The organism is Leptospira weilii serovar Ranarum str. ICFT (genome assembly GCF_000332415.1).
Lineage (GTDB): Bacteria > Spirochaetota > Leptospiria > Leptospirales > Leptospiraceae > Leptospira > Leptospira weilii_A.
Map to the genome: position 1 here is coordinate 1 of NZ_AOHC02000058.1, position 44515 is coordinate 44515.

The following is a 44515-nucleotide window of genomic DNA, read 5'->3' on the forward strand; positions in this document are numbered from 1 at the left end:
ACACCTAGTATGCCGAATACGATCCCGTGAGCGGATCTCTCTATTGTATGTATTCCAAGGTAAATAGTTATCAATGGAATTGGGTCAAATGGGGATTGTGTAGCGACGCGCCTATCAGTAAGGACAATTCCGCTTATTGGAACGTCTCTCTGGAAACCGACGAGGGAGGGATGATCACGGATTACAAGGGGAATGCCCTAAGAGTTACCAGGTATGGATCCAATTGGGGTGTTGCCTATGCGGCTAAACCCTCTTTTTTGAAAAACGATACTACCAACAGTCCTACTTCTCTGTTTACCGTTAATAAGGATTTGCTGAATTGGGTACGTTACACAGCCGGGAATCTTGGAAAAACGGAGCAGTATTGTCCGGCCGGAAATAAGAGTCTTATCCATAAAAGAGTCAAAAGGGACTTACCATCCAGTTTTCAATTAACTGATGAGTGGATTCGAAGACTTTATGCGATAGCAACTTCAGTTTCCGTTGAATCTGCGACTCGAGTAATTGGAGTATGCGGTCCTTGCGCACTTCATAGTTTCCAGATGTTGGCGGAGCTTCAGGAGTATCATTCGCAAGGACCTCTTCAGAGTGGAGGTTATTTCTTCGATACGGCTCCAGATACGGATCCTTTTATCTCGTTTGGTCGACGTTATCCGCATTTGGAAAGGTTGTTAGAAGATATACCTATAAAGTATTCCCCTTATCCTCACTATTATACACAAAGATTTTTGTCATTTGCATCCATTAATACTATGCTGCCTCAGTATTTTTGGTCTACTTCTACGGAATCCACGAATCGGGCCGAGATTCTTTCTCACATTAGTTCACTCATCAATTCCCCTCCCGGGAGCATCTGGTTGGGAGTAATGGGGAGACAACGTCCCGATGGAACCATAGCGGGGCATATGGTTCCGATTTTTAGGGCCTCTCAGGGGTTAGTAGTAATTCCAACTAACGCGCGTTCGTGGACATTGGAACAATTCAGGAGAGCTTTAGTACCCACCACGGATCTGTCCCAGATAGTTGCGCACCTGGAAGAACCGAATACGCTGACAAGATTTACAACTATACAACCGCTGGGTATCTATACAAGTATGTTTGAATCTATGATGTCTAACGCAAATTGCACCGGAGAGGGGGACGGCAGAAGAGGCACAGGGGAATATCCGACAAGCGCATCCGTAAATCAGTGTCCGAGCGGCAGATGTGCACTCCCGTTACCATTTTAAGGAAAACTTTATAAAATCCGAATACGGCAATCGTCCTATCAAATTGCCGTATTGGAACCTTCTTTAGAGCCGGTCCCAAAACTCAAAACAATCGCAGAGATTTGCGGCCATTCCGATAAAATCGGACGGTTGGCGGACAAACTCTTAATAAAAAAATTCACTTTATAGAGGTTCTCATAAGTTTTAAAAATACAAGAAAATGGTTTCCGTCTTTTTGAATTGAATGATATGCTTTCTAACCGAGCATTCTATGAGCCTTAATTTTTTTACCGCCGTTTCTTTCGGAAAAAAGTTTTTTCAAAATTCAACAAGAATTAGAATTAAGGTAGCGCCTTATGTATTCTTTTTCTTTCTTTTCATTCCCGTTTTGATTGGGGGCAGATCCAACGGAGAACTAACCGTCGATGGAAAATACAAATATTACAACGTCGGTTTGCAGGATCAATTTACCTTTTTGGAAATCAACGGACAAATCGAAAATCTTTCCGGAAAAGATCATGCGGAAGCGTTTTTTACGATGAACTTTTACGATAAGGACGATTATCTTTTGGAGTCCTGTCAATTTGCGGTGCAGGGATTACCTACGGGTCACAAAAAGGATTTTTATGCGAGCGCCAAATACGTGGATCTGAAATTGATTAAACGTTTTACGATCGAATTCGAAGGTAGTAACTAAAAAGTAAAAAGGAATATAAGAGTTTACTTATGAACAAGAACAGATTTTTTTTCGCGTTTCTTTTGGTTTTCGCTCTAAACTGCGGTTCCACCGTTCATCCGGGACAAATCGGATTGTTCTGGAAACCTTTCGGATTTTCGGACATAGGTTTGCATAAAGATCCCGTCCTAAACGGATTTTATTGGTTATTACCTTGGAACGATATTTATACGTATTCCACACAATGGGATTCTCATAAGGAAAAAGTGGACGTCCTTACAAACGACGACTTGAAGATCGACGTCCAAGCGGTGATCATTCTGCGTCCGATTCGAGAGGAAATTTATCAACTTCATATCGAAGTCGGACCGGAATATTATAAAAGTATTGTGCAACCTGAGTTTAGAGCTTCGATTCGGAACGTGGTTTCTCATCATCAGATGATTCAGATTTCAAAAAACAGCGCGGTCTTGGCAAAGGATATTAAAACCGCCGTCATCGAAAGGACGAGAGGAAAACATATCGAAGTGTTCGACGTGATCTTGGACGACATAGAATATTCTCCCAATATGCTCCACGCGATCGAAGCGAAGTTGACCAAACAACAGGAACTGGAACAACAAAAATACGAACTGGAAATCGCGGAAAAGAATATAGAAATCGCCAAGAAAAAAGCCAGAGCCGATGCGGAAGCGCAGTTGATCCGCGCGGAAGGCCAGGCGAAGTCGCAAGCAGTTATCAACGAAAAGTTGACCACGAGATATTTGCAGTATAAGGCGTTTGATAATCCGAATTCTAAGTTGATTTTTGTACCTCAGGGAAAAGATAATTTACCGATTGTGATCAGCCCGAAAGAATGAGGAGTTTTTCCCAAAATCTACAAAATTTCATCGTTGTCGGTCTTATTCTCCGATTTCCTTTGAGGTTTTGGTGAGTTTTCGGCTAAGATTTATCTCGCAAGTTCTTAATTGAATTTCAAATTTGTGGTTAGTTCCCACAAATTTTCGTTGTGAGCAATATTTGGTCGTGAATCGGAAAGTGTGCGGTAGTTCCCACAAATTTCCCCAACTCAAATGTCTTTCAAACTCTCGTTCACCCGAATGATTGTTCCGACAAAATCAAAAACGATCCGATTTCAGTGTACCGAAACGAGGGAATGAAACTCCGGGTCGTCTTTGAAATTGTCGAAGTCGCTGTCTTGAAAATCCTTTTTCGGTTTCCCCAAACTCAACGCCAATTTCGTATAACGTATAACGTTCGGTTTGTTCTTTTCCAAGGAATTCAAACAAGCGAGGTTGAACGCAAGCCTCGCGTCCCGAATGTCGGGAGGTAAGAGTTCGTCGAGTAAAGTAAGATATTTGTTTCCGCCGTATTTTGCGATGAACACGATGATGTCTCCGGCAAAATACTCCGCGGTGTTGTAAGAGTTTCCGGTTTCGTTTCCTTTGAGAGTGGAGTTCCCGCCGAATCCCAAAGAACGATAGATGTCGTTATAACAATGAAGAACCCAATCGGCGACGTCGGGTTTATTTTCTCTTAAAAATCGATTGAGAGCCGCGGAAGTCATTTGCATTCCGAGATTCTTCAAAGTCGTTTTATCTTCCTCTCCGGAAACCTTGTTTTTGTATTCCAGAATCCTATCGAATTCCTTTTGATAACGTTCTTTGTTCTCTTGAAAATTTTCGGCGATACGATCGATACTCTTTTCGATCGTATTTTTCCAAACCCAAGGATAATCTTCGAGAACGTCTCCGGCTATATCGTCGACGAGTTCCTGCTCTTCTTCGGAAATTTCCTTTTTCGGTTTTTCTGAAACCGAATCGGAAAATAAGGTTTTAAAGAATTTTTCTTGAACTCCTTTGGAAGAATGATAAGCGACGGTCGCCTCTTCATCGTGATAGTGTGAATACGCGAGATAAACTCCCTCTTTGTCTCTTGGAAGTTTTTTGAATTCTTCCCCGTTTGCAATGGAAATCAAATTCTCCACGGAAAGATACGCGAGTATGTCTCTCGTAATGGAATAGTCGTCCTCCAAAATTTCCATAACCTCGTGCCCGTCCAACTCATCCTTTTCGGTTTTTCCTAAAACGGATTTGTAGAATGAGGTAAAGTCGAGAGGATAATCGATCTCATTGGCTCCTTCGGACATAGCGTCGTCGTAGTTTTCTCCCGCGTGCCAGTCCAATCCGAGAAAAATAATTTCACCCGCGTCGTCCCAATACGAATCGACGACCAGAATATTTTCGTTTACGGCGTCCTCTTCGGATAAGGATAAGATCCACTTTAAAATCGACCGATGGACATAACGCGCTAAAGAATGCCAATCATACTCTAACAGACGTTTGGCGACTTCCGGTTGGTTCTCCGAAAGTTTGACGGCCTTATGCGCCATAAATTCCTGGAAACCTCCGGTGACAACGGGGGAACCGTCTAACGGAAGTTCGTCGTCCGTGTCCGAATCAATTTCCCGAACCCAATTACAAATTTCCCTAAGTAAAAATCCTCCGAGCCCGTAACGAACTGTGGGGGATTCCAGTTCGCAACTTCCATGATCCACGTTGGAAATTGCAGGTTCTCTATATTTATTTTTGATGAAGGGATGATATACGAACCAATTTTGACACTGATCGTAAGAACCCAAGGATTGAATGTCTTCTAAATTCTTTCCCACAATTTCCAATGGTGCAATCCACCAACTGTCACCTTCTTCTAAAATACCGTCTTCCCAACCGTAGTCGTTTTCTACACGCGCGGGTTTGTCGGAATGTTCGGGTTCTCCGTCCACACCTCGGATCGCAAAGGTAGGGTAGTCGTCATCGTCGTGAAAGATTTCGATTCCGTTGAATGTGGAAACAAAACGAGCCATAGAGTCGGGAACGGAAGAATGAATTTTGCCGAGATAAGGAGGGTTCCAACGAAGATGGACCGGAGTTTCGTCGTCATACGACCAAGGAAGAGTGATTACGAATTTATCTTCTTCGTCTATTTTAACTTCCGTAATTTGATCTAAAATTTGTTCCCAAAGGGATTTACAATCTTCCGTTTCGATCAAAAATCGAAAGTGATCTCGTAGCGCCTGTTTTTGATCGGAAGATTCCAGAATTTTTTTCCAGGTTTCCTTATAATTCGGATTACCCGTCAGAGGTTTTAACGAAGGAACATGATCGGATTCTCGGAACCCGAGTTTCGATTTTTCATTTACTAATTTTTGGAATTCTTTGAGACATAGGTCTCTGTTTTTAAAATTGCGAATCGTACGTTTTCCACCGGAACCGGTTTTTCCGAAGGAAAGAATCAAAGAATATCCCGAGAGTTCGATTTGCCAAAAGGTTTCGGAACCGTTTTCCGAAAGGATGAAGTGTTTTTTCATACTTGAACCAAATTCTTTTTTGATGAGAGTGAGTCGAATAGCATAATTTATTTCGCTTGTGTTGCCTATCAGTTTATATTTTGAAATCGATTGAATTATCTTTTCAGAATATTCTAAAAATTGTGATCGATTGTGAACTTATCAGCTTGCGGTTTTTGCGATCGCCTGAACCGGATCGGAAGCGTGTCTGATATCCATTCCGGTATTCAAACGAACCAGTTCTTCCGCAATGTTCACCGCATAGTCGCCGGTTCTTTCCAAACAAAGAATAAGTCTGTATACGTCCGCGAATTGATTCTTATCCAATCTCGGATCCATGACGAATTTTAAAAAAGCGGACTGACAGAGATTATTGATTTCTTCTTCCACGGTGTGAACGCTTCCGTAAAAACGATTTTTTTCTTCGACCAAGGATTCGACCGCCATTCCCACGATCGTAATTACCCTGGATAAGAGTTTGTTGAGAATCTCTTCGTCGCAAAAAAAACGATTCGGGATCAGACCTCTTCGAAAACATTTGGCGCAGTTTACAATTTGATCTCCCATTCTTTCCAAGTTTCTCGTGATCCGGATCGCGGAGAGTGCGAATCTAAGAGGGTCGCGTTTTAAAACTACTTCTCCGTCCACCTGATCCATCCCCATGGAATTGCGATTGGCTACGGCTTCCAAAATCGCGTTTTGAGAAAGATTGTCGTTTTGTTTTTCGAGATTATCGATCAAATCGTCCCGGTCAATTAGCTTTCTTGCAAGTTCGCTGTCGTCTTTTTCAAGAGCGTCGTCCAAAAGGAGTACTTGCTCAAGGCATAGTTCCGCCATGCTGTATAAATTTTTACGAAGGAAGTCGAATTTGGAAAACATAATGCATCGGACGGACAAAGGTTCGAGTAAAAAAGAATCCTTCTTAAGAAACGAGTTTGGTCAAGTAGATTTTCTTTTTGAGCAAAATCCAATCCCAAAACATCGCCGAAACGATGTTACGTTTTTCGTAGTTTGTCTTTCGTTTTCAGAGACCGATGTTTTGTCCCTTAAGGCGGGTTATGTTAGACGATTCCAGTTTTGCGGACGATGTGCCAGAGGAGATATGTAAAACTTCCGTATTGAACGATAAAGCCGGTGAAACGCGCATTCACCGCGAGAACGGAACCGGAGCTGAGATGTGCGAGAGTTTGAAAGATTCTCGCTCCCAAAACGATCTTCGCCGCGAGCTCGAACGTTTCGTCTAAAACTCCGGCGAAGGCCGCGATCAAAACTAGAACTGCAAAAATAGGCAGGTTCTCTATACAATTGAGATGAGCGCGGTTGAGCCTCCAATAGAATTCGCTTCCGTGTTTGATTCCCGCCGGAAACTCGTTCGATTTGTTGGTTCCCGTCAATACCTTGAACGACCGGATGCCGACCACACAAAGTCCGAGTAACAAAGTCCAAAATACAAAACCTAATAACGCGATGATTGCAGGATTCATTCCATTCTTCCTAAATTGTTTTTTGGAGAATGGAATCAACTCGTGTTTGGAAGGCAAGTCGGATTTATCGAATTTTATAATTCGTGTCGGGAAGAACGATCTTCTGATTCGATTCCACCTTCCGCGCTCCATTCGAGTTCCTGATGAAAGGAGGGACTTAAGAATAGTATGAAATTCTGATTTTCTAGGTTTGATTCTTCCGGAAGCGAGGATTGATACGGGGAATCAATCGGCTATTTTGTTCTATCTTTTTAAACGGAATTATGACTTGAAACGGACGTCGGTCGGATAGAATAGGTCGAGTTGATAAAATGAATTCCAACCTCAATCGAATGAAATTCAAATGGGTATCGTGTTATATTCTATTTTCCTGTTGTTTCTTTTTCGCATCGTGTGAAAAGAAAGAGAAAACGAATAACACGGATCTCTTAATGATGATCTGGTGCGCTCAGCCGGCTGCCAATAACACAAGTCCCGTAAATGCAAACGAGATTCGGATTTTTCCTTCGGGCGCCGTTGCGGCAATGTATCAAAGAGCCGACTTTTATGACACCGGCTCTAAGGATGAAGTTTCACTCGTATTCAGTCCCGATGGAAGAAGTTTTTCCAATCGAACTCCGACTTTGACGTCCCTTATCGGAGGAAGATTCAATTTTCATTATTTTCTAAAATCGGAAACCGAAGTTTATGCAGTCAATCATCATGCGGTAAATTATAAATCCACGGACGGCGGTCTGACCTGGGCGCCGATGAAGTTTGACGCCGTTTTTTTCGGTCCTATGTTTATGGGACCGAGGGATCAGAGTCCCTTTCATTGGATGCAGTTTTTGGATTCCTCCAATGGAATTCGAATCGGTACGAACGGCGACGCTTCTTCTTCGGGTTCGCAAACCGATTATTTTTTGGATCGTACTACGGATGGAGGAGAATCTTGGAGTCGTTCTTCCTTAGGACAAAAAATCAATATTTATGATTTATTATATAAATCCTCTCAAGAAATTTTGTATGCGGGTTACGGTCCTTCTTATTCAAATCTAAACGTTTATTATTCTCCGAGTCCGGGAAATCCTTTTAATGCGACGAACGCTACCGCTTTCGCATCTTATTTCGCGAATTTTTCTTTTTTGGATACGCAGAATGGTTGGATTAGCGGAGGCGCTTCTCTGGGACGTACGGTCGACGGTGGAATTACTTGGGCCGCGGTGGCGCATAACTTGACCGGAGGGAAGTTTCGAAAAGTAAAATTTATTACCACAACATTCGGTTATGCGTTTTACGGTCCGGATCAGTCTTATAAACTCTATAAAACCGTCGACGGCGGCGCAAACTGGACCTGGATCCCTTTGCCGTTTTACTCGGGAGGAATTGATGGGACGTTCGATGCGGCTGCCGGAAAAATCGTTATTTCTTACAAAGAAAAATTGTACGGATCCAACGACGAATTTGTAACCTACTACGAGACCGATCCCGGTCTCAAAGGGGAGAGAAATTCTAATTCAAACGCCGTCGGAAATCCGGCTTGTGTGTTGTATTCGCTTTAGGGATCGGTTCAAATCTTTCCGGGTTCATCGTTTATTTCTCGTCGGCTTAACGTAATTTTAGCGTAAGAAAGTTTGGGGCGAATCCGGCCTTGGCAGGCCGGACCTATCTCGCGAAGCGAGATTGAGTTTTTAGTTTCGCTTTAATCAACAAATTGACGGATTGCTCGAAAAACGAAATCCTTTTGTAATTTCAATTTGTTGATTTCGCTTCAATCGCTTTCGCATCGGTTGTGCCGAATTTACGCTGAACCTGCGGTTTTGAAACGAATTCAAACTGTGGAATATTATAATATTAAGAACTTTTTCTATTCTCTTTAGCGTTTGTCCCAAAAATTAAAATAATCGTAGGGATTTGCGGTCAAATCGGATCGTTTTTGGGGCAGGCTCTTTAATCTCCGTCCGAGTTGGAAGGAAGTGCGTTTGCGCCGAGGATTCCTATGACTTCCGTCGCAAAGAGGACGCGAAGTTCCTTGAATCTAGAATAAATTTCCGTATTCACAAAACCTAAATTTCCGGCGAGATCGGTCCGAAGCGGAGCGGACGCGTCGATTCTTCCTTGGATAAGGGATTTTAACGCTGCAATTTTCGTTTTAACACGAGCGTCTAACGCGTTATTTTGAAATTGAACGAGATAACTGAGGGATCTCGCTTCGTTATCTCCTGCGTTACCGTAATAAACGAGCTCCAATCCTTCCAAGGAAGACAACAAATCCCGATAAGCCGTGTCGCTGTAAATCGATTCCAGTTTTGTGGGATATTGAGTCGTTCCCGAAAGTGTGAGGCCCGCCGGAACTCCGACTCGAACGTCCTGATTCGTGTATTCCAACTGAACCAATCCGTTGATAAACGAATCGATCGCATCCTTGATTCCGCCGAAGGACCCGCTGCCCGTCGCAAATTCTCCGGCAAAATTTCCGGAAGAAACACTCCAGGAATTTAAAAGCCGCTGCGAGTCCAATTGAATCACGCTTGCGAGTGAAACTATGTAGGTTCTTCTTCCCGCGTTCGCATTGGCCGCATTGATTGCGACTAACGTGCGTAATCCGTTTCCGTCGTCGAAAATCAAATATTCCAGCGCGGCAAATCCCTTTCGAGGGAGAGGATAAGAATCGACCGTATTCGGATTGGGGTTCGTTGCGGCGGCGATATTCAAATCGTTTGCCGTCGGGCGATTGGTTTCTCCTAAGATATAACCGTCCAATCGATGAAAGTAATTGGAAGGAAGATAGGAACGGTTGATGTAAAAGATTTCGCACTGTTTGAAAATTTTTCTCGCCGCCGACCATTTCGTTTGAAGATCCGCAAGGGTGGTCGCATTCTGAGCCGCTTGATACGCAGTCGCGCTCGTTTTTAATTCGTCGGTTGCGGCGAGAAGACGGGTGAACTGAGGAACGGCGATTTGGTTGGCGGTATAATTCAGGAATTCTCCCGTACTTGCGTTTGCGAATAACGCGACGAGTAGGGTTTCCGTTCCCGTAATTTTTCCGAAGTCCCTGCAACGAATACCCGGAAGTACGATCGTCAGACTTAGAACGAGAATCTTGATCCTTTTGGCGAGCGGGAGCGGTCTCGCCGGAGAAATATTAGTAAATTCTAAATTTCTCATAAAGATTCCAGAAATAAAATCAATTTATCCCGATCGGCTTTCGCAAGATTGACGAACTTATTTCTGGACGTCAAAGCCTCGCCTCCGTGCCATAAGATCGCCTCTTTATGACCTCTTGCGCGTCCGTCGTGAAGTAAATGATTGTGTCCGTTGACTTTTTGGACGAGTCCCGTTCCCCAAAGCGGCGGTGTTCTCCATTCCGTTCCGGAAGCTTCGAAGTCTTCTCGGTTGTCGGCGAGATCGGACCCCATATCGTGAAGGAGAAGATCCGTATAAGGTTTGATATGTTGAAAGGATATTTCGGGAAATCCTTCCGAGCGACCCGTGAAGATATACGGTTTATGACAGGAGTTACATCCGATTTCCGAAAAAATTTCTTTTCCTCGGATCACGTCGGGTTGAGTCCAGTTTCTTCTCCCGGGGATACTCAAAAGTTTGGTATAGAAAGTGACAAGCTCCGCCGTTTTGTTTGAGATTTCGGTACCTTCCGGAGCTCCGTTATTGCCTGCGGGAGAAGCGAAACAAGCGGCTTGTGCGCCGACACAATTTTGATTCGGAAAAAGAGGACTTGTAATTCCTATATCTCCTAAAAACGCTCCTTGGTTTTGCTGAAATAAACTCGGTTCGTTTGCCTTCCATCCAAATCTTCCCAAAACTTTCTTTTGCAGTTTTGCGTCCCAAACTAGATTCGGTTTTCCTGATATTCCGTCGCCGTCCGAATCGTTTTCGTCCGCAAAGGAAAGGATCGTGGATTCCGGGATCGCTTCTAAAAGTCCGAGTCCGGGAATCATCGGAGAAGTTCGAGGAGATTGATTTACGAGCGCGGGAACTCCGAAATTCCAATTCGAAATCGTGAATGTAGGTCTTCTGAGAGAATACGCCTCTCCGTCCGGAAAGTTTCCGGGTTCTTCCGCAAAGTTTACGGTTGTCGTCGCTTCCGCTAAAACTCCGGGGATTCCGCGGTTGTTGATCTGAAGTCCGTAGTTGTCGAGCCCGACCGGTCCGCCTGTGATCGGATCTTTTCCGTTTTTACTGACTCGAATCAACATCGTTGAAAAAACGTTACTTCCGTTTGCGGGAGGAGTTCCTCTTCCGTCTTTTACGTGACACCCGTTGCAGGAAGGGCTGTTAAAAACGGGACCCAATCCGTCTGACGCAGAGTTTCCGCCTTGAACCCAAGTTCGATTGAAAAATGAATTTCCGCCTTGAAAGTCAATGTTTCCGCCTTCTCGGAGATTGGCGGAGGCGAGATCGAAAGCGTTAACGGTGGTGTCGAAGGTTGTGGTTAAACCGCCGGAGTATTGTTCTCCCGGATCCATGTTTGCGAGAAAAAGAAGAAGGATCGCCATGTCCTGATCGTGATTTTTCTTTTTATGATTGAAAATATCGGGGATACAATGGGTGAAGAATCCGAATAGGATTCCGATGAAAAAGGTTATTCGAATTTTAGAATATATTGAAACCGCGAAGGAAGAAAATTCTTCCTTCGCCATCGGTCTTTTGATTTTCATTGTGACTCGTATTTTATTTTTTTAACTTAAATGGAGAAGTCCGTGATCGAAACGCCGATGGTTTTGGCCGCGTCTGTGATCGTCTTTTTCACAGTATCTCCGATCAACTTCTGTGCATCAAAAAGAATTTTATATTCCGAATCCGTATTTCTGATGATTTGATCGTATCTTTCCGTCAAGGAACCGGATGGACAAGCAGTGGTGTAATTCGGATCGGCCGTTTGTTCCGGAAGGTTGATACAAAATACGTCTCTGGAAGCCGTTACCTGCGCGGTGATCGGAGGAGCGGTTAACGTTCCGAAAAGGCTCTTCAGTCCCGGACCTGTGGAAATCACGGTTCCTTTTTTCAGTTCGTAAGATCCGGACCAAATGTTCAAAACACTTTGAGCGTTGTAGTAAAAGTCCGCCTTTGTGGTATCGCTGAAACAGGAATGTTCCTCTTCTTGTTGTCCCCCGAAGGTTCCTGTAAGTCTTTCTCCGCCCCATTCCCCCGCGATGAATTTTCCAAGTCCTTGAAAGATGGAAGTGACCGCAGCGTTCGGATTGGATTTGAAAGCGTTTGAAAACGTCGCACCGTCCGTGTGTTGATCTCTGATAAGTCCCAGTTGTAGTACTAACCCGTCGGTGACCGCTTTCATGTAAGCCCTTCTTCTGGCCCCGCCTGCAGTCGCATTTGCAAAATCACCCACAGGACGTTGTCCCGAAATTTCGTTGACTCCTCCGTTAGACAGGTCTTGTCCCCAGAGAAGGTATTCGATCGCGTGCCAACCTACGGTGATCGCGGTTTCGTCGTTGTTATCGACTGCTCCACCGTTTGCGGCCGCGTCTCCGTTTGTAGCTACGATGGCGGCGTACGTGGTTGCGTTCGCTCCGTTGATGTAGTTGTCAATCGCGCTTTCGTCTAACGGCCATGCGTTGATCAGTCCTTCGCATTCCTCGTCTCCGGATCCGTCCGCATTGCCCCCACAACCTAAGACGTCCGTATTGTCGATCGGTCCGGACGAAAAACGAAACGCTTCGGTTACGAGGTAAGTGGCTCTTGCTTTGATGTATAGGTTTTTAAGATTTGTATGTTCCGCCGCCGTTGGGTTTGCATTGGCCGCGAATGCCGTTACTGCGGTTTGGAGAGTGATCGCGTCTTTGTAACTCTGATCGTAGGATTCGTAACCGAGTTGCAGATAACGATCGACTACTTGGGCTTTGGTCGCTGTAGGTTGCATCCCTAACGCGAGTAGGGCGCCTAATAATACGGAATTGTTGTTCTCTTCCGACTTACAATTCGAGAAACAAAGTGAAGCCGTAATCAGAAGATGGAAAGGGAGGGTAAATTTTTTGAGATTCATTCAAGTTTCCTGAAAGTTTTTAAAAAAGATCCCGGAAGAGGGGCGTTACCCGCAACCGGGGAATTTTCGATGAACTGGTTGTTATAATATTGATACTAATTCTCAATATCATATTTTTTGTCAATCGAAAATCTGGGCTTAGGATGGGTTTGCGGGAACTTCTATGTCTTAGCGGATACGTGTCAGAGTTCAAAAGTGGCGCCTACATTGATCTGTCGAAACGGACCGACTTGAATCCCTTCGGGAAGACGACCGGAAATGTAACGAACGTCGGCTAAATTTTTACCGGTGACAAAAACGCTCCAACGTTTGATCGGGTCCTTGTATCCGAGAGAACAATTGATCAGTCCGTAGGCGGGGATTACGCCGGTTTCTCCGGAACTGTTGGAAGAAATATTAAGATATTGTAATACTTTTTTGCCGAGAGGGTCCGTGACCAAATCGGCCCAATATGCGGTTCGAGTATTTGTGTCGTCGTGATACTGAGCCGAGAAATACTGATATTCCGCTCTCGCGTAAAAACCCTTTTGATGAATGAAACTCAAAGCGAGGGTCGCCGTATCTCTGGAAACGTAGGGGACGTAGTTTCCGTTTTTATCTTTCTGGGTTACCACAAAATCGAGAAGAGATTGATTGGCCGTTACCTTAGAAGTGTCGATGGAATATTGATTCATTCTCGCGTCCGCTCTCGTATAAATCAGATCGATGGGAAGTTTAAAAGAAACGTCGAAAAATTTGGCCGGATCGAACGTAACGTTGCTTTCGAGACCGCGGCTGTAAGTTCTACCTCCGTTTTTTGCGGAAGAAGCGGAATCGTTTCCGGACGCGGAAGAAGTGATGATGATCTGGTTGACGTAGTTCAGATCGAAGTAAGTCACCTGAGCATTTAAGGTTTTTGTAATATCTCCTCGGAAGCCGGTCTCGTAGTTATAGGAATATTCAGGATCGATCCGATTGACGACTCCGGAATTGTTCAGTGCGTCCTGATATCGAGGAGGTGAAAAACCTTTATGCGCGCCCGCAAACCAAGTTACGTCCTTAATCCAACCGGCGTTTTTTTTAATATCGTAGGTAAGACCGAGTCCGGGAATGACAACGTGATATCTGTGTGCGCTTCCTCTATCCACTTCTTGGGAAGGGGAATTCGGATCGGGTTGATTGGTGACGGGGTTGAGGGTTTGTTGACGAAGAATCGTTCTGTTTTGTGTGAACGTTTCGTAACGAACTCCCGGAATGACCGAAAAACAATCGTAGAATTTGAAACTGTTCTGAGCAAAACCCGCGATCGATTTCGTATTATTGACTTCGTGATCTCTTATGTTTCCGGATTTAGCGAGAGAGTATTCGGAGGAAGCGATCCCCGTCGGCGGATTTTCAAAACCGTTGCCGTAGATCGCATAATCGGGAGTAGACGGCCCGTCGATATATTTGATGTCCGCGGTTTCGTAGTGGTAACGAAGGCCCGCATCGAGTTGATTTTTGATTCCAAAAAACTGAAAGTCCTGTTGATAACGGGATTCCGCTCCTACAAAACGATAAGAACGATTTCTATGGCCCACGCCGTCTAACATGTAAACCGTGTCGCCGGGACGATTTACAAAAGGTTCGGTATCGTAGGATTTGATTACGTTACCCGGAATCGCGCCGAAGTTGGAACCCGTGTTTCGAAGGTAGTTTTGTCTTGCCCAGTTTCTTTCCGTATAGGCCGCGTAAACCTTTGTCACGAGTTTGGAATGATCGGTGAGTTTCCATTCGTGACCGATGTCCCCGGAATATCTCTGTAGTTTTCGATTATCTTGTTCCGCAAAGTTGGAGGAAGAGTTGTTCCAAAACTGAGCGGTTGTCAGACCGAGATAAGTCATGTTCGCATCTTGTGCGGTGGCTAAAAATTTAGAAGTAAGAGTGTGTTTTTCATTCAGATCGGTTACGGACTTAAAGGAAAATTCATGCAATCGAAAGTCTTGGTGGTCTCTGAATCCGTTGCCTTGTTTTCTAAGAATCGAAATGTCGATTCCCGTATTTCCGAAAGTTCCTCCGTAAGAGATTTGAGAAGAAAAAAATCCGTAAGATCCTCCCTGCGCGGACACGGAAAGAGCCGGTTCTTTTGGAGGTCGTTTTGTAATGAAGTTGATCACTCCTCCGATCGTGGAAGGTCCGAAAAGAATCGCGCCCGATCCTTTAACAACTTCGATTCTTTCCATACGATCGATGTTAGGCGTGTAGTATTGTTCCGGCGCGGAGTAGGGGTTGAGAGAAGTGAAGATACCGTCTTCTAAAATGAGAACTTTTCTTCCGAGATCGTTATTCACTCCTCGAAAGCCTATGTTTAAAATCAAACCCGTATCTTGATAGCGGATCGACGCTCCGGGAACTCTTCTCAAAACTTCCATGGAATCGACCGGTTTGGTCTGTTCCAAAAATTCCTTTTCAATGATGGTCGCCGAACCCGGAATTCTTTTGAGGTCGATTTTTCGTCTCCCTATCACTGAGATGACACCTTTTCCTTCTTTATCGGCGTCTTCTCCGGCGGGTTGTGTCTGAGTTTGTTTGTCTTTTTCAGGCGGATTTTCCTGTGATTGTGCGGGAACTCCCCCAGAGAACAGTAAAAGGAGAAAAATGCAAAAAGGCAGAATTGATTTTTGATTCATTTTGGGTCTTAATTTTGAAAATGATTCTCAATATTTGTCGGTCGTCTTGGGAGTCAAGGGAGAATGTGGTGAAAAGGATCGGGTTCGAGGGAAAATTTAGGAATCACGGAATTTGCGGGAACTCCTCGAAATCTTTCTCGAGGACAAAAGTGGGAACTCCCCTTGATTTAAAAATATACCTCCAAAGTAGAGCCGAATCTTTATAATAAGAATGATGAAATTCGGAATATTCAACTCCGCGATCCTGAGCGCATCTTTACTGATCGCCTCCGTTCTTAGCGCCGGAATTCAAAAACCACCAACCAACGAATGTTTCCGCGATCAAACTTCGAGTTTCACGCAAAAGACAAAATCGGAAATTCTACGACTCTGCAACGCGTTCTATCTTCATAACAAACTCAAGTTGGTTGTGGTCATCGTTCCAAGTCTGGAGAATTTATCGGTGGAAGACTACGCCGCTCAGGAATTCGGAAAGTTCTCGGAAAAAGACGCGTCGTTTGTGGATTCAGGAATCGTAATATTATTATGTTTCAAAGAGAGGGAAATTCGGATCGAGTTGGGTGGAATCGCTTCGGCAAGAATGTCGAACTCACAAGCAAAGGAAATGATCGATCAAGAATTTATTCCCTATTTTAAACAAGGAAAATTGGAATCGGGAGTCGTCAAAGGAGTCAGTTCCGTCGTAAAATGGTTTGATGCTCATTGAATAAAACGTTGCTCTAAAAAACTTTACCGTAACCGCAGTTCGAACAAAAAATAGAATTACAATACACTGCACAGGTCGGCCGGCTACGAACACGGGATAAAAAATCTTTTTCTCGTGGTATTGAAAGATTTCATCCTTTTGAAATCGCGCTCTTCCCACTCTTACGAATCGTATAACCGAGGATTCCGGACCAGATCGCGGATAAAATCAAACCGCCCGTTTCTCTCGTAACCTCGTCGTCGAAAGAAAAGTTTTGGATTTGCAAAGCCGCAAACACAGTTCCCACAAAAAAAAGCGCCGAAAGGATCAGAGAAGTTCCGAGCCAGAGTTTTGTTTTTCCGGGATACATTAAAAATCCTGCATATACAAAGACCACACTCATATAAAGGGGAATCCAAAGCCAAGGATCGGGATCGTTCCATTGAAGTCCCGCAAACACGAGCCAGATTAAAATCGTAAGGGTTGAAAAAATTTTCATGATTCGTAAATCCATTTAAGTTCGTAAAGATCTCTTCTTCGATTGGATAAATTGCGGACGGATCCTTTTTTACGGAGTTCCTTTAAAAGATCCAAATCCAAGTCCGCGATCAAAGTCATCTCCGTATTCGGAACGGACTCCGCAGCCACACAGTCGTGAGGAAACGCGAAATCGGAAGGAGTAAAAACCGCGGACTGAGCGTACTGAATATCCATATTCTCCACATGAGGAAGTGCGCCGACCGAACCCGAGATCACTACGTAACATTCGTTTTCAATGGCTCTTGCCATCGCACAATGTCTGACTCGGTTGTAACCGTTTTTCGTATCCGTATAAAACGGAACAAAAAGAATATCCATTCCTTGTTCGGCCAAAAATCGGGGGAGTTCCGGAAACTCCACGTCAAAACAGATGAGAATTCCGATCTTACAAGCGTCCGTATTGAACACGGAAAGATTGTATCCTCCCTTGACCCCCCAATAAAAATCCTCGTCCGGGGTTATATGCAGCTTATATTGTTCTTCGTAGGTTCCGTCCCTTCTACAGAGATAAGAAACGTTGTGAAGGGTGTTGTCCCTATATTCCGGCATACTTCCGGATATGATGTTCACGTTGTATGAAACCGCAAGTTCCGTCATCTTTTCGATGATGTTTTCCGTATGACTCGAAAGCGCACGCATCGCGTCCGAAGGGCTCCGGTCGTTGTATCTTGCAAGCAAAGACGCATTAAAAAATTCGGGAAATAATACGAAGTCGACGTTGTATCCCGCCACGGTATCGACGAAAAATTCCACCTGACGCATCAGTTCCTCGATTCCGGTTACGGGACGCATCTGCATCTGAACGACCCCGACTCGAATGACCGTCTTTTGTCCTCCGATGAGGGCGGTTTCTTCCTTCTCGTAATATATATTCAACCATTCTAATAGAACCGCGTAGGAGCTAAAACCTTTCGTATGCCCGAAATATCCCCGTTTGAGTTTGCGAACGTGAAATCCGTTTGCGAGTTGAAAGGAAAGAACCGGATCGTAGATTTCTTTGTCTCTTACCTTTTCGATGTATTGAGCCGGGGTCATGGAATCTTCGTAGTTTTCGTAACCGGGCATCCACGCGCCGACAACGATCCGTTTGAGATTCAGTTTTTCGCAGAGTTCTTTTCTTGCATCGTATAATCTTCGGCCGAGACGCAGACCTCGATACTCCGGGTGAACGAAAATGTCGACGCCGTAGAGAGAGTCTCCTTTTTCGTTATGATTTTTGAGGTCTCCCTTGCCGACGATTTCCTCGTAAGTGTGATTGTCCCCGTAATCGGACCACTTGACGATTTGGCTGATCGCGGCCCCGACAACTTTTCCGTTGTCTTCGATACAAATTTGTCCTTCGGGAAATTTCGCGATCTGAGATTCGAACTGATTTTTTTTCCAAGCCCCGTCGAACTCCGGAAAGACGATGTCCATGATCTCTTTAACGTCCGCGTAATCGTCCAGAGTAAGACTTCGCATAACAATCCGATGTTCGGATTGTATTTTTTTCTTTTTCTTACTCGGTCTTTTGCCGCCGGAGGAGCCGTTTGTGGAGATCATCAGAACACTTTACCCGGGTTCATGATGTTTTTAGGATCCATTGATTTTTTGATTTCCTTCATCAAAAGAATTTCGGCCTGCGTTCTGGAAAAATGGAGAAAATCTTTTTTTAAAAGACCGATTCCGTGTTCCGCGCTGATCGATCCATGATATTTTTGTAATAAACGAAACATATCCGGGTCCACGTCCTTGCACTTTTTGAAAAATTCCTCGTTGGAAAGATCTTTCGGTTTGACGATGTTTAGGTGAAGATTTCCGTCCCCTACGTGACCGAAGAGGGCGATTTCAAAACCGGGATACTTTCCGTTTAACAACGTTTCCATATCCACGAGAAAAGGTTCCATATTTCTCAAAGGAAGTGAGATGTCGTTTTTATGAACGGTGTATTCGATGGAAATACTTTCGCTGATTCCTTCCCTGTATTTCCAGAAGGTTTCCGATTGTCTGGAATTCTGGGCGAGGCTTCCGTCGCTGATCCAACCTTTTTCGGTGATCGTTTCCAAAAATCCGAACAACTTCTCGTCGTCGGCTTCGTCAGCGATTTCGAATTCCATCAAAACGTAATATACACTCGGAGATTGAAACGGATCCGGAACTCCAAGATGGGATTTCACTTTGTCCAGACAATATTCCGTGAAAAATTCAAACGCAAGCAAAGGAACCTTTACCCGGTGTGTTTCCTTAAACAAGGAAAGAATGGAAGCGAAATCCGGAACCGCAACGAGTAAGACCCGATTGTCCAGAGGTTTGGTCGTCAACTTAAGAGTCGCTTCCGTAATGACGCCTAACGTTCCTTCCGAGCCGATGAATAATTGTTTGAGATCGTATCCCGTATTGTTTTTGAGAACCTCTCCGTTAAATTCTATAATTTCGCCCGTTCCCGTAACCACCGTAAGTCCTAAAACCCATTGACGAATGAGTCCGTAGTGAACGACTCTTACTCCGCCCGCGTTTGTCGCGATGTTTCCTCCGATATGGGAGGAGCCGGTCGAAGCGAAATCGACGGGGAAGTAGAAATTTCTTTCCTCGACTTCCTTGTGAAGATTTTTGGTGATCATTCCCGCTTGGACTTTGATACTTCCGAAAAAAGGATCGAAATCCAAAACCTTGTCCATTTTGGAAAGGGAAAGAACCAGTTCCTTATTTTTTGCGATCGCTCCGCCCGCGTATCCGGTTCTTCCGCCGGAGGGAACGATCGAAATTTCGTTTTCGTACGCATACTTTACGATTTTTGCAACTTCTTCCGTTGTGGTCGGAAACGCGAGAATGTCGAAGTCGGGTTTATAAACCTTGGTTCTGTCCGTTCCGAAGGAAAGGAAAGTCGTTTCGTCGAAGTCGGGATCGTTTCTAAAAAATATCTTTCCCGGTCCGATCAGGGATTTAAGTTCAGCTTTGTTGATTGTCGAAGTCGTAGTAGTCATATTTATTTTTGAGTTTTTATTCCGCGAAGGTCATCCTTTCAATTTGGGAATCTACGGGTTTTTCGTCTTTTTCTAATATTCTCTTTATGTAATGTCCGTCCGGGTGCAAAAACCTGGCCTTTACGTTGTCCCGCAACTGAACGTCCAGGATTTTTTTGATTCGATCCTTGTTTTTACTTTCTACGATCGGAAAAAGAACCTCGATTCTCCTTTCGAAATTTCTAGGCATACAATCCGCCGACGCGAGAAAAACGGATTCGGAACCGCCCGAATGAAAATAGTAGATTCTCGTATGTTCGAGAAATCTCCCGACGATTGATAACACGGTGATGTTTTCCGAAATTCCTTTCAGTCCCGGTTTGAGACAACAAATCCCGCGGATGATCAGATCCACTTTAACCCCCGCTTGGCTCGCCTTATATAAGGAAAGAATAATATGCGGATCTACGAGGGAATTCATTTTGAAGATGATTTTGGCGGGTTTGCCGGCGAGCGCATTTTCCCTTTCCTTGTCGATCATCGTGATAAACGTCGATTTCAGGTTGTGGGGAGAAGCCGATAAAAAATTGAGAGTCGGCATCTTTGCGTAACTCGTGATCGTGTTGAAGATCGTCGCCACGTCCTCCGTAATCTGTTTACTGACCGTAAAAAAACTGAGATCGGTGTAATACTTGGAAGTCGTAGAATTGTAATTTCCGGTTCCAAGATGCACATAACGCACCATGTGATCGTCCTCCTTTCGAACGATCAAAAGCATCTTGCAGTGAATTTTTAATCCGACCACGCCGTAAACCACGTGAACTCCGCGCGCTTCGAGTTTTTGGGCCCACTTGATATTTCTTTCTTCGTCGAAACGAGCTTTGAGTTCCACGAGAACGGTCACTTGTTTTCCGTTCTCGGCGGCTTGTCCCAAATATTGGATGATCGGAGAATCCCCGCTCGTACGATATAAGGTCATTTTGATTCCGAGAACCTTCGGATCTTCGGAAGAAATCCGGAGTAAGTCTTCGATAGCCGAGAAGGATTGGTAGGGGTGATGAAGAAGTCTGTCCTTCTTTTTGATCGCCTCGAAAATTTTTTCCGGAGTATCGAACTTGAGAGTTGTTTTCTGTTGAAAAAAAGGATACTTGAGTTTGGAGGTATGATCCAGTCCGTAAAAGAACATCGCGTCGTTTATGTTCAAGATGGACGCTACGTCGAATACCTCGTGATCTTGGAGCTCCAAAAGTTCTCTCAGAGTATTTTTAATAAAGGGAGAAGTTCCCTGATGTATATCCATACGAACCGCGTCTCCCCAGATTCGGTTTCTAAGTTCGTCCTTCATCGTGATGAGCAGGTCTTTGACCGATTTTTCCTCGTCGATGGAAATGTCCGCGTCTCTTATGATTCGAAACGGATAGATTTCCTTTACGGTCATTCCGTAAAAAAGATCGTCTACGTGTAGTTTGATGATTTCCTCCAAAGGGAAAAATCTTCTTTCTTCTCCTTTGCCTTTCAGTTGTAAAAATCGGGGAAGTACGGACGGCACTTGTACGACTGCGAACAGATCTTTTTTTCCTCCGGTTTTTTCGTCCTCGGTGCTTAGAACCATGGCGAGGTTTAAGGATTTGTTTAGAATGTGCGGGAACGGATGCGCCGTATCGATCGCGAGAGGAGTTAGAATCGGAGATACGTCTTCCTTGTAATAATTTTGAATCTGTTTGATTTCTTCGATCGTCAATTTTTCCGGATTGAGAATCAAATGGATTCCGGCTACTTTCAATTCTTCTAATGTTCTGGAAAGTGTTTCGTATTCTTCCCTTACAAATGAGCGGACTTTATCGGATAAGTCCGATAAAATTTCGGACGCGCTGTCTCCGTTTAAACTTCTTTCGTCGTTTCCTTCTTTTACGAGATTACGAAGTCCTGCGACTCGAACCATATAAAATTCGTCGAGGTTGGTTTCGGTGATACTTAAAAATTTCAGTCTTTCCAAAAGCGGATTTTCAGGATCGTTCGCTTCTTCCAATACGCGTCGGTTGAAATCGATCCAGGAAAGTTCCCGATCGAAAAATATGTTCGCGTTATTCAAATGAATTTCCGGCTGGTTTCCGTTGGAAGCGTCGCTTTGGTTGGCGGTCGGCGGAGTCTGGCCTTGTACTCTGGGTTTTGACATTAGATTTCCTGAAAATTTTCAAAAATCCCCGGAGACTTGATTTTGTCGGGGAATTCTATTCCTGTTTAAACCTGCTTTATCGAGGAGTCAATGATTCTAAGGGTGATTTTGTGGAACCGACTTGGCTTTCCCTTATATTGGACGGGTTAAAGAAGAGATCGTAAGGTAGAGAATGGGAAAGTTACCGAGCCGCTGGAAACGGCGTCTCGAACCGCGCGGCTTAGGGTTCAAGTTTTTCGTTTGGATCGGAGTGATACGGAAAAAGATCCGATCCTGTTTCACTGAAAAATCTAGGAGTTCCTAGATTTTACGAAGAAAGCAAAGTTTTGCTCATAACGAACGCGAATTCGATCTAAGAAAGTTTGGGCGAATCCGGCCTTAACGGCCGGACCTATCTCGCGAAGCGAGATTGAGTTTTTTAGTTTCCGCTCCAATCAACAAATTGATGGTTTGCTCGAAAAACGAAACGCTCTAGTCATTCCAATTTGTTGATTCCGCTTCCATCGCTTTCGCATCGGTTATACCGAACTTACGTTGGCTTAGGGTTCAAGTTTTTCGTTTGGATCGGAGTGATACGGAAAAAGATCCGATCCCTGTTTTACCGAAAAATCTAGGAGTTCCTAGATTTTACGAAAAAAGCAAAGTTTTGCTCATAAACCTAAAAAATAGCGCTGAATCCGTAGAATCCCATCCCCTTGGTCCCTGAAAATGTGGGAACTCTTACGAATCTGATTACGATATTTCAGAAAAACCCCGCGCAAAGGATCGATGCGGGGTCCGTTCCACGGAAAGGTTTTTTTCCAATGGATCGGTCGATTGGAACGGACCGGAGCGGAGAGCCTGGTGGTCGGGCAGTTTCAAAAAGGTTTTCTTTTTTATGGGAAAAATGGCCCGACCATGCGCCCGTTTTAGGGATCAGTGGATAGAAATCAGAGGTCAGAGTGACCTTGCCTGCCAGTCTCCTGAAACCCAATCACTGATATCTGGAAACGGATTCCTATTTTTTAAAACGGGAATTCCTGAATAAAAACCGATTATTATTCTGAAGAAACCTGGAATTCTTCTTGGCAGGGGCCTGTTTACACCCTTGAATACTGTCTAAAAGGAACAAAAATCTTGGCTATTCCGAGTCGTTACGCCGTTGCAATTCACATTCTAACCTTTCTGGAAGATGCAAAAGGTGGGGATACCACCTCGGATACGATCGCAAAATCGGTGGGAACCAATCCCGCCATCGTGAGGACCCTCATCGGAAAACTGAGAAAGGCCGGTTTGGTTCTTTCCAGGCAAGGAGTTCCCGGGGCCTCTCTCGCAAAACCTGCGGCGGAGATCCGACTTTCCGATATTTTCAGAGCCATCGAGGAAGGCGAGTGCCTGTTCAACGTTCACGATCATCCAAAACAGGATTGTACCGTTGGAATGGGAATTCTCCCGACACTGGAATGTATGTTCGCGCAAGCTCAAGCCGCGCTCGAAACGAAATTGGGTGAATTCTCACTCGAAGACGTTATGGAACAGGTCCGCGGCGAGTGCCAAAAAAGAATGTCCCTTTCGCATCATTGATTGATTTGTTTTTTCTTTTTTTATGTTTGCTGTTACGTTGTCTGTAACAAGACGACAATTAGGGTTCTAAGAAATGAAGGAACCAAAAATCAGGTTAAAGGGAGAAATTAAACATGGATTTACTGGAAAAACTCAATTGGCGGTATGCGACAAAAAGAATGACGGGCCCGAAATTGTCTCGGGAAAAACTGGAAAGAATCTTAGAATCGCTTCGTTTAACTCCGTCCAGCTTTGGGTTACAACCTTACAAGATCCTTGTCATTGAGGACGAAGATCTTAAAAGTCGGATCCTTCCGATCGCATTCAATCAGCCGCAGATCGCGGAATCATCTCATATTTTGGTATTTACGGCTTGGGACAAAGTGACCGAGGATAATATCCGAGAACACATTCAATTATCGGAAAAAGTAAAACTAAACTCGATGTATTATGTATTCTTTTAAACCGTAGATTACTACCGAGTATTATAAATAGGTAATTTTGTTTCGGCGCCTTGATCACGAAACACGAGACCTACTTGCAAGAACCGTGATAAACCAAATTTTATCTTTTATACTTTTGTCTATCTACGATGTTTTGTAAATGGGGATTCCGGTTAAGCATTTCAAGAATTTGATCTTTCTCGAATGAGAGATCGTATAAAAATAAAATAGCCAAAATGAGCGTCATATCATCGCTAAACGCCTCGTTCTTTATCTCTCAACGAACCAGGTTTTGACGATCTCTATGTCGTGGATGACTTGAATTTTATGTTTGCCCGGCGGTCCGGGAAACAGACTCCAGTCGAAGTGAAAAACGGAGGACTTCCATTCCGGTTGAAGGATCCAATCGATTCTTTTGCAGATCGATTCCGAATTGCATATTTCGACTTTTAGATCGTGTTTTCCGGGTTTTCTCACTTCGAGCGCCAGAATCGGTCGTTTTTGAGGATTGAATTTTTCCTCGCAGTCGGAAAGTTTTTGCTGAACGAATTCGGAACAAATCTTTAGATCCTCTTCAAAAAAAATCTTTCCCGCAGGCAAGGCGTTCGAAGGATTCCAATAGACCACTCCCGATTTAAGTTCGTCTAACACTCCTTCGTCGGTCTCAAAAGAAGTGGGAAAGGATTCCAAAGTTTGAAAGTCCATCGTGGGTTTTAAGACGTGAAAGTGCAAATGAGGAGCGCTGCTGAAACCCGTGTTTCCGGAAAAACCGATTTTTTCTCCCGTCTTTACAACCTGTCCTACCTGAACTAAAACACCTTTGTGTTTCAGATGACCGTATTCAGCGATACTTCCGTCCTTGTGGAGAATTCGAATAAAGTTGGCCTTGTCTTTGAAAAAGGGAGTGATTCCCCCGGAATGAAATTTGTCTTCCGTTGCAATTACAAGCCCGCCCCTTGCGGCGATGACGGAACTTCCTTCCGGAAGAGCGAAATCCAAAGCATAAGAAAATTCGCCTGAATGAGTCGTTTTGCCGTTATAACCTTGTCCCACTCTGGAAGCGATTTCAAACGGCAATCGATACGTAACGTTTCTATCTTTGGAAACGTCTACGTCTCCCGCCCTCACATAGATGTTTGAACTGTAGGAACCCGCCTTACGGATATTCAAAGGACTTAAAGTAAGAATTTTTTTCGGTTCCGAATTTTCCTTGGAAACGAAATGAAACGGAAGACTAACGTCCGATTTGAAATTTTCCAAAATCGTAAAGTTGAAATAAACGACGAACGGATATTCGCCCGAAGGAGTTTGGTTTTGAACGTAGAATTCGATCTTATTGTTATCGTTGCGGGTAAGAACGCAGATCCATTCTTTGGGTTTGCATTCGCCTTCAAAATCGGAGGTTTGAGCGGATAATCCGAAAGAAAACGCTAATATAAAAAATAAAACGATAACACGATTTCGCATCTTAGGTCCATGATTTCGGATACACAATAAATTCTTAAAATGGAATTCTTATTTTTTAAACTTTCAAAAATCCTAATATAAAACCGGCGCAGGCCGCGCCGCTAAGAGGAGCCACGACCGGTAGCCAGGCGTATTTCCAGTTCGAAGATCCTTTACCGGAAATCGGCAAAATAAAATGTGCGAGTCTCGGGCCGAGATCTCTCGCGGGATTGATCGCATAACCGGTCGTTCCTCCCATGGAAAGTCCGATGCTCCAAACCAGAATCCCGACCAAAAACGTTCCAAAGTGAGCGGTCAAACCGGTCATCGTAGGAGAGAAGATGGAAACGATTCCCAAAATGAGTAGGAACGTACCTAAAAACTCGCTGAAAAAATTGGACACGTTATGCGAAATCGCAGGCTCGGTCGAAAAGACCGCGAGAATTTTTCCGGGATCCTCGGTCTCTTTCCAATGAGGAAGGTAGTGCAAGTAATTGAAGACTGCTCCGCAAAAAGCTCCCGCGACTTGCGCCGGTATGTAAAAAATAAGTTTGGAGTAGTCGCCCGATTTGATTGCAAATGCAAGTGTTACCGCCGGGTTGAGGTGAGCGTCCGAACCTCCGAATGTGTTGGAAGTAAAAACTCCGATCATCACCGCAAAGGCCCAACCGGCGGTGATCACCATCCAGCCGCCGTCTTTGGATTTACTATGTTCCAGCAAAACCCCGGCCACAACTCCGTTTCCCAAAAGAATCAAAACGAAAGTTCCTAAAAATTCTCCCAAAACAGGCGATAACATCGATTCCCCCTATACAAACCGTAACTAAAATTCACGGACATATAGGATCGGCAATCGGTTTTTCCGAACTCGAATTTTTTCATTTTCTCTTATCTTTTTTCCGATTTTACCGATTAGGAATGTAGGAGAACAAGATGCCCGCGTTTACGATTCCAGGACTTAGCACCGGACAAGATACGAATATGATCGTAAAGAAACTGGTGGAATTGGAAGCAAAGCCGATCCGCCGACTTGAGCAACAGAATTCGTTTAACAAAGCTCAATCCAAAGCGTGGGGAGATCTCAAAACAGTCGCGACCGATTTACAAGATAAAACCAGAGCTCTCATCTCTTTTACAGCTCCCTTTGCGATGAAAACTATTGTTTCCGAACCGGAGGGTTTAATCAGCGGAGACGCTTCCCGTTCCGCAAGCGCCGGTAAACGTAAAATTGAAATTAAAGAATTGGCGACCTATCACCAAATCTCCGGAGATAAAACGGACGCGAACAAACAAATTCCTGCGGGCAGGTTTAAGATTTTTTCCGGTGATTCCGAAAAAGAAATCGAATTTTCCGGTGGAACGATCCGAGACCTCGCCTCGTCCATCAAGATATCGGCGGCGGGTCTTGTAAACACCGGGCTTGTCAAAGTGGACGGAGACAATTACGTTCTCACTCTCACGGCCGCGTTATCCGGCAAGGAGCGCAAACTTAAATTTGAAGATGGGAGCGGAGTTTTACAAGCGGCCAATCTCGTCGGTGCGACCGAACCCGCCGATCCTTCCAAAGAATTGAACCTTCTTCCCGAACAAGATCAGATCCTGGTTTTTCAACCGGAGAAATACGGAGTTCCCGCGGGTTCTAAAACCGTTCCCAAAGAAGAGAACGGTAAAAAGTGGTTGGAAATCGCGAGCGTCGGTTCGTTTCAATTCGGAATTCCCACCACCGAGTTGAAAAAAAATACGAGGATCGAACTTGCCACTTCCACCGAGTTCGCTCCGGAAGACAAACTAGAATTAGGAATTCTTTATAAAGAAAACGATAAAGAAAAGATGATCTTTGAAACCGCTTCCAGACAGGACGGAAAAATCGTTCTCAATCTGAAAAACTTTCCGTCGGGTCAAAAGGCGCATAAGATCCTTTTTGCGAACTCGAGCGGTAAAACGGTTCTATTAGATTCTTTTCATATAGTAATTCCGGGGGAATTCAAAGGAGCCAAACCCGCCAAAGAAATCGCGGAAGCTAAGGACGCGGTGTTTCTCGTGGACGGGATCGAAGTCAATCGTCCTAAAAACGAAGGGCTTACGGACGTTCTCGACGGGGTTTCTCTCAACCTTCATAAAAAAACCGAAGGCCCGGTGAACATCGACATCAAAACGGATTCGGACAAGGGTCTTGAAATGATCAAGGAATTTGTCGCGGCATACAACACAGTATTAAAATTTTCTAAAGAATCCACCGCAGTGGATAAGAACGGGAAGGTCAACGACGGAAAAGAAGACGGCGGAGAAATCGGACAGACTTTCTGGGAAGGGAAAACCAAAACCGGTCTTTTATCCGGAGAACATACCGTTCTTCGTCTGATCGCGGGAATGAAAACCGTCGCGAGTTCTTCCTATCCCGTAAGCGGTGAAAATTCGGTGAGAATGTTAAGCGACATCGGAATCAGCACCGGAAAGGTCGGGAGCAAATGGGCCGATATCCAAGACGGGTTCTTGATCTTGGACGAGGAAAAACTTCGTACCAAACTCGCCGAAAATCCGGACTCGGTCCGAAATCTTTTTGCGATCGATACGAACTCGGACGCGAGAATGGACACGGGAGTTGCGGTTGATCTTTTAGAACACGTAAAACCTTACACTCAATATGCGGGCGGACTTGTTTCCGGAAAAGTAAAAATGCTCGAAGAACAAGTCGCGGACAATAACAAGAAGATTAAGGAATACGAAAACCATCTCGTAAGTTACGAGAAAAAACTGAAATCCAAGTTTCTTTATATGGAACAGGGAGTCGGTAAGAACAAAGCGGTCGGGGCCTATTTGAACAATAACCTCAAAGGCGCCAGAAACGAGTGATAGAGTAGGAGAGTGAAATGGAAATTTACATCAACGAACGTCTCTTGGATAGTTCTCTTGAAAACGAACAGAAGTTAGGCGAAGTTTTCGGGGAGATCAACAAATGGGTCGAGTCGAAAGGAAAATACCTTCTCGGTTGTACCGTGGACGGAGTGGAATTTCAAGCTTCCAGCATGAACGATCAAGGAATAGAATCCGCGGCCAAGATGGAATTTTTCGTAGGCGAGGAGATGGACTTTCTCGTTTCCACGTTAACCGAACTGGATCTTTACGTGGATAAAGTAGGTTCCACGTTATTCGGAAGGGATTCCCTCACCGAAAAGGAAGCGAACGAACTCGGCGAAGGCGTTAGGTGGATCGGAAACGTTCTGAATTCCGCTTCGAACTTATTACATCTCAAACTGGATCAGATCAAACCGATGGGTACGGGGAACAACGTTTCTCAAATCGTATCCGAGATTTCGTCTAACTCTGGAAATCTGGATAACACGGACGCCATCGAAATTTTTTTGGAACATCTGAGGGATCTGAAACTGTTCATCATGGATCTGATCGCAAGAACTCAAGTGTTGGATTTGGATCTGCCCACTCTAAAAGAAATTTTGAATACGTTTATCGATAACATCGGAGGACTCAAAGAGGCTTTCGTAAAGGTAAACGAGGCGTATCAATCCGGAAAGGACGAGGTAGCGACCGAGTTGTTGACCCAATCCATCTCTCAGATCAACGTTCTTTTGACTTCGTTTATCACTTTGAAGTTGAAAAAACCCGATCTGGATTTTTCAGAGATCGAAATCGACGGAATCGGTTTCGAGGAAAAGACGGGAGAGTTGAACGAGATTCTCGCGTCGATCGCGGTCGCTTTGGAGGAAAAGGATATCATTCGCGCCGGTGATTCGATCGAATACGAACTTCCGGGCACGTTAGACGAATTTCTTCCCTTTCTGAAATTGATCCGGGAAAAGATTTCTTAAAGTATTTCCAGACAAAAAATCGTAACGTCGTCGGAAATTTCTCCCTCTCCGTAAGAACCGGAGTAAGAGAGAATCGAACGGATCATGGAACTCGTGTCGTCCACAACCAAGGATCTTATCGCTTCGAGAAATTGATTTTTTCCCAAGATATTTCCTTCGCTATTTTTCACTTCGAACAAACCGTCCGAGTAAAAAAGAATCCTGTCTCCTTGTATCAGATCCAGTTCGTATCTTTGGATCTTCGGAGACGGGATCGTAAAAAGAATTTCTCCCGAACCTTCGACAAGGTTGCAGATTCCGTCCCTAATCAAGAGACCCGCGTGATGTCCTCCATAACTATATTCTAATTTTCTTTCGGAAGGAACGTATCTCATATAAACGGAGGAAAGGGAATGAAGAGTGATCGTGTCTTTTAAAAGCCCGTGTATAAAAAGAAGATTATCGTCCGCGTGTTTGTTTCTTCCCGTAGTCGCGCCGAACGCGATCGAAGTCATAGCCGCCGCCATAGCCGCGGAAATCCCGTGTCCCGAAACGTTTCCGAAAAGAATATGCAGACTTTCGTCCTTCTCTTTGATCGCGTTTAAGACGTCTCCGCCCACTTTTACGTAGGGTTGAAAGTGAGAATGGATTTTATAATCCGGGGAATCCGGAAAATCCCGGGTGGTGATCATCTCCTGAATGTCCCTTGCAAGATCCAGATCGAGATCCAATCTATATAATAATTTTCTAATTTTTTCCAGGGATTCTTTTTTTTCGGTGATGTCCCTGAGTATGTAAACCTTACCTTCTTTGTTTCCGGAAAGAGAGATCGGGGAGGAGGAAACTTCCAAATATTTGTTTTCCGTAATATTCAAAAATTCATCCGGAGAACCTTGAGGAGGTTTTTCGGTTTTTACGCTCAGATTGACGAATTCTTTTCTTTCAAAAAAGGAATCGGAAGGAAAACCCTCCAGATAACCGCTCAGATCGAACGTCATCCCTGTGTTGACGTTATCGGAAAGTTGTAACATTTTTTTCGCGGACAAATTGCCGAAAAGAAAAATCCCTTTGGAGGAAAGAAGAATCACACCTTCCCTGATTTCGGAATAAAGTCTTAACGCGATATGTTCCAATTTTAAATCCATAAATCCGTATTTTTGGATCGCTATAAAAATACAAATCGATTGGATGAGCGCCGCGCTACCGCTTAACGGAGGAAACGTAAGAGAAGGATTCCAATATCTCGGAAGAAGGGTCGTGCCGAAACTGAGCAGATAAGTAAGGATCGTTCCGTAGGCGACAAGTCTGGATTGTTTTTTTAAAAGCGGATTGGAAGAACGAACGCCGCTGCGGATCAAAAGCAAAGAACCGGTTAACGTGGGAATTCCGGTTACGAAAATACTCACCGGAAGATACAAGGGACCGGCGAGAATCATATCCCCCCAATAAGCGCGCAGACTTCCGGCGACCACCAAATCCGTGCTAATCGTTATTAAAAACGAAACGAGGCAAAGTCCTCTAAAAAAATAGACGAGAAACCGGGAGGAAGAACCCGTAAATCGAACCGTAAATTCAAAGAATAAACAACCGATAAAAATCCAAGTAAAGGAGGACGTTTTGAAAACGATCACGGTCCAATTGTCGGGAAGAAAGGACCAATAAAAAATGACGGAGATGTGCCAGATGGAAAGTAAAAGAGAGAACCTTTGATAGAGGGTCGCCGTTTCGGATTTTCCTTTGAGCGCGCTTACGTAAGCGAACAAAGAACTGTTGATGATTAAGGCGGTAAAAGGGATCAGAACGTAAGGATTCATCCTTTAAAAGATCTCCAAAATCAGGATCGCCAAGTCGTCCGTGAGTTTTCCATTGCCGAAAGAAAGCGCTTGGTCGATCGAGGTTTTTAGAATGGCGGTCGGAGTATAAACCGGAATCTCTCGCATTTTTAGCATGAAGTTTTCGTATCCGAGTATTTCTCCTTCGGCGTTTCTCACTTCGAAAAGACAATCCGAATAAAGAAATAAGACGTCTCCTTGTTTAAGTTGGAAAGTATAATTGTTCAATTCCGTTTCGGATGTGATCAAAAGGATTCTTCCCGCTCCTTCCAGGGAGATGACTTCTCCGTCCCTGAAAACCAAAATCGGGTGATGGCCTGCATAAGAATATTCTAATATTTTTGTGTTCGGATCGAACGAAAGATAAACCGCCGAAATGTGATGGTTTAAAACCGCGTTCAAAAGTAAGGTTTGGATTTTTTCCAAAGCTTCTTTGGGGGCGGGTTTTGTTTCTACGACCAACTGAAAGGAAATCGAAAGCATTCCGGCAACCATCGCGGAAGAAATTCCGTGTCCGGAAACGTCCGCGAAAAAGATGTCGATTTTACCGTCGGACCGTTCCAGAACCCGCAAAAAATCGCCGCCTACGAGTTCGAACGGTTGAAAATGAGAATAAAACTTATATTTAGAACTTTCCGGAAACTTCGTGGAAATAACGGAAGTTTGCGCGATTTTTGCGATTTCCAAGTCTTTGCTGAAAGCGGAATAGATACTTTCGATTTTTTCTCTGTATTCTATCTTTTCGCTGATATCTCTCAAAATGAAAAGGGATCCGCTTTCATTTCCCGTCAATTCAATGTTCGATTGTGTGAGTTCGATCCCTCTACAATCGGCGTTATAAACGGGTTCGTATTCTTTGGAAAGAGGACCGAGATGTTCTCCATATCCTTTTAAAAAATCGGAAGGATGAAAATGGGAAAGTCGAGTATTCGAAATTCCTAATATTCGTGCGGCGGATTCGTTCATAAAAAAAAGGGACCGATCCTGTTTAACCAAAATCATTCCGTCGTGAATGTCCCGAAACAGTTCCACCGCGAGTCCTTCCACGTTGATTCTTAAAAAACCGTATCTTGTGATCGCAATGAAAATCAGAAAGGATTGGATCACGATTCCGAGCGGAGTCAGAGACATGGACAACATTCTACCCCGATCGTCCATCTGAATGATTTCGGAATAAAAACTCAGGAAAATCGCGAACATGGAACCGATGATTACCAAGCCGATTTGTTTTTTCCGTCCCGAAACGAAAAAGGATTCGGTCAAAATTCCCAAACCGATAAACGCGGGAAACGCGATAAAACTTAGAATTACGAAAAGATACAAAGGGCCGGGTTCGTTTTCATTTCCCCAGTAATAGTGTATGTTTCCTCGAATGACCCAGTCCGTGGAAATCGTAATCAGATACGAGATCGGAATTCCGATTCTAAAAAACCAAAGAAAAATTCCCGGAGCCCTGTTTAAAAACGTGTAAACGAATTCCAGATAAAGCGCGCCGACGGGAAGCCATGTTACGGAGAGAATTTTAAAAGCCCAAGTGATCCAGTCTTTTTGCGGATAGGACCAATTGAATATGTAATTGAAAAGCCAAGCGTCTAAGGCGACCATATAAATTAGGTAAGAACGAATGATCGGGTTTCCGGTGCGTCTTGCATATACGAACGCGATGAACATCGTGTTTGCAACGAGGGCCGCCATGGGAAAAAAAAGATAATAATTCATACAAAACCCGATTTCAATATGGGTGTTTCCTGATATGGGTTTCCCAGTATGCGTTTCGACGATGAATTTGAAACTATAAAATATTTATTTCTTAATTTCCAAATCTTTTTCGGTTTTCGTCCCGCACTTAAGGATCGGACGTTCTTTCTTTTGTTGTCGTTTTAAGAATGTTTCTTGCGGCGATCTCGTCTTGTTTGAGTTGAGCGATCAGTTTTTCGACGCCGGAGAATTTGATCTCGTCTCTAATTTTTTCCGTGAAAGTGATTCTTATCGTTTGATCGTAGATGTCTTTTTGAAAGTCGAATAGGTTCGACTCCAAGGTCACTGCGTTTGCGCCGAAGGTCGGGTTGCGGCCGATGTTGATCATCGAAGGATGTTCGATTCCTTCCACTGCTGTAAATCCCGCGTAAACGCCGATGCCGGGGAGGAGAATGTTTGCGTTCGATTGAACGTTGGCGGTGGGAAATCCGATCTCTCTCCCTCGTTTGTGTCCTCCGACAACGACTCCGGAGACGGAATAATATCGATTCAGACAATTTGCGGCTTCCTTTACGTTGCCTTCGGAGATCAATCTTCTCACGTAGGAGCTGGAGAGTTTGATCTCGTTCAAAAACACGGGGTCCACTTTTTCCACCGAGTAATTTAGTTTTTCTGAATATTGTTTTAGGAGTTCGTAGTTGCCTCTTCTTTCTTTTCCGAAACAGTGATTAAAACCGATGATTATGTTTTTGGCTTTTAGTTGTTTGAGAAGAATTTCCTCTAAAAAAGATTCTGCGCTCATTTCCGCCAATTCTTTGTTAAACGGAAGTGCGACCAGAAAATCGATTCCTTTTTTGCGGATCCATTCTTCCTTGTCCGCAAAAGTCATGAGGTTTTTCATTTCGGGACTTTTTCCGAGTATGACCGCCGGGTTCGGGTCGTAGGTAACGACGCAGGAGGCGAGTCCGGTTTTTTGAGAAACCTTCAAAACTCGATCGAGGAGGGCTTGATGTCCCAGATGGATTCCGTCGAAGTTTCCCAAAGTGACGACGCAGGGAGAATGAATCGTTTTTTCGGCTTGGTCAATTGTATGGATTGTGATCAAATTCTTCCCGATCCTGTCGATACTAGAGTAGATGGTTTGGCACCGATTGATACTCGTTCTTTTCTATTTTACTTTTACCAATACGGAGTTTCTCCAATCGAAAGAAAATCCGAAATTTAAAAAATTCATCAACTTCGATCATCAGGGAGAAGACGGCGAACCTCTTCATGCGGAAGATTTTAGAACCTACAGTGAACTTTCCACTTGGGCGATTCACAACGGAATGCAGTTGGAAAGGGACAGGCCGGATTTCGCGCCGGGTGCGGGAATCGTTAGGCTTCAAGACGGGATTTGCAGGATGATTCCGGAAGAGGGCCTTCGTTTTTATCTGACTGCGGATCCGTTTCGGAACGAACCTCTTTACGTGCAATTGGACTTAACGCAGTTTACGTATACGGAAAGACCGAAGGGTGTTAAACCGAGAGAATTGAAAATTTACATGAACGGAGTCTTAAAGGCAACGGTTCGATTTCCGGGAAGTGATGCGTATTCTTCTCAGTTTCCGGTTCGATTTCGTGTGGATCCCGGCGAGTTGATCGAAGGGAGAATGGATTTTAGACTTCTTCCGAACGCGGGGGAGATCGGTCGCTTCTGGGGAATCTGGGATATATCGAGCGCCCCTTAGGAAGCGAGATAGCCAAAAGCCGCGAAGCGAAAGCGTTGGCTCTTAGCGGAGCTAAGATGAGCGCCCCTTAGGAAGCGAGATAGCCAAAAGCCGCGAAGCGAAAGCGTTGGCTCTTAGCGGAGCTAAGATGAGCGCCCCTTAGGAAGCGAGATAGCCAAAAGCCGCGAAGCGAAAGCGTTGGCTCTTAGCGGAGCTAAGATGAGGCCCCTGAAACGCGATCCTTAGAGAGCGTTTCACTGAGTTCCTCCCTGAGCCGCGAAGCGAGAAACTCAATGTTTCTCCCTCCTATGTTCCTTGTGTCAAGCCCCTCCGCTATTTTTTTTTACATAAGACCATATTGAGCTAACTTACGATTCAAAACATTTTCGGGCATAGAGTCGAAGAGTTGCCCTGTTCGAATCATAGAAAAAAGAACTTCGATCATTTTACGTGAAGTAGCAATGATAGATTTCTTTGCTCCTTTTTTAGCATATAACCTTTCGTAGAACTCTTTAATCTTACCGCCATGCTGACAACGGACCAGGCTCCAAGCTGCTTGAACAATCACTCTTCGGATCGAATGACAACCGCGGGAAACAATTCTACCATATCGAACCGTATCTCCTGAGATGTCAACTCTGGGAACTAAACCAGCGTAGTAGGCGGCTTGTTTACCGGAAGAAAATCTTTTGCAGTCCCCCATGTAACTCATAATTGCCAGAGACGTAATATACTGATACCAGGCATGGACATGATCGTTTGAACGTAGGCCTGATTGATTTTCAGAGCGCCTTTAATATCTTCTTCAATGAGTTTTAGATTTAGTTCGACTATCTAAAACTTTTAAGATTCGTTCCGCTTCCTTATGATATCGATCCGGAAGTAAAGTTACAGAAGTTTCTCTGGATGCTTTTGTCCGTAAATGTTTTTGGTGATCTCAGTCAGACCGGCTTGAGTGAATAAACTGTGAAGCCGATTCTTTCCTTGCGTTAGTTGTCTTGTCCAATTCTCATGCTCGGTACACAATCGACGATTGTCTTCTTCGTATTATCGTCCGTGGGAATTGGAACAACCGGTAATATCCTTTGGATAACGTTTGAGTTTAGCTATCTTAAGAGAATCTTCTTTATCAGTCTTTTTCAAAGATTGATAAATTGTTGCTAAGTCTCCGGGATTCAAAACAATTACTTGAACTCCTTTGTTTAGTATTGATTTTGCAATTCTAAAAGATTGAGATCCTGCTTCCAGGCCTACGATATAGTACTAGGTGTAACCAGTTTAATAAATTGTTAATTCCGCTTTCCGTTGTGCTGAATTGTCGACGTTCGAGCGAGTTCTCCGAATTGATTCGAACTACCTCAAACTTTTTTTACCACAATCAATTCCTACATACTTGACTTCTTGACTGTTCATTTCTTTTCTCCTAAAATGACAGAGGCGGAAGGTCTTAACAAAGCCGGGTGATATCACCAGCACTCCTATTCGCGGTCGACTTTGTTTAAGCCGCCACACTTTGGTTTGCGGTGGCCGATTTAGATTCATCTATGGGTCGGGGTCTAAACCCCAAGGGAGCGATCAATCTGCCACCGGCCTTCTTGACTCCGTCGAATCAAGAATATCACACTTCGAACTGCCTTACGTCCAAGAATCATACTAATCTATGGGTCGAAACATAATGTTGGCTCTTAAGCGTAGTTGAGATGATGCCCCTGAAACGCGATCCTTAGAGAGCGTTTCACTGAGTTCCTCCCTGAGCCGCGAAGCGAGAAACTCAATGTTTCTCCCTATGGGTCGAAACATAATGTTGGCTCTTAGGCGTAGTTGAGATGATGCCCCTGAAACGCGATCCTTAGAGAGCGTTTCACTGAGTTCCTCCCTGAGCCGCGAAGCGAAAAACTCAATGTTTCTCCCTATGGGTCGAAACATAATGTTGGCTCTTAGGCGTAGTTGAGATGATGCCCCTGAAACGCGATCATAGAGAGCGTTTCACTGAGTTCCTCCCTGAGCCGGGAAGATTAAGGATAATTGGAACCGAATTCCGCAGGGCTGATGGTTTTGAAATAAGAGGTAAGACCGGCGACTTTGAAAACTTTTTCGATTGCGGGTTTCATGTTCGCGATGAAAAAAGATCCGTTGAGGTCTTGCACGTAGTTCAATTGTTTGATCAACATTCCGATTCCGGATGAATCGATGTAGTTTAGTTTTTCAAGATTTACGACTACGTTTTTGTTGTCTTTGTGGATATTATTTTCGAAGAATGTTTTGAGATCGATCGAAGTATAGATGTCGAGGCTGCCGGCAAGGCTTACGATGTTTGTTTCTCCCGATTTTCTGTGATTGATTTCCATACCGACCCTTCCTTTCCTTTTCCCAGAATTTGACGAGAAGTTCAATCTATTTTTGATAAAATTATGGGGAAAATCCAAGAACCTCCGAAACTAATAGAGGACGCCGTACGGAAAAATCGACAATGAAAGAAAAATTATTTTATTTCCTGATTTTTATTTCCGCCTTTGCCGGTATTTTGAGTCAAGAGTTCGAGCCGGATGGGAAAGTGAAAATCCTACCCTATGAACGGGGACAAATCAAGGATTTGGAAATATTAGGAAAGGATATTACGGAGTTTCATAAGAGAATAGAAAGTCGGCTTGCATTTTTAAACAAAAAAAAACAAATACAAGACAATCTTTACAGTCAATTCATTCCCGCGTACGAGGATCAAATTCCTCAAAGCAGAAATCGTTATATGCTCGATCTCAGATTCGTATTGAAAGTTTCGGGGTCCGGCGCGGGAAATTCTTCCTTGAAGTTGGAATCGATCGTGTTTTGGAGTAGGAAATCATTAATTTCCAAAATGCGCCCTCAGTATGAAGAAATCAGCATTCTGAAAAACGATAAGGTCGGTAACGAAGGATCGGATTCCATCGAATTGGTGGTGAGAAAAAAAACGGACGCCGGTACGAAGGAAGCCGTGTATAACGTGGCTACGATTCGAGAGCCCGCGCAAAGGGTAAAACTCGTACGAATTTATAGAACCAACCTTTTGGAAATCATTCGTCGAATCGATAAGTATGTGGAAGGAAACATCAAAACCGCTTCGGAAGACGTGGAAACCACTCTTAGAGAAGTGGAAAACGGAGGACCTTATCAGGAGAATCTTCCGAAGGATTGAGAGTTTGTCCGCCAACCGTCCGATTTTATCGGAATGGCCGCAAATCTCCGCGATTGTTTTGAGTTTTAGGACAGGCTCTAAAATTCTTTCATGAATGATCCGGGACCCAAAACGGATTTTCCGGATCATTATAAAAATCTGGGTCTTTCACCGCTCGCATCCGTGGAAAGTGTAAAGTCGCGTTATCGGGAATTGGCTAAAATTTTTCATCCTGATAATCGTGAAACGGGATCTTCGGATCTTTTTCAAAAACTCGCGTATTCCTATCAGACGCTTACACATCCCATTCTAAGAAAAGAATACGATCTCCAATATCTTTCCAGACATCCCGAGATTCTTTTTAAGTTTAAGTCTTCCCTAAACGCGAGGAACGAACAAAACGTCGATCCGCAAATCAAACGAATTCCCAGTTCCAGGATTTTATACGCGGGACAAGCCGTCGAACTGGCAAAAAAGGGACTTCTCCGCGCGGGAATGAGAAACAGAGAAAGAAAAAAATATTCCGGAATACATTACGATATTAGAATTCTCTTAACTACTGAAGAATTAAACTCCCCGCTTTCCGCAAAAATTCCTCTGGTCGTGCGGGTTCTTTGTCCGGAATGCAGAGGTTCGAACGGATTCTGCGACTCCTGCGGCGGAAAAGGAACGTATAAAAGTTTTCGAAATCTCAACTTGGAAGCGGAAGCGGGCAAACTACTTCCGGGGAAAATCTACGAACTGGATCTTTCCGGACTCAAACCCGAAGGATTCGTTCATTTTAAGAAAAATCGTCTCAAAGTAAAAATTGAACTCTTGGAAGGGGAAAAAAAATAGGTCTTATGCAGAAAGTGATCCGTTTTCATCCCATCTATAAGGAGAGAATCTGGGGCGGTAGAAAACTCGGAGACTTTCCGGGAAGAAAAATTCCGGAAGGAAACATCGGAGAATCCTGGGAAATTTCGGACTACGGAAACGAAATTTCGATGATCGTCAACGGCCCGCTCGCCGGAAAAAACTTTCGAACGGCGTATCTGGAAAACACGGATTCGATTTTGGGAAAACCGTTTCGAGGAAAACCGTTTCCGCTTTTGATCAAGATCATCGATGCGAAAGAAAAACTTTCGGTCCAAGTTCATCCGGACGATTTATACGCGGAAAAATACGATCCGCAGAGCGCGGGAAAAAAAGAGGCTTGGATCGTTCTACAAGCGGAACCCGGCTCCCAACTTATATGCGGCTTTTCTAATGCAACGAGCAGGGAAAAATTCAAAACTCTCGTGGAACAAAATCGCGCCGAGGAGGTTTTGAGACGGATTCCGGTTCGGGAAGGGGACGCTTTTCTTTTGAATCCGGGGAGAATCCACGCGATCGGCGCGGGAATTCTTTTGATGGAAGTGCAACAATCCTCGGATTCCACGTATAGGGTTTACGACTACGGAAGGCCGAGGGAACTTCATCTCGAAAAGGCGCTCGACGTTTTGGATTACGGCGGACCTAACGAGGACGACGTAATGAAACCTACGCCTAAACCCTGGAACGAAGGCAAGAGATTTCGTCTAACGGCAAACGATAAGTTTTTGATGGAGACCTTGGAAATTTCCGGAAACGAAAAGATATTCCAAATTCCGAATGTTTACGAAGAATCCGTGTTTCGGATTTTGATCGTCCTAAGCGGAAGGATCGAAGTCGAAGGGGAAGTTCTTTCTCAAGGAGACGTCTTATTTTTAACGGCGTCCGGTTTGCGGGAAGGGATTTTTGCGACCAACAAAAGCGATCTTACGAAACTTTCCGTCTCCGGTCCCGGTTCCGATTGGGCGATTTATAAAGATTAGATTTTTTGAATGAACCCCGAAGAACCGATATTCTGGATCGGCGAGGAAGAACTCGCAAAACAAAGAAGGATCGCAAAGGATCTTCGCAAAACTCCCTGGTGGAAAAAGAAAAAAGCCGCCGGGATCTGCCATTATTGCGGTAAAAAATTTCCTCCCGAAGAGTTGACGATGGACCATTTGATTCCTCTTGCAAAAGGAGGAAAGTCCATCAAGGCCAATCTCGTTCCCGCATGCAAAGAATGTAATTTTGCTAAAAAGAACAAACTTCCGTTCGAGTTCGATTCCGGAACGGAAGGAGTCTGAAGATGAACGATCCTTTCGAGGACGAAGAATCCGGAACCCACGAGGAACAGGTTCGGGAATCCGTTCAGCTTTTGGACGAGGACGGAAATCCTCATTCTTTTATCGTCGCGGAAGCTTTGGAGATCGACGAAAATCAATATCTTCTTTTGACTCCGGTTTTGGACGAGGACTTGGATCTGATCAATTTGGACGTGAGTTCCTTAAGAGGAAACGACAACGCGGGTTACTTTGCGGTTCGACTCGAAGCGGGCGAGTACGGAGAGGATCGTCTGATCGAAGTTCGGAACAAAAGGGAACTCGAAGACATTCTTTCCGAACTCAACGTGGATATCGTTTGAGAATATTCAAAAAAAGGAATTCATTTGAGCTCGCCGTGATCCTCGAGTTCGGTATAACCGATGCGAAAGCGTTTTATTTTTAAAGTTCTCAACCGATGAACGGAGTCATTCTTTCCATAAGAATTCTGCGATTGTCTCCGCTTTGAAGAGCGATTACCCCTCGGATGATCGCTTGTCTACGATCGGATTGTTCCTTGGACCAAGACTTGATTCGGTTGGCAAGAGGAAAGAAAAGAAGGTTTGCGAACGCGATTCCGTAAAAGGTCGCGATGAATGCCGTTGCGATTCCTTCTCCGAGCGCCCGGGTGCCCGCGCCTAAATTTTCAAGAACTCCCACAAGGCCCATAACCGTTCCGATGATTCCGACCGTAGGAGAAAATCCGCCTGCGGTTTCCAGGATTTTCGCCGAGTTCGCTTCTTTGTCTTCCATCGCGAGAGCGGACTCAAAAAGAATTTCCTCCACCGCACGAGGATCGGTTCCGTCCACGATGAGTTGGATTCCTCTTTGAAGAAACGGATCTTGGATGGACTTAAGATTATCTTCCAGGGAAAGAAGTCCGTTTTTACGGGCTCGTTCGGCAAAATCCAAAAAGATGTCGCCGAGAGGAAGTTTCCGTTTTGGAAAAACGGCGGTCTGAAGATTGAAAACGAGGTCTTTGATTTGTTCGAGGGAAAAGCTGGCAAACGTCGCTCCCGCCGTACCCCCAATGATAAGAAGAATTGCGGAGATTTTGAAGAAGGAAAGAAAATGTGCGCCTTCCAAAAGGATCGCTATTAGGACGGACAGAAAAGCAACGGAGAGACCGACGAGAGTGGGATTCATGAACGCAAGAGTTCCCGCAATCACGGCTTTTTACAAGAAAATTCTGTCTCATAAGAAAAGCAACGGCTGGCAGCATCGATCTCGTGTCGGGCCGGATGAGTTTGTTTTCTCCGGGTTTTGTAACGTGGAATAGGATATTCTTTGACTTGACGAAGTGGAAAAGGCGGTAGAGAAACTCGGGATCTCGTTCCCTTTAGAACGACAAGTCGATATCCCAAGTTAAGATTTAGAGATTTTATTTTTGCGGGAAGATTGAGGAGAATCCGTATGTTGTTTTATGAGAAGGAAGTTTTTCCGGGATTGTATACGATCGACTGCGATTATATCTCGCCGGGAGTGGCGTGTGCGTATCTGGTCCTCGAAGGTGAAGAAGCCGCTTTTGTGGAAAACAACACGAACCGCGCGGTTCCCATTTTGCTGGAAGAATTACGTAAGGTCGGACGTAAACCCGAAGACGTAAAGTACATCATCGTCACACACGTTCACCTGGATCACGCGGGAGGAACGGGGTTGTTGGCAAAACACTGTCCTAACGCGACGGTTCTTGCACATCCGAAAGCGGCCAGACATCTCGTCAACCCGGAACGATTGATTCAAAGTTCGATCCAAGTTTATGGAGAGGAAAACTTTAAGAAGTTATACGGAGAAATTCTTCCCGTTCCCAAAGAAAGGGTGATCAGTCCGGAAGACGGAGAAGAGATCCGATGGGGAAAAAGAATATTCAAATTTTATTATACAAGAGGACACGCAAATCATCATTTCTGCATCTATGATTCTTTGAGTAACGGAATTTTTACCGGAGATTCTTTCGGACTCGGATACAAGGATTTCGCCGTAGGAAAAAATCCGATTCTTTATCCTTCCACAACTCCCACCGATTTCGATTCGGAAGAAGCGATGAATACGGTGGACAAAATTCTTTCCACGGGTGCGGACAAGGCCTACCTTACTCACTTCGGAGTTTGGAAGGATTTGGAATCCGGCGCGCGTCAGATGAAACAGGGTTTACACGCGATGCAGAATATTCTTTCCTCCGGAGAAAGATCCGGCTTGGAAGGGGAGGCCCTGCTCGAATTTTGTACGGGAAGAATCAGGGCTTATTTGGAAAGAGAACTTTCGACTCAAGGGATTGTTCTGGGGGAAAAGGAGGAAATGCTTCTCGGATTCGATTCCAAGATCAACGCGCAGGGTTTGGTCTTTCAAATTGAACGGAAAAAACGGCACGAGGTTTGAAAAAGAATTGATATTTAGTATAATTTTATATAAAATCTCGTTTTAGAATTATTCTAAAATAAAAAAGAGGAACTTGTATGAAACATTCTACAGCGGAAATCCTTTGTGTAGCGTTTCTAAGCGCCGTTTTTGTATCTTGTGGGCCGTCGGAGAAGACGAAAAAATGGATCGATGATTCCAAAAAAATCTTTGGAACCGTTCCGGATAAAATGCCCGGCGGGGAAGCCGATACCCCGGAATTGATCCGGTTGGGTGAAAAATTATATTTCGAAAAGAGACTTTCCGCGAACGATACGCAGTCTTGTAATTCCTGTCATAACGTTGTCGGGAAAGCTCCGGGAGTGGACAATCTTCCTACGTCTCCGGGTGCGTTTGGGAAAAACGGAGCTCGAAATTCTCCGACGGTTTTGAACGCGGGTTTTCATTTGGCTCAGTTTTGGGACGGGAGAGCCAAAGATCTGAAAGAACAGGCCAAAGGTCCGATTTTAAATCCCGTGGAAATGGCTATGCCTTCCGCCTCGGAAGTGGAAAAGAAAATCGCCGGAATTCCGGAATACCAAGAACTTTTTGCAAAGGCTTATCCCGTTTCGTTCACGAAAGAAAATTCTAAAACGCTTTCGACCAAAATCATTACTTACGATCGTATCGCGGGCGCGATCGCTGCTTTTGAAAGAACCTTGAAAACACAGGACCGCTTTGACGATTTCCAAAGAGGAGATCATAAGGCTCTTTCCGCCGAAGAACAGGAAGGTCTGGAAAAGTTTTTGTCTACCGGTTGTATCACTTGTCACGTCGGTCCTCTTTTGGGCGGGAACTCCTTCCGTAAACTGGGTCAGATCAATCCGTATGAAAATACGGCGGACAAAGGTCGCCAAGATTTGACCAAAAATCCCGCGGATGCTTTTGTTTTTAAGGTTCCTTCTCTCAGGAACGTGGCGATTACGGGGCCTTATTTCCACGACGGAAAAACGGCAACTCTGGAAGAAGCGGTCAAAAAAATGGCCCATCTTCAATTGGGTAAGGAACTTTCCGAATCCGATGTAAAGTCGATCGTAACTTTCTTGAAGGCATTGACCGATAAGAACCGGTCCAATTCACTGGATTTACAGAATTGAAACCTATTCAACCGGCGGTTGCTCACGCGATTGGCCGGTCTTTTTTTGCCTGGGCCGGTTTATCGGAATCGGGAAAATGTTTCGTTAAAACGAAAATCAAAGACGGTTTTCAAATATCCAAAGGGATGAGTTTTTGAGAATAAATTTCCGACGCTAACAATTGGAAGAAATCGGAAAATTCCGCATAATTACTAAAAACGCTCTTTGCATTAAATAAACCGAATATTAGAAAAAAATGCGCGTACAAGGTAAATCTTCTTTCGTATTTGAAGATAGCGGGTTGTTTTAATTCCGGCGATTCAACTATAAATTCGACCTTCCTAGCGAAAGAATACCAAGTGGGAATCAATCCGAAAGTGAATGTTGTTAAAAGAACCTTAGGCAAAACGGCTTTGCTATCGTAGTAGTCTTCGAGTTTTACACGAATTACGTTCCGGTATTTGTTACGCAACGATTCCACATCCTCGATTCCCCGGACCGCAACGACGATATTTTGAAAGCAGCGGCACTGCGCTAAAGCCGTGGCAAACTTTGATTTTATGAGACGATTCATCCGAGGATCGCGGAGATTTTTAAGATGATCGTTTCCGGTTTGCGATATATTTTCCCGATCGACAAGTTCGGGATTCAGGTCGACCCGGTATTCCTCGAGGATCACGAGTGTTTCCTCCAACCTAATGAGATTTTTTTCAAGTTCGATCTTCGACGGAATTTCTTTCTCGGTTACCGTTAAGCAGCCTTGTAAAACAAAAAATAAAATAATAAAAAGAATTCGATTTTTCAAAACGACCAACTTCTTAGATAATTTTGTTTTCATTGGCTTTAAAAGACGGGTGATGTCAAGTTTTTTAAGTCCCTAGGAAAAACCGGAGCCTCGCAAAAATAAAAATAGCAGAGGGCTAAACTAACATAACGGAGGAAAACACAAATTCAGAACGATTTCGAGAACAAAAACAAAGAAAAACGAAAACAAAATCACTTACAAAAACATGAATATAACAGATTTTAGAGATAATTCAAGATAGAACGCAAGACGAAGGCATAGAACACCTTTCCCGAAAAGATACTAGGTGTAAGAAAAAGCAGGCAAAAAACGCGTTAGGCTACGCTTTTGTAAGAGTATGTATGATAGAGTCCGCCGAGAACAGGAGTATGAGTTTTCCACTACCAACCGACGGACGTATCAAAATAGGAGAAGGAACGGGACTGTCTTTGTTCAGAGCCAGATGAGTACGATGATGATTGTAAAAATGAATGAACTCTTCCAATTTCTTTTCCAAGTGATATTGGTTGATCGGAATGAAAAAGTCCAGAAACTCATTTCTACAAGTTTTAATCCTGAGCCTCGCAAAAATAAAAATAGCAGAGGGCTAAACTAACATAACGAAGGAAAACACAAATTCAGAACGATTTCGAGAACAAAAACAAAGAAAACGAAAACAAAATCACTTACAAAAACATGAATATAACAGATTTTAGAGATAATTCAAGATAGAACGCAAGACGAAGGCATAGAACACCTTTCCCGGTGT

The 44515-nt window shown here is 44.2% G+C and carries 36 protein-coding genes and 3 pseudogenes; 18 read left to right on the top strand and 21 right to left on the bottom strand.

Annotated features, from left to right (window positions below; genetic code table 11):
- Positions 1-11: 11 nt before the first annotated feature.
- From LEP1GSC060_RS18475 to LEP1GSC060_RS18485, 3 genes and pseudogenes are all read left to right on the top strand, one after another.
- Positions 12-1229, top strand: a pseudogene (locus LEP1GSC060_RS18475) (DUF1561 family protein); the annotation flags it as partial.
- Between the two features lie 250 nt (positions 1230-1479).
- Positions 1480-1905 carry an FxLYD domain-containing protein gene (locus LEP1GSC060_RS18480; protein WP_003010975.1) on the top strand — a complete coding sequence of 142 codons (426 nt, stop codon included), beginning with the start codon at positions 1480-1482 and terminating at the stop codon, positions 1903-1905.
- Between the two features lie 29 nt (positions 1906-1934).
- Positions 1935-2744: a prohibitin family protein gene (locus tag LEP1GSC060_RS18485; RefSeq protein WP_003010996.1), complete on the top strand. Its 810-nt coding sequence runs from the start codon at positions 1935-1937 to the stop codon at positions 2742-2744.
- Positions 2745-3019: 275 nt separating this feature from the next.
- Here the strand turns inward: LEP1GSC060_RS18485 and LEP1GSC060_RS18490 are convergent, their stop codons facing one another.
- From LEP1GSC060_RS18490 to LEP1GSC060_RS18500, 3 genes are all read right to left on the bottom strand, one after another.
- Complete coding sequence (locus LEP1GSC060_RS18490) at positions 3020-5254, bottom strand: WGR domain-containing protein (protein WP_003011016.1); 2235 nt, start codon at positions 5252-5254, stop codon at positions 3020-3022.
- A gap of 141 nt (positions 5255-5395) precedes the next feature.
- Positions 5396-6112, bottom strand: a complete 717-nt coding sequence (locus LEP1GSC060_RS18495; RefSeq protein ID WP_003011009.1) for a phosphate signaling complex PhoU family protein — start codon at positions 6110-6112, stop codon at positions 5396-5398.
- Positions 6113-6294: 182 nt separating this feature from the next.
- A complete protein-coding gene (locus LEP1GSC060_RS18500; protein ID WP_003011019.1) occupies positions 6295-6717 on the bottom strand; it encodes an MAPEG family protein in 423 nt (140 codons plus the stop codon).
- Between the two features lie 332 nt (positions 6718-7049).
- Between LEP1GSC060_RS18500 and LEP1GSC060_RS18505 the strand changes: the two genes are divergently transcribed.
- Positions 7050-8258: a WD40/YVTN/BNR-like repeat-containing protein gene (locus LEP1GSC060_RS18505; protein WP_196221671.1), complete on the top strand. Its 1209-nt coding sequence runs from the start codon at positions 7050-7052 to the stop codon at positions 8256-8258.
- A gap of 388 nt (positions 8259-8646) precedes the next feature.
- On the opposite strand, the gene LEP1GSC060_RS18510 is transcribed toward LEP1GSC060_RS18505, so the two are convergent.
- The 4 genes from LEP1GSC060_RS18510 to LEP1GSC060_RS18525 all read right to left on the bottom strand — a co-directional run bounded on the left by LEP1GSC060_RS18510 (position 8647) and on the right by LEP1GSC060_RS18525 (position 15366).
- A complete protein-coding gene (locus tag LEP1GSC060_RS18510) occupies positions 8647-9864 on the bottom strand; it encodes an imelysin family protein (RefSeq protein WP_003010967.1) in 1218 nt (405 codons plus the stop codon).
- Positions 9861-11375 carry a di-heme oxidoreductase family protein gene (locus tag LEP1GSC060_RS18515; RefSeq protein WP_003011053.1) on the bottom strand — a complete coding sequence of 505 codons (1515 nt, stop codon included), beginning with the start codon at positions 11373-11375 and terminating at the stop codon, positions 9861-9863. Before LEP1GSC060_RS18515 ends, LEP1GSC060_RS18510 begins: the two co-directional genes overlap by 4 nt.
- Before the next feature lie 26 nt (positions 11376-11401).
- Entirely contained in the window at positions 11402-12718 is a 1317-nt protein-coding gene (lruB, locus tag LEP1GSC060_RS18520) for an imelysin LruB (protein ID WP_003010992.1), read from the bottom strand.
- A 182-nt stretch (positions 12719-12900) separates the two neighbouring features.
- Positions 12901-15366: a TonB-dependent receptor family protein gene (locus LEP1GSC060_RS18525; protein ID WP_003011050.1), complete on the bottom strand. Its 2466-nt coding sequence runs from the start codon at positions 15364-15366 to the stop codon at positions 12901-12903.
- 211 nt (positions 15367-15577) lie between these two features.
- On the opposite strand from LEP1GSC060_RS18525, the gene LEP1GSC060_RS18530 reads away from it, so the two are divergent.
- Complete coding sequence (locus LEP1GSC060_RS18530) at positions 15578-16072, top strand: TPM domain-containing protein (protein ID WP_003011010.1); 495 nt, start codon at positions 15578-15580, stop codon at positions 16070-16072.
- Between the two features lie 130 nt (positions 16073-16202).
- Here the strand turns inward: LEP1GSC060_RS18530 and LEP1GSC060_RS18535 are convergent, their stop codons facing one another.
- Genes LEP1GSC060_RS18535 through ppk1 form a run of 4 tightly spaced genes read right to left on the bottom strand, consistent with a single transcriptional unit; the run spans position 16203 to position 21709 of the window.
- Positions 16203-16565, bottom strand: coding sequence for a transmembrane 220 family protein (locus LEP1GSC060_RS18535; protein ID WP_003011025.1), 363 nt, complete (start codon positions 16563-16565; stop codon positions 16203-16205).
- Entirely contained in the window at positions 16547-18133 is a 1587-nt protein-coding gene (locus tag LEP1GSC060_RS18540) for a bifunctional GNAT family N-acetyltransferase/carbon-nitrogen hydrolase family protein (protein WP_003011047.1), read from the bottom strand. Before LEP1GSC060_RS18540 ends, LEP1GSC060_RS18535 begins: the two co-directional genes overlap by 19 nt.
- On the bottom strand, positions 18133-19554 hold the full coding sequence (locus LEP1GSC060_RS18545; protein WP_003011043.1) for an FAD-binding oxidoreductase: 1422 nt from the start codon (positions 19552-19554) through the stop codon (positions 18133-18135). The genes LEP1GSC060_RS18540 and LEP1GSC060_RS18545 overlap by 1 nt, the downstream gene beginning before the upstream one ends.
- Positions 19555-19570: 16 nt before the next feature.
- Positions 19571-21709, bottom strand: coding sequence for a polyphosphate kinase 1 (ppk1, locus tag LEP1GSC060_RS18550; protein ID WP_003010977.1), 2139 nt, complete (start codon positions 21707-21709; stop codon positions 19571-19573).
- Positions 21710-22825: 1116 nt separating this feature from the next.
- On the opposite strand from ppk1, the gene LEP1GSC060_RS18555 reads away from it, so the two are divergent.
- Both LEP1GSC060_RS18555 and LEP1GSC060_RS18560 read left to right on the top strand, forming a co-directional pair.
- Positions 22826-23272: an Rrf2 family transcriptional regulator gene (locus tag LEP1GSC060_RS18555; protein ID WP_003011005.1), complete on the top strand. Its 447-nt coding sequence runs from the start codon at positions 22826-22828 to the stop codon at positions 23270-23272.
- 113 nt (positions 23273-23385) lie between these two features.
- Positions 23386-23715, top strand: a complete 330-nt coding sequence (locus LEP1GSC060_RS18560; protein ID WP_003010973.1) for a nitroreductase family protein — start codon at positions 23386-23388, stop codon at positions 23713-23715.
- Between the two features lie 249 nt (positions 23716-23964).
- Here LEP1GSC060_RS18560 and LEP1GSC060_RS18565 read toward each other — a convergent pair whose 3' ends face one another.
- Together LEP1GSC060_RS18565 and LEP1GSC060_RS18570 are read right to left on the bottom strand one after the other, a co-directional pair.
- On the bottom strand, positions 23965-25161 hold the full coding sequence (locus LEP1GSC060_RS18565; RefSeq protein WP_003010981.1) for a M23 family metallopeptidase: 1197 nt from the start codon (positions 25159-25161) through the stop codon (positions 23965-23967).
- Between the two features lie 55 nt (positions 25162-25216).
- On the bottom strand, positions 25217-25939 hold the full coding sequence (locus tag LEP1GSC060_RS18570; protein ID WP_003011058.1) for an MIP/aquaporin family protein: 723 nt from the start codon (positions 25937-25939) through the stop codon (positions 25217-25219).
- Between the two features lie 134 nt (positions 25940-26073).
- Here LEP1GSC060_RS18570 and fliD point away from each other — a divergent pair, with 134 nt between their 5' ends.
- Together fliD and LEP1GSC060_RS18580 are read left to right on the top strand one after the other, a co-directional pair.
- Entirely contained in the window at positions 26074-27993 is a 1920-nt protein-coding gene (gene fliD, locus LEP1GSC060_RS18575; RefSeq protein ID WP_003010986.1) for a flagellar filament capping protein FliD, read from the top strand.
- A 17-nt stretch (positions 27994-28010) separates the two neighbouring features.
- Positions 28011-28967, top strand: a complete 957-nt coding sequence (locus tag LEP1GSC060_RS18580) for a hypothetical protein (protein WP_003011013.1) — start codon at positions 28011-28013, stop codon at positions 28965-28967.
- Here the strand turns inward: LEP1GSC060_RS18580 and LEP1GSC060_RS18585 are convergent.
- From LEP1GSC060_RS18585 to LEP1GSC060_RS18595, 3 genes are all read right to left on the bottom strand, one after another.
- Positions 28964-30760 carry a SpoIIE family protein phosphatase gene (locus LEP1GSC060_RS18585; RefSeq protein ID WP_003010979.1) on the bottom strand — a complete coding sequence of 599 codons (1797 nt, stop codon included), beginning with the start codon at positions 30758-30760 and terminating at the stop codon, positions 28964-28966. The two genes, LEP1GSC060_RS18580 and LEP1GSC060_RS18585, sit on opposite strands and share 4 nt — an antisense overlap.
- Positions 30761-30763: 3 nt before the next feature.
- Positions 30764-32497: a SpoIIE family protein phosphatase gene (locus LEP1GSC060_RS18590; protein ID WP_003010971.1), complete on the bottom strand. Its 1734-nt coding sequence runs from the start codon at positions 32495-32497 to the stop codon at positions 30764-30766.
- Positions 32498-32624: 127 nt separating this feature from the next.
- On the bottom strand, positions 32625-33581 hold the full coding sequence (locus LEP1GSC060_RS18595; RefSeq protein ID WP_003011030.1) for a bifunctional riboflavin kinase/FAD synthetase: 957 nt from the start codon (positions 33579-33581) through the stop codon (positions 32625-32627).
- Here LEP1GSC060_RS18595 and LEP1GSC060_RS20885 point away from each other — a divergent pair.
- Together LEP1GSC060_RS20885 and LEP1GSC060_RS18600 are read left to right on the top strand one after the other, a co-directional pair.
- Positions 33495-33701, top strand: coding sequence for a hypothetical protein (locus tag LEP1GSC060_RS20885; protein WP_080634615.1), 207 nt, complete (start codon positions 33495-33497; stop codon positions 33699-33701). The genes LEP1GSC060_RS18595 and LEP1GSC060_RS20885 overlap by 87 nt on opposite strands.
- The gene (locus tag LEP1GSC060_RS18600) at positions 33613-34206 is read left to right on the top strand and encodes an LIC10729 family protein (protein WP_003011036.1); all 594 of its coding nucleotides are present in this window, start codon (positions 33613-33615) and stop codon (positions 34204-34206) included. The genes LEP1GSC060_RS20885 and LEP1GSC060_RS18600 overlap by 89 nt, the downstream gene beginning before the upstream one ends.
- Positions 34207-34528: 322 nt before the next feature.
- Here the strand turns inward: LEP1GSC060_RS18600 and LEP1GSC060_RS19810 are convergent.
- Together LEP1GSC060_RS19810 and LEP1GSC060_RS18615 are read right to left on the bottom strand one after the other, a co-directional pair.
- Positions 34529-35598 (bottom strand): annotated as a pseudogene (locus LEP1GSC060_RS19810) (IS110 family RNA-guided transposase).
- A gap of 602 nt (positions 35599-36200) precedes the next feature.
- On the bottom strand, positions 36201-36533 hold the full coding sequence (locus LEP1GSC060_RS18615; protein ID WP_003010961.1) for an STAS domain-containing protein: 333 nt from the start codon (positions 36531-36533) through the stop codon (positions 36201-36203).
- Between the two features lie 122 nt (positions 36534-36655).
- Between LEP1GSC060_RS18615 and LEP1GSC060_RS18620 the strand changes: the two genes are divergently transcribed.
- The 5 genes from LEP1GSC060_RS18620 to LEP1GSC060_RS18640 all read left to right on the top strand — a co-directional run bounded on the left by LEP1GSC060_RS18620 (position 36656) and on the right by LEP1GSC060_RS18640 (position 39812).
- Positions 36656-37357: an LIC_12936 family protein gene (locus LEP1GSC060_RS18620; protein ID WP_003011007.1), complete on the top strand. Its 702-nt coding sequence runs from the start codon at positions 36656-36658 to the stop codon at positions 37355-37357.
- Positions 37358-37447: 90 nt separating this feature from the next.
- Positions 37448-38173 carry a J domain-containing protein gene (locus LEP1GSC060_RS18625; protein ID WP_003011061.1) on the top strand — a complete coding sequence of 242 codons (726 nt, stop codon included), beginning with the start codon at positions 37448-37450 and terminating at the stop codon, positions 38171-38173.
- A gap of 5 nt (positions 38174-38178) precedes the next feature.
- Positions 38179-39171: a type I phosphomannose isomerase catalytic subunit gene (locus LEP1GSC060_RS18630; protein WP_003010990.1), complete on the top strand. Its 993-nt coding sequence runs from the start codon at positions 38179-38181 to the stop codon at positions 39169-39171.
- 9 nt (positions 39172-39180) lie between these two features.
- Entirely contained in the window at positions 39181-39474 is a 294-nt protein-coding gene (locus LEP1GSC060_RS18635) for an HNH endonuclease (protein WP_003010965.1), read from the top strand.
- Between the two features lie 2 nt (positions 39475-39476).
- The gene (locus LEP1GSC060_RS18640) at positions 39477-39812 is read left to right on the top strand and encodes a DUF1292 domain-containing protein (RefSeq protein ID WP_003011000.1); all 336 of its coding nucleotides are present in this window, start codon (positions 39477-39479) and stop codon (positions 39810-39812) included.
- An 88-nt stretch (positions 39813-39900) separates the two neighbouring features.
- Here the strand turns inward: LEP1GSC060_RS18640 and LEP1GSC060_RS18645 are convergent, their stop codons facing one another.
- The gene (locus tag LEP1GSC060_RS18645) at positions 39901-40635 is read right to left on the bottom strand and encodes a motility protein A (protein WP_003011038.1); all 735 of its coding nucleotides are present in this window, start codon (positions 40633-40635) and stop codon (positions 39901-39903) included.
- A 267-nt stretch (positions 40636-40902) separates the two neighbouring features.
- Between LEP1GSC060_RS18645 and LEP1GSC060_RS18650 the strand changes: the two genes are divergently transcribed.
- Complete coding sequence (locus LEP1GSC060_RS18650; RefSeq protein WP_003011040.1) at positions 40903-41868, top strand: MBL fold metallo-hydrolase; 966 nt, start codon at positions 40903-40905, stop codon at positions 41866-41868.
- Positions 41869-41945: 77 nt separating this feature from the next.
- Positions 41946-42983, top strand: a complete 1038-nt coding sequence (locus LEP1GSC060_RS18655; protein ID WP_003010963.1) for a cytochrome-c peroxidase — start codon at positions 41946-41948, stop codon at positions 42981-42983.
- Positions 42984-43092: 109 nt separating this feature from the next.
- On the opposite strand, the gene LEP1GSC060_RS18660 is transcribed toward LEP1GSC060_RS18655, so the two are convergent.
- Both LEP1GSC060_RS18660 and LEP1GSC060_RS19820 read right to left on the bottom strand, forming a co-directional pair.
- Entirely contained in the window at positions 43093-43767 is a 675-nt protein-coding gene (locus tag LEP1GSC060_RS18660; RefSeq protein ID WP_036097182.1) for a hypothetical protein, read from the bottom strand.
- A gap of 314 nt (positions 43768-44081) precedes the next feature.
- A pseudogene (locus tag LEP1GSC060_RS19820) lies at positions 44082-44335 on the bottom strand (transposase); the annotation flags it as partial.
- Positions 44336-44515 lie beyond the last annotated feature (180 nt).

Coding starts and splice junctions, on each gene's coding strand:
- LEP1GSC060_RS18540 (WP_003011047.1), bottom strand. CDS start 18,133: ATGATCTCCACAAACGGCTCCTCCGGCGGCAAAAGACCGAGTAAGAAA.
- LEP1GSC060_RS18525 (WP_003011050.1), bottom strand. CDS start 15,366: ATGAATCAAAAATCAATTCTGCCTTTTTGCATTTTTCTCCTTTTACTG.
- LEP1GSC060_RS18510 (WP_003010967.1), bottom strand. CDS start 9,864: ATGAGAAATTTAGAATTTACTAATATTTCTCCGGCGAGACCGCTCCCG.
- lruB (WP_003010992.1), bottom strand. CDS start 12,718: ATGAATCTCAAAAAATTTACCCTCCCTTTCCATCTTCTGATTACGGCT.
- LEP1GSC060_RS18645 (WP_003011038.1), bottom strand. CDS start 40,635: ATGAATCCCACTCTCGTCGGTCTCTCCGTTGCTTTTCTGTCCGTCCTA.
- LEP1GSC060_RS18490 (WP_003011016.1), bottom strand. CDS start 5,254: ATGAAAAAACACTTCATCCTTTCGGAAAACGGTTCCGAAACCTTTTGG.
- LEP1GSC060_RS18505 (WP_196221671.1), top strand. CDS start 7,050: ATGAAATTCAAATGGGTATCGTGTTATATTCTATTTTCCTGTTGTTTC.
- LEP1GSC060_RS18495 (WP_003011009.1), bottom strand. CDS start 6,112: ATGTTTTCCAAATTCGACTTCCTTCGTAAAAATTTATACAGCATGGCG.
- ppk1 (WP_003010977.1), bottom strand. CDS start 21,709: ATGTCAAAACCCAGAGTACAAGGCCAGACTCCGCCGACCGCCAACCAA.
- fliD (WP_003010986.1), top strand. CDS start 26,074: ATGCCCGCGTTTACGATTCCAGGACTTAGCACCGGACAAGATACGAAT.
- LEP1GSC060_RS18640 (WP_003011000.1), top strand. CDS start 39,477: ATGAACGATCCTTTCGAGGACGAAGAATCCGGAACCCACGAGGAACAG.
- LEP1GSC060_RS18630 (WP_003010990.1), top strand. CDS start 38,179: ATGCAGAAAGTGATCCGTTTTCATCCCATCTATAAGGAGAGAATCTGG.
- LEP1GSC060_RS18480 (WP_003010975.1), top strand. CDS start 1,480: ATGAGCCTTAATTTTTTTACCGCCGTTTCTTTCGGAAAAAAGTTTTTT.
- LEP1GSC060_RS18515 (WP_003011053.1), bottom strand. CDS start 11,375: ATGAAAATCAAAAGACCGATGGCGAAGGAAGAATTTTCTTCCTTCGCG.
- LEP1GSC060_RS18615 (WP_003010961.1), bottom strand. CDS start 36,533: ATGGAAATCAATCACAGAAAATCGGGAGAAACAAACATCGTAAGCCTT.
- LEP1GSC060_RS18570 (WP_003011058.1), bottom strand. CDS start 25,939: ATGTTATCGCCTGTTTTGGGAGAATTTTTAGGAACTTTCGTTTTGATT.
- LEP1GSC060_RS18545 (WP_003011043.1), bottom strand. CDS start 19,554: ATGACTACTACGACTTCGACAATCAACAAAGCTGAACTTAAATCCCTG.
- LEP1GSC060_RS18585 (WP_003010979.1), bottom strand. CDS start 30,760: ATGAATCCTTACGTTCTGATCCCTTTTACCGCCTTAATCATCAACAGT.
- LEP1GSC060_RS18560 (WP_003010973.1), top strand. CDS start 23,386: ATGGATTTACTGGAAAAACTCAATTGGCGGTATGCGACAAAAAGAATG.
- LEP1GSC060_RS18600 (WP_003011036.1), top strand. CDS start 33,613: ATGGTTTGGCACCGATTGATACTCGTTCTTTTCTATTTTACTTTTACC.
- LEP1GSC060_RS18580 (WP_003011013.1), top strand. CDS start 28,011: ATGGAAATTTACATCAACGAACGTCTCTTGGATAGTTCTCTTGAAAAC.
- LEP1GSC060_RS18655 (WP_003010963.1), top strand. CDS start 41,946: ATGAAACATTCTACAGCGGAAATCCTTTGTGTAGCGTTTCTAAGCGCC.
- LEP1GSC060_RS20885 (WP_080634615.1), top strand. CDS start 33,495: ATGGATTCCGTCGAAGTTTCCCAAAGTGACGACGCAGGGAGAATGAAT.
- LEP1GSC060_RS18620 (WP_003011007.1), top strand. CDS start 36,656: ATGAAAGAAAAATTATTTTATTTCCTGATTTTTATTTCCGCCTTTGCC.
- LEP1GSC060_RS18625 (WP_003011061.1), top strand. CDS start 37,448: ATGAATGATCCGGGACCCAAAACGGATTTTCCGGATCATTATAAAAAT.
- LEP1GSC060_RS18650 (WP_003011040.1), top strand. CDS start 40,903: ATGTTGTTTTATGAGAAGGAAGTTTTTCCGGGATTGTATACGATCGAC.
- LEP1GSC060_RS18635 (WP_003010965.1), top strand. CDS start 39,181: ATGAACCCCGAAGAACCGATATTCTGGATCGGCGAGGAAGAACTCGCA.
- LEP1GSC060_RS18500 (WP_003011019.1), bottom strand. CDS start 6,717: ATGAATCCTGCAATCATCGCGTTATTAGGTTTTGTATTTTGGACTTTG.
- LEP1GSC060_RS18485 (WP_003010996.1), top strand. CDS start 1,935: ATGAACAAGAACAGATTTTTTTTCGCGTTTCTTTTGGTTTTCGCTCTA.
- LEP1GSC060_RS18530 (WP_003011010.1), top strand. CDS start 15,578: ATGATGAAATTCGGAATATTCAACTCCGCGATCCTGAGCGCATCTTTA.
- LEP1GSC060_RS18565 (WP_003010981.1), bottom strand. CDS start 25,161: ATGCGAAATCGTGTTATCGTTTTATTTTTTATATTAGCGTTTTCTTTC.
- LEP1GSC060_RS18590 (WP_003010971.1), bottom strand. CDS start 32,497: ATGAATTATTATCTTTTTTTTCCCATGGCGGCCCTCGTTGCAAACACG.
- LEP1GSC060_RS18535 (WP_003011025.1), bottom strand. CDS start 16,565: ATGGATTTACGAATCATGAAAATTTTTTCAACCCTTACGATTTTAATC.